General features: G+C 41.7%; 42 protein-coding genes and 3 pseudogenes. 27 read left to right on the top strand and 18 right to left on the bottom strand.

Annotated features, from left to right (window positions below; genetic code table 11):
- Positions 1-2,869, top strand: a 2,869-nt coding sequence (locus F7734_RS32335) for a DUF5682 family protein (RefSeq protein ID WP_207714270.1), incomplete at its 5' end; no start/stop codon positions are given.
- Positions 2,870-2,945: 76 nt separating this feature from the next.
- On the opposite strand, the gene F7734_RS32340 is transcribed toward F7734_RS32335, so the two are convergent.
- Positions 2,946-3,389: a hypothetical protein gene (locus F7734_RS32340; RefSeq protein WP_155748649.1), complete on the bottom strand. Its 444-nt coding sequence runs from the start codon at positions 3,387-3,389 to the stop codon at positions 2,946-2,948.
- A 362-nt stretch (positions 3,390-3,751) separates the two neighbouring features.
- On the opposite strand from F7734_RS32340, the gene F7734_RS32345 reads away from it, so the two are divergent.
- From F7734_RS32345 to F7734_RS32355, 3 genes and pseudogenes are all read left to right on the top strand, one after another.
- A complete protein-coding gene (locus tag F7734_RS32345) occupies positions 3,752-4,093 on the top strand; it encodes a hypothetical protein (protein WP_155748650.1) in 342 nt (113 codons plus the stop codon).
- A 56-nt stretch (positions 4,094-4,149) separates the two neighbouring features.
- Positions 4,150-6,223 (top strand): annotated as a pseudogene (locus F7734_RS32350) (pentapeptide repeat-containing protein); the annotation flags it as partial.
- A gap of 263 nt (positions 6,224-6,486) precedes the next feature.
- Positions 6,487-6,954: pseudogene (locus F7734_RS32355) on the top strand (hypothetical protein); the annotation flags it as partial.
- 54 nt (positions 6,955-7,008) lie between these two features.
- Here the strand turns inward: F7734_RS32355 and mtnA are convergent.
- The 4 genes from mtnA to F7734_RS32375 form a co-directional block, all read right to left on the bottom strand.
- Positions 7,009-8,070: an S-methyl-5-thioribose-1-phosphate isomerase gene (mtnA, locus tag F7734_RS32360; protein WP_155748651.1), complete on the bottom strand. Its 1,062-nt coding sequence runs from the start codon at positions 8,068-8,070 to the stop codon at positions 7,009-7,011.
- 135 nt (positions 8,071-8,205) lie between these two features.
- Entirely contained in the window at positions 8,206-8,769 is a 564-nt protein-coding gene (locus F7734_RS32365) for a Uma2 family endonuclease (protein WP_155748652.1), read from the bottom strand.
- Between the two features lie 2 nt (positions 8,770-8,771).
- Positions 8,772-9,335, bottom strand: coding sequence for a Uma2 family endonuclease (locus tag F7734_RS32370; protein WP_155748653.1), 564 nt, complete (start codon positions 9,333-9,335; stop codon positions 8,772-8,774).
- Positions 9,336-9,374: 39 nt separating this feature from the next.
- Positions 9,375-11,069, bottom strand: coding sequence for a R3H domain-containing nucleic acid-binding protein (locus F7734_RS32375; RefSeq protein ID WP_155748654.1), 1,695 nt, complete (start codon positions 11,067-11,069; stop codon positions 9,375-9,377).
- 720 nt (positions 11,070-11,789) lie between these two features.
- Between F7734_RS32375 and F7734_RS32380 the strand changes: the two genes are divergently transcribed.
- From F7734_RS32380 to F7734_RS32395, 5 genes are all read left to right on the top strand, one after another.
- A complete protein-coding gene (locus F7734_RS32380; protein WP_155748655.1) occupies positions 11,790-13,106 on the top strand; it encodes an NAD(P)/FAD-dependent oxidoreductase in 1,317 nt (438 codons plus the stop codon).
- A gap of 31 nt (positions 13,107-13,137) precedes the next feature.
- Positions 13,138-13,455, top strand: coding sequence for a hypothetical protein (locus F7734_RS32385; protein ID WP_155748656.1), 318 nt, complete (start codon positions 13,138-13,140; stop codon positions 13,453-13,455).
- A complete protein-coding gene (locus tag F7734_RS65560; RefSeq protein WP_279239787.1) occupies positions 13,452-13,574 on the top strand; it encodes a hypothetical protein in 123 nt (40 codons plus the stop codon). The genes F7734_RS32385 and F7734_RS65560 overlap by 4 nt, the downstream gene beginning before the upstream one ends.
- A 665-nt stretch (positions 13,575-14,239) precedes the next feature.
- The gene (locus tag F7734_RS32390; protein ID WP_166482290.1) at positions 14,240-14,647 is read left to right on the top strand and encodes a hypothetical protein; all 408 of its coding nucleotides are present in this window, start codon (positions 14,240-14,242) and stop codon (positions 14,645-14,647) included.
- 47 nt (positions 14,648-14,694) lie between these two features.
- On the top strand, positions 14,695-15,921 hold the full coding sequence (locus F7734_RS32395; RefSeq protein ID WP_155748680.1) for a glutamate-5-semialdehyde dehydrogenase: 1,227 nt from the start codon (positions 14,695-14,697) through the stop codon (positions 15,919-15,921).
- A gap of 75 nt (positions 15,922-15,996) precedes the next feature.
- On the opposite strand, the gene F7734_RS32400 is transcribed toward F7734_RS32395, so the two are convergent.
- The 3 genes from F7734_RS32400 to F7734_RS32410 form a co-directional block, all read right to left on the bottom strand.
- On the bottom strand, positions 15,997-17,067 hold the full coding sequence (locus F7734_RS32400) for a fatty acid desaturase (protein WP_166482291.1): 1,071 nt from the start codon (positions 17,065-17,067) through the stop codon (positions 15,997-15,999).
- A gap of 159 nt (positions 17,068-17,226) precedes the next feature.
- Entirely contained in the window at positions 17,227-18,291 is a 1,065-nt protein-coding gene (locus tag F7734_RS32405) for a fatty acid desaturase (protein ID WP_155748658.1), read from the bottom strand.
- Positions 18,292-18,527: 236 nt separating this feature from the next.
- Positions 18,528-19,343 (bottom strand): acyl-CoA desaturase, encoded by an 816-nt coding sequence (locus tag F7734_RS32410; protein ID WP_155748659.1) that lies wholly within the window; start codon positions 19,341-19,343, stop codon positions 18,528-18,530.
- A gap of 88 nt (positions 19,344-19,431) precedes the next feature.
- Between F7734_RS32410 and F7734_RS32415 the strand changes: the two genes are divergently transcribed.
- The gene (locus F7734_RS32415; RefSeq protein WP_155748660.1) at positions 19,432-20,664 is read left to right on the top strand and encodes a methionine gamma-lyase family protein; all 1,233 of its coding nucleotides are present in this window, start codon (positions 19,432-19,434) and stop codon (positions 20,662-20,664) included.
- Between the two features lie 58 nt (positions 20,665-20,722).
- Here the strand turns inward: F7734_RS32415 and F7734_RS32420 are convergent, their stop codons facing one another.
- Positions 20,723-22,339, bottom strand: a complete 1,617-nt coding sequence (locus F7734_RS32420) for a TAXI family TRAP transporter solute-binding subunit (protein WP_155748661.1) — start codon at positions 22,337-22,339, stop codon at positions 20,723-20,725.
- 270 nt (positions 22,340-22,609) lie between these two features.
- Between F7734_RS32420 and F7734_RS32425 the strand changes: the two genes are divergently transcribed.
- Positions 22,610-22,987 (top strand): GxxExxY protein, encoded by a 378-nt coding sequence (locus F7734_RS32425; RefSeq protein ID WP_155748662.1) that lies wholly within the window; start codon positions 22,610-22,612, stop codon positions 22,985-22,987.
- Between the two features lie 67 nt (positions 22,988-23,054).
- On the opposite strand, the gene F7734_RS32430 is transcribed toward F7734_RS32425, so the two are convergent.
- Complete coding sequence (locus F7734_RS32430; RefSeq protein WP_155748663.1) at positions 23,055-24,410, bottom strand: alkaline phosphatase PhoX; 1,356 nt, start codon at positions 24,408-24,410, stop codon at positions 23,055-23,057.
- Positions 24,411-24,833: 423 nt separating this feature from the next.
- The gene (locus F7734_RS32435; RefSeq protein ID WP_155748664.1) at positions 24,834-26,036 is read right to left on the bottom strand and encodes a Coenzyme F420 hydrogenase/dehydrogenase, beta subunit C-terminal domain; all 1,203 of its coding nucleotides are present in this window, start codon (positions 26,034-26,036) and stop codon (positions 24,834-24,836) included.
- Between the two features lie 263 nt (positions 26,037-26,299).
- On the opposite strand from F7734_RS32435, the gene F7734_RS32440 reads away from it, so the two are divergent.
- From F7734_RS32440 to F7734_RS32455, 4 genes are all read left to right on the top strand, one after another.
- Positions 26,300-26,734, top strand: coding sequence for a Rieske (2Fe-2S) protein (locus F7734_RS32440; RefSeq protein ID WP_166482293.1), 435 nt, complete (start codon positions 26,300-26,302; stop codon positions 26,732-26,734).
- Between the two features lie 473 nt (positions 26,735-27,207).
- On the top strand, positions 27,208-30,852 hold the full coding sequence (locus tag F7734_RS32445) for a filamentous hemagglutinin N-terminal domain-containing protein (protein WP_155748665.1): 3,645 nt from the start codon (positions 27,208-27,210) through the stop codon (positions 30,850-30,852).
- 48 nt (positions 30,853-30,900) lie between these two features.
- Positions 30,901-31,122, top strand: a complete 222-nt coding sequence (locus F7734_RS32450; RefSeq protein WP_155748666.1) for a hypothetical protein — start codon at positions 30,901-30,903, stop codon at positions 31,120-31,122.
- A gap of 116 nt (positions 31,123-31,238) precedes the next feature.
- Positions 31,239-33,044, top strand: a complete 1,806-nt coding sequence (locus F7734_RS32455) for a DnaJ domain-containing protein (protein ID WP_347566324.1) — start codon at positions 31,239-31,241, stop codon at positions 33,042-33,044.
- A 322-nt stretch (positions 33,045-33,366) separates the two neighbouring features.
- On the opposite strand, the gene F7734_RS32460 is transcribed toward F7734_RS32455, so the two are convergent.
- Positions 33,367-34,452 (bottom strand): hypothetical protein, encoded by a 1,086-nt coding sequence (locus F7734_RS32460; protein ID WP_155748667.1) that lies wholly within the window; start codon positions 34,450-34,452, stop codon positions 33,367-33,369.
- 1,698 nt (positions 34,453-36,150) lie between these two features.
- On the opposite strand from F7734_RS32460, the gene F7734_RS32465 reads away from it, so the two are divergent.
- The 3 genes from F7734_RS32465 to F7734_RS32475 all read left to right on the top strand — a co-directional run bounded on the left by F7734_RS32465 (position 36,151) and on the right by F7734_RS32475 (position 39,943).
- On the top strand, positions 36,151-37,599 hold the full coding sequence (locus F7734_RS32465; RefSeq protein ID WP_155748668.1) for a glycoside hydrolase 100 family protein: 1,449 nt from the start codon (positions 36,151-36,153) through the stop codon (positions 37,597-37,599).
- A 256-nt stretch (positions 37,600-37,855) separates the two neighbouring features.
- Positions 37,856-39,478 carry a 16S rRNA (cytosine(967)-C(5))-methyltransferase RsmB gene (gene rsmB, locus F7734_RS32470; protein ID WP_155748669.1) on the top strand — a complete coding sequence of 541 codons (1,623 nt, stop codon included), beginning with the start codon at positions 37,856-37,858 and terminating at the stop codon, positions 39,476-39,478.
- Positions 39,479-39,517: 39 nt separating this feature from the next.
- Positions 39,518-39,943 (top strand): TerB family tellurite resistance protein, encoded by a 426-nt coding sequence (locus F7734_RS32475; RefSeq protein ID WP_155748670.1) that lies wholly within the window; start codon positions 39,518-39,520, stop codon positions 39,941-39,943.
- Between the two features lie 72 nt (positions 39,944-40,015).
- On the opposite strand, the gene F7734_RS32480 is transcribed toward F7734_RS32475, so the two are convergent.
- Positions 40,016-40,237, bottom strand: a complete 222-nt coding sequence (locus F7734_RS32480) for a hypothetical protein (protein ID WP_038075364.1) — start codon at positions 40,235-40,237, stop codon at positions 40,016-40,018.
- Positions 40,238-40,461: 224 nt separating this feature from the next.
- On the bottom strand, positions 40,462-42,945 hold the full coding sequence (locus F7734_RS32485) for a penicillin-binding protein 1A (RefSeq protein ID WP_166482292.1): 2,484 nt from the start codon (positions 42,943-42,945) through the stop codon (positions 40,462-40,464).
- A 164-nt stretch (positions 42,946-43,109) separates the two neighbouring features.
- Between F7734_RS32485 and folK the strand changes: the two genes are divergently transcribed.
- Both folK and F7734_RS32495 read left to right on the top strand, forming a co-directional pair.
- Positions 43,110-43,595 carry a 2-amino-4-hydroxy-6-hydroxymethyldihydropteridine diphosphokinase gene (gene folK / locus F7734_RS32490; protein ID WP_155748683.1) on the top strand — a complete coding sequence of 162 codons (486 nt, stop codon included), beginning with the start codon at positions 43,110-43,112 and terminating at the stop codon, positions 43,593-43,595.
- Positions 43,596-43,679: 84 nt separating this feature from the next.
- Positions 43,680-44,231, top strand: coding sequence for an NUDIX hydrolase (locus tag F7734_RS32495; protein WP_155748672.1), 552 nt, complete (start codon positions 43,680-43,682; stop codon positions 44,229-44,231).
- A 105-nt stretch (positions 44,232-44,336) separates the two neighbouring features.
- On the opposite strand, the gene F7734_RS32500 is transcribed toward F7734_RS32495, so the two are convergent.
- The gene (locus tag F7734_RS32500; protein ID WP_243147209.1) at positions 44,337-44,777 is read right to left on the bottom strand and encodes an Rrf2 family transcriptional regulator; all 441 of its coding nucleotides are present in this window, start codon (positions 44,775-44,777) and stop codon (positions 44,337-44,339) included.
- A gap of 391 nt (positions 44,778-45,168) precedes the next feature.
- On the opposite strand from F7734_RS32500, the gene F7734_RS32505 reads away from it, so the two are divergent.
- The gene (locus F7734_RS32505; protein WP_155748673.1) at positions 45,169-45,972 is read left to right on the top strand and encodes a prohibitin family protein; all 804 of its coding nucleotides are present in this window, start codon (positions 45,169-45,171) and stop codon (positions 45,970-45,972) included.
- Between the two features lie 81 nt (positions 45,973-46,053).
- On the opposite strand, the gene F7734_RS32510 is transcribed toward F7734_RS32505, so the two are convergent.
- A complete protein-coding gene (locus F7734_RS32510; RefSeq protein WP_155748674.1) occupies positions 46,054-46,515 on the bottom strand; it encodes a hypothetical protein in 462 nt (153 codons plus the stop codon).
- Between the two features lie 194 nt (positions 46,516-46,709).
- Between F7734_RS32510 and F7734_RS65565 the strand changes: the two genes are divergently transcribed.
- From F7734_RS65565 to F7734_RS32525, 6 genes and pseudogenes are all read left to right on the top strand, one after another.
- Complete coding sequence (locus F7734_RS65565) at positions 46,710-46,844, top strand: hypothetical protein (protein WP_279239788.1); 135 nt, start codon at positions 46,710-46,712, stop codon at positions 46,842-46,844.
- 212 nt (positions 46,845-47,056) lie between these two features.
- Entirely contained in the window at positions 47,057-48,157 is a 1,101-nt protein-coding gene (locus tag F7734_RS32515; protein WP_243147210.1) for a transposase, read from the top strand.
- Positions 48,158-48,281: 124 nt separating this feature from the next.
- Positions 48,282-48,383 (top strand): annotated as a pseudogene (locus tag F7734_RS66340) (hypothetical protein); the annotation flags it as partial.
- A 4-nt stretch (positions 48,384-48,387) separates the two neighbouring features.
- Positions 48,388-48,723: a transposase gene (locus F7734_RS65575; protein ID WP_347566325.1), complete on the top strand. Its 336-nt coding sequence runs from the start codon at positions 48,388-48,390 to the stop codon at positions 48,721-48,723.
- A gap of 493 nt (positions 48,724-49,216) precedes the next feature.
- A complete protein-coding gene (locus F7734_RS32520; RefSeq protein WP_155748675.1) occupies positions 49,217-49,540 on the top strand; it encodes a hypothetical protein in 324 nt (107 codons plus the stop codon).
- Positions 49,541-49,723: 183 nt separating this feature from the next.
- Positions 49,724-49,990 (top strand): hypothetical protein, encoded by a 267-nt coding sequence (locus F7734_RS32525; protein ID WP_155748676.1) that lies wholly within the window; start codon positions 49,724-49,726, stop codon positions 49,988-49,990.
- 419 nt (positions 49,991-50,409) lie between these two features.
- Here F7734_RS32525 and F7734_RS32530 read toward each other — a convergent pair whose 3' ends face one another.
- Both F7734_RS32530 and F7734_RS32535 read right to left on the bottom strand, forming a co-directional pair.
- Positions 50,410-50,952: a DUF1634 domain-containing protein gene (locus F7734_RS32530; RefSeq protein ID WP_155748677.1), complete on the bottom strand. Its 543-nt coding sequence runs from the start codon at positions 50,950-50,952 to the stop codon at positions 50,410-50,412.
- Between the two features lies 1 nt (position 50,953).
- Positions 50,954-51,793, bottom strand: a complete 840-nt coding sequence (locus tag F7734_RS32535; protein WP_155748678.1) for a sulfite exporter TauE/SafE family protein — start codon at positions 51,791-51,793, stop codon at positions 50,954-50,956.
- Positions 51,794-51,897: the final 104 nt, after the last annotated feature.

Genomic DNA, 51,897 nt, shown 5'->3' on the forward strand with positions numbered 1-51,897 from the left:
CCCTACGCCCTACCCCCTACTCCCTACAATGCTTCCACAAACACTAGCGCCTCTCCAACAACAACTGCTTGATGCGGCAGAAAAGTTTGCCACAGATGCTCAACCTTTGAGTGAATTTTTAGCAGCTTTAGTCCAAGATGTAGAAAGGGCTACAGCCGAACCGTTAGAAATCTTTCCCGTATGTCACCACTCACCATCCTCAGCTTTGCAAATGGTTAGGCGTTTGCATGAAAAACCACTCAAAGCAATTTACCTGGAAATGTGTGAGGATTTACTCCCTGTTGTAGAGCATTTGCGGGATTGTAAATTACCTGTCGCATTACAAGCATTTGCTGCTGAATCCCAAACTTTTTCACCCAAATTAATGCCCTTAAGTGCAGTCGCACCGCTAACAGAAGCTTCTGCTGAATATCAAGCGATCGCTTACACTTTACAGCATCCAAACACACAACTGGTGTTTGTAGATCGGGCGGTTGATTTTATCTTTCAATGGGAACCGAATGAGTTGAAAAACCAAGAGGAATCCGAAGAACCGCCTTCAGATGAAGCTAAAATGCATGGTACAGCTGTGGGGGTGGAAGTTGGCAGTTTAGTTCCCACATTTGATCGCTTTCTTGGTTTTTTGCTGCGGAACTCCAACACGCGCCACTTTGCTGAGTGGTGGGATCAATATGTTGAGCAAGCTATTATTGGTGCCGATCGCGAAACCTATCGCCAAGTTATGTTTTTAATAGGTAGCTTAATGCGGCGGCTGGGAACGAACAACAAAGATGTGGAAAGCGATCGCCTGCGCGAACGGTATATGTGGACTGGTATCAAGCAGCACATGAAAGCAAACCATATTGCTCCTCATGAAGCTATTTACGTCTGTGGAGCGGCACACGCTGCTAGTGATGTTGCTGAATTTGGAGTTTCTAACAGTACAATATGGAATGACATTCCCGAACGGAGTCAAACGAAATGGCTGTACGGGCTAATTCCTTCAAGTTTTGCTGCTATTGAATATCAGTTTAACCATCCAGCCGGAACGATTTCCCTCGCTGAAGCTACTTGGAAAAAGAGCTTGAAGGTAGCTAAATTAAAACCATTCGTTCTTAAGAGGGACAAGGGGGACAAGGTAGAATCTTCTTCCTTGTCTACCCCATCTCCCTTGTCTACCCCATCTCCCTTGTCTCCCATTCCTCTAACAAACTTCCTCACCCGTTCACCAGAATTTGCAGAAGGGGATACAGAACAGCTCTTGCAATGGTGTGCTGATATTGTCGCGTCTGCACGTAAAAACGGATACTTAGCAAGTACGGCAGATGCTATAGCGATTTATCAGACTTCGATGCTACTGGCAGGAATGCGATATCGGGTTCATCCTACCCCTTATGATTTCCAAGATGCAGCTATTACCTGTTTGGAAAAAGATCGCACTCCCAAAAAACGTAATATTGCTCAACTATGTCGGATTTTACTGGGAGGCGATCGCATTGGAACGGTGGGCTATGCTTCCCTACCGCCGTTAGCTCAGGATGTTTACAATCGCTTAACACCACTTGGGGTGAACTTACTGAGCCAAACCAATCAGCGTGCTTTAATGGACTTCAAGCAACAGCCTGAGTTGTTGGCTTGTTCTGATGTTCTGTGGCGACTTCACTATTTAGTAGGCGATCGCCTTATACAAGCAATTATGGGAGAGCGAACTCTTGGGTTTAAGCCATTACAAGAATCTTGGGAAATTCGAATTGGTAAGAACCAGCGAGAAATTATCATGCTAGGTTATGAAGGCGTGACTATCGAGCAAGTTTTAGAACAACGGCTCAAACACTCTGTTTTCGGAGAGGGGGCAAAAACGAGTACTGTTTTAGAAGCAGCTGAAGATAGTATTTTATACCTCCATAGCTTGCGATTGACGCAAGAATTGGGACAACACGCGATCGCATTACTTTCCCAAGAAACAGGCGCTGAAGATGCACCTAAAATTTTTGAGAGGGTACGCCGTTTGGTGCATTACTACCGCACCACAGCGACAGGATTGCCAACTTGGATTGAACGATTTGTCGTTACTGGTTACGGGCATTATGCAACTCTTTTACCCAAAGCCTTTGCAGATCGAGGAACTTCACCCGAACAAATTGCTGGAATGCTGGGCTTTATCTTTACCCTGGAAAGTTTAGCGCTTTCTTTAGGTTGCAATCGCAGCCAGTTATTGATTGGAGTACAGCAAGCAAGGCAGGAGTTGGAAGATCGAGCCAAACTAGGTTTGCTGTGGACAACGGAATTGTTGCTAGGATTGCGAACCATAGAACAAATTCGCGAATTCTTTAACCAAGTGCTGAATAATGAGATGCAAATAGCTGCTTTTCCCGACTATCTCAACGGGTTTATTCTAGCGCTCAATTTTGCGCCTCGAATCGGTCAGTTAGTTGTAGAACTGCTGAGTAAACTCTTTGCTTCAGTTCCCGACTCAGTATTATTACCGTGGCTACCCAGCTTAATTTTACGCTTGCGACCTCATACTCAAATATTACAGGTGTTGCTGAAAGAAGCGGCAAGGATTTTCCCCCAAAATTTGAGCGATTTTGACAAATGGCAACCTTCTTGGATTGGTAAGGGAGAAAATTCTCAGCCAAAAGCTTCTGAAAAACAACCCATGCTAGCACCTCAAGAAATAGAAGTGCGGCAATTATTGTTTAATACGAGACAAACAACTGAAGCGTTGGCGCGATTGTTGGACGTAGAAAATGTCACTTGGGAAGAGGCTTTGCTATCTGACAAAGAATCGAATTTAGATGATGGCTTATCGGAAAAAGAAATTTTGATTCAAACTTTGCTTGTTTCTCAACCAACAACAATGAATTCTTTAGCAGGTTTTTTAAGGTAAGAAACTCATGACTCGTTCCCAGGCTCCGCCACAGAATGCCTTCATGGAGGCTCTGCCTCCTAACCCTTCTTGCGAACTATTTAGCAGTTTTATTTGGCTTTTGTTGCGATATGGAGAGTCTATAGTTATACTGTCTTTGAGATAACTCGCCCACATACAGGGAGTAGTTTCCCTCCTGCCAAAAACCAGAAATTTCTGGCTTGCCTCCAGAGTAACTGTCTGCTAATACGCAAAACTTCCCTCCCGGACCATCAATTAACAAAGTTGGCTTTCCGCCACTCTCGACTGTTAATCTTAGGTAAGGTAGTGCTTTTGTAATTTTGAGAACTTGACTGGGTTGCTCTGCAATCTTACCACAGTTACTTTCTTGCGTTCCTCCAGATGTACCATTGACAACTAAGGGATCTGGCTGCAGATTAGGACTAATTTGCACCACTTCCCCAGCCCAACTAGCATAATGCAGAAATAAACTGCTGAAGAATGCTATGGAGATGCCTTTTAACAATGTACTTTTCTTCATAAAATCATTATGTTTCCCAATTTTTATAAAGCGATTATTAATACACTTAATATCTAGTACATAAGACGATTATGCCAAATTTCTGTTCCTAATTGTTTGTCAGATTTTTATCAATAGAAAAAAATCTGACACGAGCAAATATTAAAAAAAATAAAGTTGGCAAACATTAATAATGCCAAAAGCTTGAACTTTAATGATTAGGAGCGATTTTTCAAGGAAAGAATTTCGCTAAAATCACAATATCAACTACTAACAATTAAGATATTTCCTTTCCACTTGGCTACGTCGCTAATTATAAGCGCACCGAAGGAAGTAAGAGTTGGTTTGTTGTTTGTAAAGTGTCTGAGCAGAGGTAAAAACATATGAATCGCCAACCTAACGATGACTTGCAGCGCCGCCTTGACAAGCTAGAGGCTGAAATTAACTCACCATCTGGAGTGACTCCACAATCGCAAGAAGCGAATTCACCAACCAATAAGGCTCTCAGATTTCTCTCGTACCATACACAGCGAGTTCTCGCTTGGTACAAAACTCAGACTGGAATAACAAAGATTGTTGTTTTGGGAGTTGGGTTTTTATTGGCGTTTTCCGTACTACAAGCAATTTTTAAGCTCGTGACGGCTGTTATTAGTCTGGCGGTCTTGTCAATCTTAGTGTACGTTGGATACAAATTTTTCATATCCAGTAACTCTCAACTTAAGTAGTAGTTTTTCAACGAGCTGAGAGTGGCGTAAAAATTAAAGTTAAAGGAATTTATCTAATGGCTACCCCAAGTGTGAGGAGAAATAGTAACGCCAATAACCAGGGAAAAACTCAATCTGTCCCCTTGACAACAAGGCGAATTGCTGCATGGGCAGCAGAATTGGCTCTCATTGTTACGAGTGGGTTGGTTCCCTTTAGTGTCGGTACATATTTAAATTCTAAAGGCGATCTCAACCGCGTACCTCTGAATCCCATACTGGTACAAACAGAACGTGCGATCGCCCGCCCACTTGCTTTACCTGTGAGCTACGGTGTTCGTAACGTCGCATGGCCCACAAATTTTTTGTGGACGCTTTCTTTGTTAGTCCCTCTAACACTATCAGGTTGGCAATTGTACTTACTTGCTAAAACAGGAAGCACACTTCCCAAAAGATGGTTGGGGATTAAAGTTGTTACCATAAACGGCAAGCCGGCTGGTTTGGGACCTATTTTGATACGGGAAGGAATTGGTCGTTGGGCTGTACCAATGTCTGTCGCATACCTTTTGTGGCGTTACAGCTTCTTATTTCCCAATTTAAGTGCTTTTATGAGCTTGGCGGGAGTTGTGTTGCTGTTAGAAGGAACAGGTTTCCCCTGGCAGCAAGATCGTCGCGCACTTCACGATCGCCTCGCAGGTACTTTCACTGTAGATGCGCTCAAACCTTTTACACCATCTACCGTAAAAGATGCCAAACGCAGTCAATCTCCATGGACTGAAGGGGATGAGGAAGCGGCTATTGCCTCAGTTGTCATTACCCCTGAAGAATCAAGGCAAATACCAAACTTGTTGCAATGGATACAGCAACAAAACCCAAACAAAACATTACTAGGGGTTGCGATCGCTAGCTTGGGTGCATTATTTGTCACATTAGTTGGGACACAAATGTACATTCATAGCTTACAAAACCAAGGCGGTAGGGGACAGAGCAATAGCGAGCAGTTTCTTACACTGGTGAAACAGTTAAACCCTGATTCTACTGCTACCATTGAGGAACGCCGCAGTGCAATTTCAGCTATGGCTACCCTCAATGACACACAAGCGGCTCAGTATCTTGTCGATCTACTGGTTAGCGAAACCAACCCCATTCTAATTGATACAATTCAGCAAGCACTCGTTGGGATTGGTCCCGAAGCCCTTCCCAATTTAAAGCGGATGAATCAGTTCCTTGTCAGCGAACTAGATGGCAGCAATAAATCGCAATCTCCAGAAGTGCGTCAGAAACAACTTTTTGCAAATCAAAGAGCAATTAACAAGGTTCTGTCTGCATATCACGGTAAGCTGGAAAATGTAGATTTAAGTAACGCCCAACTGAGTCCAAGCGGATCTGGGGATAGCTCTTTTAAATTGATATTAGACAAAGCCGACTTGTGGGGAATTAAGTTTAGAGGTGCAAATCTATCCTTTGGTACTTTTAAAGGCAGTCGTTTCCGGGGATTGGGTGAGGATGGACGCTGGGATACCTATGACGATTCGGTTTCCGATCTCAACCAAGCACGAATGACACACGCTAATCTTTCTGAAGCAAACCTCAGTCGTGTTTCAATGATTCGTGCCGATTTAAGTCGCGCTATCCTCAACAAAGCCAACTTATCCAATGCTCGCTTGTCAGGTGCTAACCTCAGTAGCGCTCGACTCCTGGGGGCAGATTTGCGGAATGCAGTCCTGCAAAATGCCAGTCTCACTGGAGCCGATCTGGGTGATGCAAAACTTAATGAAGCGGATATGTACGCAGCTCGTTTAGGTCGTGTAATTGCTGTTGGTACGCAATTGTCCTTTGCTAATCTTGTAAAAACTGATTGGCAAGGTTCAGATCTTTCTGGCGCTTACTTGGATCGTGCTAATTTGAGCGATGCGAACCTGAGTGCAACTCGCTTGACGGGTGCTGTATTAAACTCTGCTAATTTAGAGAATGCTAACCTGCGAAATGCTGACTTGAGCCTTGCAGATTTAAGGGGAGCAAATCTTAATGGCGCTGATTTTCAAGGAGCAATCCTGTCTCCTAGCAAACAGATCCTACCGATCAATTTGTACAGACCCCATCTCTCGTACACAATCTGCTGCAGTAGATGGAGTTGATTTTACTAACGTTAAAATTTAGATCCAAGCAGATAGCCGTAATTTGTACTCAAGAGGGCTTCATCCTCGTTGTCCGTAATAGGGGTAGGGTAGGTAGGGAGTAGGGGATCGAAGAAAGTGATAATTTTACTACCCACTCTCTAGTCTTATTGAAAATAGAATAATCTTAAAATCAATCCCAAAATCCAAAAATCGGTTAATCCAAAATCAAAATCCAAATCAAAATACCAAATACAAAATTGTGTAAGGAGTTGGGAATGAGCACGTAAAAATTTAACATCTCTTGTTTTTGCAAGTTTAGTCTTAAGTTTTACCCAATTCACCCAACCAGCACAAGCCCAAGTCGCATATGGTAGCTATGTTGGTATCGGTCCGTCTGTTGGTTTTGGAGATGGCGTTCAAGTAGGAGCGGTGATTGCCGGTCGTTATAAACTTCTAGAATTACCAATTTCTCTGCGTGCTCAAGCTTTCATTGGTAGAAGTACAGCCCTTGTCCCAACAGTTTCTTACGATCTTCCTATTAACTGGCAAACAGATGCTTACTTGGGGGCTGGAGTGGTGCTTGCTAGTGGGGACGATCCATCGCCGGTTGGTAATAAAATCAGCTTTGCTTTACAACCGGGTGTTGATTACATAGTTCCCAATAGCAACACAGTGATATTTGGCAATGCTATCATTGCCTTTGATGCTATTCGCGATGGTGGTACAGCTTTCTCTTTACAGGGTGGAGTTGGTTTAAGGTTTTAGTACGAGAAGGCAGTCATCGCGAAAATCCCTTTTCCCACTCCCTATTCCCTATTTTCAAGCTACTTTTTTCTCCTGAGATGTTATTAACTCTTCAGGGGAAAATACGCCATGCTCTGTAATGATTGATGTAATTAATTCAGCCGGTGTCACGTCGAAAGCTGGATTGTAGAATTCCACGCCGGATGCAGTCAAAATTGTGTTACCAATTTGATATATTTCCTCTGGATTGCGCTCCTCAATGGGGATTTTACTACCATCAGTTAAAGAAAAATCAACAGTGGAAAGGGGTGCAGCAACAAAGAATGGAATATTGTGTGCTTTAGCCACAAGTGCTAAACTATATGTACCAATTTTGTTGGCAGTGTCGCCATTGGCAGCTATTCTGTCAGCACCAACAACTACAACATCAATTAAACCCTGCTTCATGCAGTGAGCTGCCATACTGTCAGTAATGACTGTTACTGGAATACCTTCTTGGACGCACTCCCAAGCAGTTAATCTTGCTCCTTGCAAGCGAGGACGAGTTTCGTCTGCAAACAAACGTGCCAACCGTCCTTCTCGAAAAGCAGAACGCACAACACCTAAAGCAGTTCCATAACCTCCTGTTGCTAGTGCGCCTGCATTACAATGGGTTAGTATTGTCAGTTGTTCTGGTGTTTTGGGTAATACAGCCAAGCCATTGTCACCAATAGCATGACAGGTTTGTAAATCTTCTATGTGGATGCTTTGGGCTGTCTCTAAAAGAGTTTTTTTGATTTCTTCAATTGTGCCAAGAGTTTCGTAAGCAGCTTTCATCATCCGCGAAATTGCCCAAAACAAATTTACCGCCGTTGGACGTGTCGATCGCAACAGTTCTGCGACTTTCTCCAAACGGTTCAAAAATTCGTCGCGATCGCCAGTCTCGATTTCCCTCGCCCCAAGATACATTCCATAGGCTGCAGCTACACCGATTGCTGGTGCGCCTCGCACAATCATGGTTTTAATCGCCTGCGCCATATCTTCGCAACGGCTGATTTCTACAAATGTATATTCATTTGGTAAACGGGTTTGGTCAATCAGTGAAACTGAGTTATTGTGCCAAATAATGGAATAAACCTGGTTTGTGGAAGAATTCATGGAATTGAACGCTATGAAATTTTTCAAATTGTAACGTTAGCAATTCTACTAGTTCTGCCAAGTTTAGAAAAAGTATAGAGATGAAGAATAAGTTAAAAATAGCATCAGTACATTACTGAGATACATAGCAGTCTTTTAGATATCCGCATCTTCATACAAGTCAGCGATTGCGGCTTCAAAGTCAACACTGTGTAGTTGAAATGATTTATTTTCTGGTGTATAAAATTGCAAAACCCACAACCCCTCATCATTCCGGCGAAAACACTCGACTCGCTGACGTTTGGTGTTAATTAAAACGTATTCTTTGAGAGTTTCTAAGGTTTGATAGTCAGCAAATTTGTCTCCGCGATCGAAGGCTTCGGTAGAATCAGATAAAACTTCCACAATTAAACAGGGAAATCTTTTGTAAGCCGGGGTTTCCCTGTCTCGTTGGTCGCAAGTCACCATGACATCAGGATAGTAATATCGATTTAAAGATTCGATACGCGCCTTCATGTCCGTGATATAAACACGACAGCCCGTACCACGTACATCATTTCGGAGGAGTGCAAACAGGTTCCCAGCAACAGTAACATGGGGGTCAAGCGCCCCAGCCATTGCGTAGACATAGCCGTCAATGTACTCGTGTTTGATATCACTTTTTTCCTCTATTTGGAGGTATTCCTCAGGAGTGAGGTATATTTCAGGTGAAGCTACCATATTTAAAACTCCACATTTTCATATAAGTCGGCGATTGTGGCTTCAAAGTCAAGACTGTGTAGTCGAAATGATTTATTTTCTGCTGTGTAAGATTGCAAAACCCACAATCCCTCGTCATTCCGGCGAAAACACTCGACTCGCTGACGTTTGGTGTTAATTAAAACGTATTCTTTGAGAGTTTCTAAGGTTTGATAGTCAGCAAATTTGTCTCCGCGATCGAAGGCTTCGGTAGAATCAGATAAAACTTCCACAATTAAACAGGGAAATCTTTTGTAAGCCGGGGTTTCCCTGTCTCGTTGGTCGCAAGTCACCATGACATCAGGATAGTAATATCGATTTAAAGATTCGATACGCGCCTTCATGTCCGTGATATAAACACGACAGCCCGTACCACGTACATCATTTCGGAGGAGTGCAAACAGGTTCCCAGCAACAGTAACATGGGGGTCAAGCGCCCCAGCCATTGCGTAGACATAGCCGTCAATGTACTCGTGTTTGATATCACTTTTTTCCTCCATTTGGAGGTATTCCTCAGGAGTGAGGTACATTTCAGGTGAAGCTACCATAATTTAAGCCCAAATCTGTTTTTGCATTTTAAAACTTTCTTAAGCTGGATAAATTCGCAAGCGACGAAAAGGTTCTTCACCAAAACTTTGCGATTTGAGATTGTACCTTTCGACTAGTTCGTGTTGCATGGCACGAACTTTTGCAGAACGGGGAAGTAATTCCACAGGCTGTTTCTTGGGAATTACAATTTCCTCTACAGCAAGTCTAGCTTCTTCTAATGCGTCAATTTCATCATCTTCACGAACACTTCGGGCAAACCGATTGGGTTCGGGTTCATCGTCTATACTCGGTTCTTCCATACCCAATACCTGTTGTAAACTAGTGGTAATTTGAGTGTAGGAGTTGGCTTTTAGGGTATACACGGGTACCTGATGCTCTTCTGCCATGCGCCTGAGATTTGTGTGTTTTCTCGCATGCGATCGCAGTGCCAAAATTGCATCAGCTCTATTAATATCCTTTGTCAAAACTACTGGCAAGTTGAGTTCGCGAATCACCGTTTCCAATTGATGGTAACTAACACCATAAGGGTAAAGGTGGCACAGTTCATCTTCGTCAAGCGAATCTAGTTTGTCCCCTAAGAACTGTTGGGGTAACTTGGAGGATGTGTTTGAGGAGAATTCCAATTCTAATTCCCCTGAAAATCCATCTTTATTTTGGGTTTGAGAAAAAGGTAGTATCTTTCCAGCCCTTTGTCGCTTTTGGGATTGTTGGGAGAAGTTCAGACTAGAAACACTAGGTGACTCCCGCGTAATTGTTACCTGACCATTTTCATTAACAGTTCTAACTTCTGGATTCGGCTGATGTCCTCTTAATAAACTATCTACAGTATCAGCGACACTTCTATGGACGACCCAACGTTGTCGCTCTAACATTTCTACTGCAATATCAAAAGTAGGGGGAGCCTTTCTTTCCAAAACTGTTTTCTGAGTCCGTCGCCTTCTTGCTTCTTCATCGCCCAATGTGACAGATTGAATTCCACCAACTAAATCGGACAGAGTGGGGTTTTTAATGAGGTTTTCAATTTCATTACCGTGAGCAGTTCCTACAAGTTGTACCCCACGTTCGGCAATAGTACGGGCAGCTGAAGCTTCCAATTCCGTACCAATTTCATCAATTACAATGACTTCAGGCATATGGTTTTCCACTGCCTCAATCATCACTTGATGCTGAAGTTCTGGACGCCCTACTTGCATGCGTCTTGCGCGACCAATTGCTGGATGAGGTACATCTCCATCGCCAGCGATTTCATTAGAGGTATCAATTATTACGACTCGTTTATGAAAATCATCAGCTAACACGCGAGCAATTTCTCGCAAAGCTGTTGTTTTACCAACCCCTGGACGACCCAACATGAGAATTGATTGACCGCTTTCCACCAAGTCACGGATGATGTGAATTGTGCCATATATTGCTCGACCTACACGGCAAGTCAGACCGATAATATCTCCTGTGCGGTTTCTGATGGCGCTGATGCGGTGTAGAGTTTGTTCAATTCCCGCACGGTTATCTCCGCCAAACTCTCCTACCCTTTGAACGCAATAGTTGAGATGTGCTCGGGTAACTGCTGTTTCCGAAAGATACTCTGCTTGATGGGGAAACCGTGCTTCCGGACGCCGACCCAAGTCCAAAACGATTTCAATTAAATTATCGCGCTGTGGATGTTGTTGTGCAACCTGTTGAATTTCTGGCGGCAAAATCTCCAGTAATTTTTGGAGATCGTCTGTCATATACATAGTTTTAACGTTCTTTTAACAAAGATAGTCTCAGATCCCCGACAACTCCTGCGGGTACAGCTGGTCAATGGGGGTGAAACCCCTCATCTGTACTCTCTCGTTCCCAGGTTCTACCTGGGAATGCAGTCAGCGAGGCTCCGCCTCGCTTACCTAGTTGCACACTGGAGGCGGAACCTCCCTAAGGCATTCCCAGCCTTAGGTTGGGAACGAGGTTGGGGGTTTGATCCATCAAGAGCCAGCTGCATCTGTAGAAATTGTCGGGGATCTTGCAACCTCTTACAATCAATGTGTTAACAGTGAGCAGTAACCAATAAGTAGTGACCAGTTTCTAGTTAATATTTTAAAACTTTCATATGTATTAACTACACTTCTAATTTATATTTTGACAAGGACAATTTTTTGTTCTTTTGCGGAAACTACGAATCTATAGGTAGTATTTTCCTTACTACTAGGGTTTACACTTTATTAACCTAATAGCTTGTATTATCGTAGCATAAATAATACAAAACGGTGAATTTTTGTAAAATTCACTGAATTTTATTTCCTCCTTTAAGGAGATTTAGGGAGGCGCGAGCCTTAACTGAACCGTATTGGTGCATAACTCAACTCAAGTGCGACCTTACCTATTAGGCTAGTAAGGGGAATTAGTTACAGTGAAAACTCCACACACTTCCGCTTGGCGGTGAGGCATGGGGCTTATGCTTGGTTTTAGCTAAAATTATGATTAAGAAAGTAGTTATCATTGGCGCTGGACCTAGCGGTCTTTTACTTGCACACTATTTGTTACGTCGTGGAAAAAAATACCAAATCGAAATTTACGAACGTCGCGGTGACCCCCAGTTGGTTTCGTTTCCTAAATACAGAACTTATTCTCTGGCACTTTCGCCCAGGGGAATCAATGCTTTGAGAAACATTCTCGGTCTTGAGGAAGCTGTTAGGGCTGTGAGTGTGGAAGTGGCGGGAACTGTCATTCACCGAAAAAACGGTAAAACTGTATTTAGACGTATCAAAACCCCTCAACTGACTCTCGATCGCACTAATTTAGCGATCGCAATCCTACAAAATCTTGCTTCTAGTTACGACAATAGTCGTGTAAAAATTCATTTTAATTCTAAATGCACTCACGTAGATTTTACTGCCAAGAGAGTCACATTTGAAAGTCACTCTATCGGACAAGCTGAGTTTAGATACGTAAATTACGATTTGCTTATCGGTGCAGATGGAGCCAGTTCTGTAGTTAGAGAGGAGTTACTCAAGACCGATGGTTTTAAGTATCAGCAAACATGCTTTTATAAAGACTATAAATCAATTTTTCTGTCTCCGACTGATGCCGAGTCAAAAATTCAGCTTCAACCCGGTAATTTGCATTCATGGAGACTCAGACTCAACAATGCAACTAACTTATTGTTGCTTTATCAACTTGATGGAAGCTGGAGTGGGGTACTTAATTTTCCTCATGATAAAAATCAAATAGCTGAACTTTCTACCAAAGAAAAAGTTTTGCAATATTTTCACGAAAATTTTCCGGAAATAGCTGGAGCGATCGCAGACGAAGAAGCGGAAGCTTTTGCATCAAGACCAATATCAAGAGTTGTATCTGTTAGTTGCAATCGGTTTCATCATGGTGATAGCGTGTTGATAATTGGAGATGCGGCTCATGCAGTACCTCCTTCTATAGGTCAAGGTTGTAATGCTGCCCTTGAAGATGTGGTGGTATTTGATAATCTTTTGGATGAATATTCAGATAATTTGGCAAAAGCATTAGAACAGTTTACTATTCGTCGCCAACCAGATGCTTGCGCTTTATTGGAACTGAGCAACTACACTTTGCCTTTATCTCAAAAGTTGTTTGTTGAATTTCTCATTAGAACGAGCTTTTCTACACTGATGCACAAAATATTTCCCAAACAATTTCAGCCTTTTCTTTTTGATTTAATAACGGAAAGTACGGTTCCTTACTCAGAAATTCTAAATGATTACAAACATTGGATAACCAAGGTCAAAAAAACTAATGAAAAGGTTTTAAAGAAAATTTAGATGTTGTTGATTTTGAAAGGAAATTAAGAAAATGCTAAACAAAAATATTTGCCAAAATAGAAAAACCTATAGAGATTTAAAGGAATTACGTGAATCAAATTTGTGGTGGAATGGTGGAAATGAATGGGGTTCTTACCCGAAAAAAGAAATATTCCACGAACAGAAACAACCTCTTCAACAAGAAGAGAGTGAATTTACGCGCAATAAACCACTGGTATTGAGCATTCTAGGAATTGTAGCTTTAGTGAGTGTCGCCGCGTTAGCACAGGCTGAAAAAATATCTCACAGTTTAGAGGAGGTTCGGAAAAATTCAGTTCAACAACTCCTCTTGATGAAGGATGAAAGATGAAGAACCCCCAGAACGCAGTGGCTCTTCAATCTACCAATAACAAAATTATAAAATTCCGTAAATATTATCCGGATGGCACGAATGGCACTTATTGCGCTGTAGTGCGATCGCGCCAGTAAAATATAAAATAAAGTTAAAATTTTGCAGCAACGCTGGCAAAAACTGAAGAGCGAGGAAAGTAGCGAGCTGTTTCAGGTGAGCGCCCGTACATCCATCAGGCATTAACTGCTTGTGAAGGGCGAAAGTAAAGTAACTTAAAGTAAATATACTTAGATAAAGTGAAATTTTGAGATTCTCAAACTACAATATTATTAAGTGGCACCAACTAGCTTTGTTTGAAGCGTATTGTGGTGGAAACAAAAAAATCAAGCAGGAGGACGTAGCGACTTATAAGTAAACCTTGTCTTAATCTAACCAATAATCTTAATTTCGTATTTCACCGAATTGTTTTACTGCTTGGAACACTGAAAACTCTAGAAGTCCTTATTTGATTTTTGAAATATATGTAAGTAGGGCTAGACAGCACAAAAACATGATTTGGTAAGCTCAGCCCTACCTACAGGACTTAAAACTTTTCACAAATCATTTATGATTCCTACAGTTGATTGTGAGCCAAACCAGTTTTGCTGGTAAGTAAAATAAGATATGCCTGGGGGAGAAAGACTTACCCAAGCAGACTAATGTTATAAAAAGTTCAGGAGAGAATAGTTAACTTAATGAATAACGTTAAAGGAGACTATATCTCTGAGTCAACAACAAACACGCTCAAGTTAAAAGTTCGCTTGTGCAACCTCAAAAACCAGAAAAAATAGATTTGAATACGGAATACCTTTGCCCCTGTCGTCGGCGGGGACGGTTAATTCCGATTACATTGACAGAAGCATTTGGATGCGATCGCTGTCCGCAAATATTCGTAGTAGAAGATAATGGATATGTACTGGAGCAGCTATCCACCACCTATCCATACAAGCGAGCTTGGCGCTGGACGGGAAATTCTTGGCAAGTTGTCCATCCTCGTTTGGGAGAAAACTATTTGCCAGTAGCACTTGGCATAATATTCGTGCTAGTGATTATATGGCTACCACTAGCACTAAGATTGGCAAGTGGTTACAGCATTATTGCTTGGGCGATGGTGGCAGTTCTGTTGGCTATCCTACCAGCACTGATGGTCTGGCTCACCTACAGACGTTAACGAGGCGGACAGTGGATGATTTTGATGATTACTCCGAACCAATAGTCATGAGTGCGAGACGCGCCTACCATGCTTCCTTGAAATTAGGAACAACAAAAGGCGTAGACAGGAGCCGCGCTGTGCTGTCAATGGCACAGTCGCTCACGCGCTCATTTGACGATATTTTGGAAGCCAATACCCTGGATTTAGAAGCCAGCCGCGAAATGGCATTACCAGATTTAATGTTGGAATGGCTGAAACTGACTCCGAAACGGCTGGAGATGACAGTGGAAATTCTCCAGCGGTTGGGGGAATTATCAGATCCATTGCGGCGGGTTAGACACGCTGACTATCAACTAGAAGACTCACAAACTTACTCACAGTTAATGCCTTTGGGTGTGATAGCCTTTATTTATGAGGCATTTCCTGAGTTGGGAGCAATTGCTGCAGGTTTGTGCATCAAAACCGGTAACAGTATCATACTTAGAGGTGGTACAGAAGCAATTCATTCTAACAGTGCAATTGCGATCGCATTAACAAATGCCCTAGCTGATGTAGGTCTTCCAGAAGATTGCTTGCAGTTAATTACAAAAGAACATGGAACATCCATCAGAGATTTAGTCACTCAAGATGGGTGTCTAAACCTCGTTATTCCTTACGGGCGTTCTAGCTTAATACAGCAAGTTGTGAGACATTCAACATCTCCAGTTCTTAAATCAGCGATGGGTAACTGTTACCTGTACTGGTCACCCAATGGCAGTTTAGAATTGGTGCGCTGGATGATTGTGGACAGTCAGCAAAGTGAACCAGATCCAGTTAACGCCATTGAAAAAGTCTTGATTCATCGCCAAGCCCTACCATCATCCTTTATTACATTGTGGAACAGTTTGAAAGAAAAGGGCTTTGAAATCAAGGGAGACCCCGAACTAGTCGATGCCTTTCCTCAATTGCAACTAGCAAAAGATACAGAATGGGGAACCGCTTACTTAACAAAAACAGTTGCTTTCAAATTAGTGGATAGTCTAGAAGCAGCAATAGCTTGGATTAACCAGTACAGTAGCGGTCATGCTGATTGCATCGCAACAGAATCATATCAAGAAAGCCGCCAGTTTGCGTTAGGAGTTAATAGTGCTTCTAGTTATATCAACGCTTCTCCTCGGTTTTCCCGAAATCCTTCGCGAGGAGATTCCGTCTTTTTAGGAATGTCAAACCAAAAAGGACATCGGCGCGGACTGATTAGCCTAGAAAGTTTGACAACTATGAAGCACATTGTGTTGGGTAATGGAAGATTTTAGTTGTTTGTTAGTGGTTAGTGGTTAGTTGTTAGTTGTTCAAAAAACTACTAACCACCAACTACTAACTACTAACCATTAACCCTTATGATGGGTATAGTAGACCTTAGTTCCAGTATCCGGTACAAAATGGCAACTTATACAAGAACGCCACAATGAAGTGATAATAGGTTCCTCAGATTTGCGGAAATAGTCACCCAAGATAGGTTTAATCGCTTCAGTTGCCCTCTTTAAATTGTAGTGAGGGATGTTAAGGAATATATGGTGAGCAACATGAGTACCGATATCATGATGTATGTGATTGATAAAACCATAATCGCGGTCAATTGTTGAAAGCGCACCTTTGAGAAAAGTCCACTCTTCTTCGCGATACCAAGGAATATCAGGTTCGGTGTGGTGTAAAAAAGTCACCAAGTCCAGCCACATGACGAACACAAGATAAGGTCCAACGTAGTATTTGAGCAACCACATCCAACCCCATTGATAGGTAAGAAAACCAAGCAAACCTACCATACAAGTCCAAAGTACAGTGCTAGTGATAACATCCCATTTTTCCGAAGGTTTGAAGAGTGGGCTGTTGGGAGAAAAGTGAGAGCCTTCTTTATTTGGAGAACGTTTAAATAGATAAACTGGATAAGCCAATAAAAACAGATAATATCGGCCTATCTTTTGCTCCCAAGGCATTGCTTTGTACTGAGATTCGCTTACAGGGTACCAACTTTCGTCATTATCTAGGTGAGCGGTATTGAGATGGTGAGTTCTATGGCTAATTCGCCAACCGTGATAGGGAACGAGAATTGGTGTATGGGAAAGATGGCCGATCAGATCGTTGAGCCATTTCTTTTTAGAAAAAGATTGGTGTCCGCAATCATGCCCAACGACAAATAAAGCCCAGAACATTGTTCCTTGCATGACCCAGAAAATAGGCCAGAAAAACCAAGAATCCAATTGATGAGCAACTGCATAAAGCAAACTGATAATTAGGATATCACGGAAAAAGAAAAAGAGTGATTTTCCCACATTCGGCTGAAAGCATTCAGCTGGGATTGCAGCTTTTAAGGAGCTTAGGGTGAAGTGTAACTGGGCGACATTTTCAGATAGCTCACAGCTATTGTGAGTTTCAGTTGAATTGATGATATTGGTTTGCACTTTAATCTTGTTGTTAGGTGTTATCTGGTCTTTTACAAGGCAGTACTTTGCGTGCAGGTAAACAAAAGTTAACCTGCGTTTGTGTTTGCATGAAAGGTTTTCCTATCAGTTGTAATGATAGGGATAAGTAGGATCGTTAGGGTGCCCTACTTTATCTGGTCACTGACGACGGGCTACTGATTGACGATAGTCTTGGAAAGACAGATAGCCCTCATCAACAACATAGAGGTGGCACTTATCTGTAATTTCTTTCATCAAAGACCAAGAAAATTGGCATTCAGAATGCAGATACGCACTCCAATTCTCTTTTATGCTGGCATATGCCAGACGCAAATTATACGCAGGAATTGCGGTTGACACATGATGGGGAACATGAACGTTAATATCGTGACAAAGAAACTCTATCCAACGAGGATAATCGCAGTGGACTGTTCCTTGAAGCTGAGCAGTAAAAGCGTTCCACTTCGACTCTGCAACAAAGGGAATGTCTGAGGTAGTGTGGTGAACGTAAGTAAAAGTGCTCATCCAAAAGTGATAAACCAGCCAAGGGATAAACCAAAATTTGACAAATCCCCAAATACCAGTCGTTACAATCAGAATTGGGAATACGATCGCAGCAAACAGAACAACGACCACAACAGAAAGCTTGACATTGGCTCGGTCTTTGTCTTGAAACTTAGACCAATCAAAATGGGTGACTGCCCAATGAAAAATAGAACCTATCCACCACAATCGAAGACGCATAAACCACTCAAAAGCCCATTGTGAGAATTTTCCCCAACTCTCATAAACTTCTGTTCTAATGGGATGCCAAGCGTTATCTTCGTCCAGTTTGTTGGTGTGGGCGTGGTGATAGTTATGCCCGATGCGCCAACTGTGGAAAGGGTAAATCAACGGCATCATCATTACATGACCTACCAAATCGTTAACCCAACGCTTTTTGGCAAATGAACGATGACCGCAATCATGCCCGATAACAAAAAAACCTGTTAAAGCAGTTCCTGTAAAAAACCATGCTAAAGGGAGGAGATACCAAGGAGAGAATACCAGACTGGCATAACCCAAACCAACCATCAAGACGTTAGTCACCAATTGCGTCCAAGCCTTGCGGGAATTCTGTTGGAAACACTCCTGTGGCAAGCTTTTGATAATATCTTTTAGCGTCAGTTCGAATCGACCTAAGTCAGGATTTGGTTTATGGCTGTCTACTGTTGATGTAATCATGAATACCTAAAAAAGCACCTTCACTACCAAGTCACCAAAAAAGCGCCTTGACGCAAAGTTTTGTAACACTAGCGTTCGGATTATAACAATCTAATCCACCAAAGCGCAAAAAAAGAATTAAAAATCAAGGATTAAGGATAAAAGATTTACTGAGAGTCCTGTATTTTAACTCATGTAGGTTTCTAAGCCATACGATCGAAAATTAACTTTTATCCTTTATCCTTTACAGTTTATGTTTACTTATTTGCCAGCTTGACATTTGTAGCCAGACCGAGAGATTGAAGTAATTGGATTGTCATCCATGTGAGGTCTAGTTCCCACCATTGCAAACCATGACGGGCTGAGTACTGAAAAGCGTGGTGGTTGTTGTGCCATCCTTCGCCAAACACCAAGAGGGCTACCCACCAACAATTTGTGGAATTATCACCTGATTCGTGGCTGCGGTAACCAAATTTATGGGTAGCGCTGTTGACCAACCAGGTACAGTGGTAAACAAAAACGATGCGAACAAAAATTCCCCAAACAATGAAAGACCAGCCGCCCAGAAGCAAAAGAACTGCACCAAGGGCAAGCTGGAGAAAAATCATATTTTTTTCTAAAAACTGATAAACTGGATCGTCTGCAATGTCTTTAGTAAAGCGAGGAATTTCTGCTTCATCTTCTTTTCTTTGATAAATCAACCAACCCATGTGACTCCACCAGAAGCCCTTGTTGGAATCATGGGGGTCTTTTTCTGTATCAGAGTGTAAATGATGCATACGGTGAGTCCCTACCCATTCAATAGGTCCCCCTTGGCAGGCAAGTGTCCCACAAAAGACTAAGAAATACTCAAGCCACTTGGGAGTTTGAAAACTACGGTGGGTAACAAGACGGTGGAATCCTAGAGTAATCCCTAAACCACCACTCACCCAGTACATAACGAAAGCAACACCTAGAGCTTTCCAGCTAAAGTTACTAGGAAGCAAGGCAAACAAAGCTCCGATGTGCAAACCAACGAAAAAGAGGGTGTTGACCCAGTGGATTTGGTGTTTGGTTGGAGTAGCGAGTGTCATGCAATAACCCGAAGTAGGAATTGTTAAGCCTAATCTGCGCGATTCAAAAATCCGCAAGTTTTTTATGTTTTCTTAAAAAGAGGAACTAATGAACAGCTTGGAACAGCTGCGTGAAGCAGAACAGGCACTGTTACAGATTTTTTCTGGAATTGACGCTCAGGTCAAGCAAAATCTTCAACGAGCGCTAGACGCCTTCCGCTATTATCGTGTAGGAGCGCACCATTTTGCAGGTGTTAGCGGATATGGACACGATGATTTAGGGCGAGAAACTTTGGATAAGGTTTTTGCCCAGGTTGTGGGCGCTGAGGCGGCAGCTGTACGGGTACAGTTTGTTTCAGGAACCCACGCGATCGCCTGTGCCTTATTTGGTGTCCTGCGCCCCGGTGATGAAATGCTAGCTGTGGTAGGCGCACCCTACGATACATTGGAAGAAGTCATTGGACTGCGCGGAGAAGGACAAGGTTCCCTCCTTGAGTTTGGCATTCATTACCGCCAGTTGGATCTGACTGAGGAAGGAACGGTAGATTGGCAAGCTTTAAGCCGTGCGGTAGAGGACAAGACACGTTTAGTCCTCATTCAGCGTTCTTGCGGCTATTCTTGGCGTCCTAGCCTATCAATTGCCGATATTGAAAAAATTATTAACTTAGTCAAACAGCAAAATCCCAATACCGTTTGCTTTGTTGACAACTGCTATGGCGAGTTTATTGAAACTCAAGAACCCACACACGTTGGTGCAGATCTCATCGCAGGGTCGTTAATTAAAAACCCTGGTGGAACCATTGTAACAGCTGGTGGTTATGTTGCCGGACGTGCCGATTTGGTAGAAGCCGCCGCTTGTCGCCTCACAGCACCCGGAATCGGCAGTTATGGCGGTGCAACCCTCGATCAGAACCGATTGCTATTTCAAGGGCTATTTCTTGCCCCACAGATGGTAGGAGAAGCCATGAAAGGAACCCACTTAACTGGGTACGTATTTGATAAATTGGGTTACCCCGTCAATCCAGCACCCCTTGTTCCCCGTCGGGATGTGATTCAAGCAATTAAATTAGGTTCTGCCGAGAAATTGATTGCGTTTTGTAAAGCAATACAACAAAATTCACCCGTAGGTTCCTATCTCGATCCCGTTCCAGATGAAATGCCCGGTTATGAAAGTAAAGTAGTCATGGCTGGTGGAACTTTTATTGAAGGTAGCACCTCCGAATTTTCCGCCGACGGTCCTTTACGGGAACCCTATGTTGTATACTGCCAAGGCGGAACCCATTGGACTCATGTTGCTATAGCTTTAGAAGCGGCAATTGAAGCAGTGACCAGTGACCAGTGACTAATGTGGTGGGCATGCCCACCCTACTAACAACTAACAACTAACCACTAACCACTATCTAATATCTTTCAATCGCATCTTTTGTGGTTTTATAGGCTTCAATAAAGGTTCGGAAGGATTCTTGGGAAATTTCTTCGCTCACTAATTTTTCTGCAACTTCTTTCAGGATTGTGTCTACTTTTTCCTGAAGTATATCCTTACTACCATTATTGTTTCTTAATAGCTCAACTATTGCTTTAATATAACTGGCAGAAAGTTCTCTCTGCTTGTGTTCAATTTGTTCTTGATTGAATGCTCTTTCACGCTCTATTGCTTCTCGCGAAGTTTTATAAGCTTCGTTAAAGGTTCGGAAAGATTCTTGAGAAATTTTCTCATCAATTAAGGCATCAGCAGCTTTTTTAAAGATTTCATCAAGCTGCTTTTGGTTATTTTCTAAATTGCCCGAATTAGCTTTCATTAAATTAATGGCTGATTGAATGTATTCATCAGCTTCATTTTTTCTATGACTTTCCATCCATGATTTTATCTGTCGAATCCAGGATAAAGTCAGCAGAAGAACTGTTAAAATTAAAGCTAAATAATCAGCATTTTCTTGAACAAACGAAGGCTGATTGCGATCGTAAAAAGCAAGCGCACCTGGATGAAGTGGGGGTAAACCTACACTGGCTGATTCTCTGGGGTCTTTGATGTTAGCAATGAGGGGTTTAACTTCAGGATGATCTGGAGAAACCGCATCTGCGATCGCCTGACGGTTCTCAAATATAATACGGGTTATTTCTCGAACTACACTTTTCTCAACCGTGTCACCTGCAACTAAAAGTCTTGATACTGCAATAGTTGGTAAATCTTCGTCAGGTACAGCAGGAGATCCCCTATATGCGCCTTGAGGAATTTTGGTACTTTCAAAAGCAGGATGCTTAATTTTCATAGCTTCTGCTTGTGGAATAGCGACCAATCTTCCACTATAGTTTTGTACAAGTGTAGAGATCCCTTTATTTCCAACAGCACGGACGCGAAACAGAGCATCTGCTCTTCTAGATTTAAAGTCTTCTTCTGCTGTTGTATCGTTGTAATCTTGTTGACCTTCTTCTATAATTTTAATATCCGTTAAACCGTAATGCTGTGTTATTTTCTGAAAGGATTTGTATTGACCTCCCTTTGCAGGCAAAGCAACAGTTTTTCCCTGTAATTGAGTAAATTGCTTAATTTTGGGATTTCTCACAACTAATTGAAATAAATCTTGATATAAAACAGCTACAGTTCTTAATCCAGCATTTGCCCCCTCTGACTTTGACGGTTTCGTTTTGCGAGTAGACACATCCATTTCTTCAGAAGCCACATCTGCTTGTGCAGCTGCCATCTGCACTTGACCTGTTTTTAGCAACTCCAAACTTTGTGAAGTGCCTCCGGTTTCCCGTACTGTAATTTTGATATTAGACTTACTTTCAACAACCTTCTCAATTGCTTGACTGATAATATAGCTTTCCCCTTCTTTATCACCAGCCGCAAGAATGATTTCAGGTGCTGTAAAACGACCTGCAACTCTCCACAGAGTAAAAGCAAGTAGCCCCGTGCTAAAAAGTCCAAGACAAATAAAGACAAATTTAGAGAGAGGATCGAGTTGCTGAAAAAATTTTGTAAAAGAAAGTTTATGAGAAGTTTTTAACGCTGCCATAGGTGACAAAATTTCAATCCCTGTTAGGGGATTATTACATAGAGAGTTCGGTATTCAATAGAATCACCCATGCAGACAGTAATTATTAAACTCACGCAAAGGCGCAAAGACGCCAAGAAGACAGCTAAGTTTTAGCGATCGCTGATTTGCCAGAGCTTATCCGAGGAAAAATTGTCATTTTAAATACTTAAGCTATAATAATATCACGCAAAGACACCAAGAAACCTAGAACCTCTTAGCGCCTTTGCGTCTTAGCGTGAGGTAATTAAAATGACAGAAAATGAAATTGCTAGAGAAATTGTTGATGCAGCTTACAAAGTTCATACAACACTAGGCCCTGGATTGTTAGAATCGGTATATGAAGCTGTAATGTATTATGAATTACAAAAGCGAGGATTATTCGTACTGAAGCAGCAGCCAATACCTGTAGTATATGAAGATGTCAAGTTAGAAGAAGGCTTTCGAGCCGACCTCATAATTGAAGGCAAGGTAATTGTAGAACTTAAATCAGTAGAAACCATTCATCCAGTACATAAAAAGCAACTATTAACTTACTTGCGTCTTACCAACAATAAACTTGGGCTACTTATTAATTTTGGTGCATTGCTAATTAAAGATGGTATTTCTCGTGTCGTCAACAATTTATAAACATCTCACGCCAAGACGCAAAGACGCCAAGCACCTCTTAGCGCCTTTGCGCCTTTGCGTGAGGCAATTATTTATCCCAAGGTCCCCAGATAGCAAAAGTGATACCAGGAGTTTGGATATTCACGAACAAAGTCTGATTATCTGGTGAGAAGCAAGCACCAGCAAACTCATTATCATTTAATGCATTACGCGCAAACTGGTACAGCCCACCTTCAGGAGTTACCCCAACAACGAATTGCTCGTCATCACCATCTTCACAAAGAATCAGGTCTCCAAAGGGAGCCACAACGATGTTATCAGGCATATCTAGTATGCTTTTATCGTTTGGCTCTACAAAGAGTTCAAGAGTACCACCATCTTTAGCAGTTCTACCAGGAATGTAACGCCAAACCTGTCCACCACTATTAGCACCGCCACTCGTGCAACAGAAGTAAAACTCTCCATTGCCATACCATATTCCTTCACCACGAGCAAATTGTGCGGCTCCTTTGGAGAAACCTTCTTTCCGCACAGTGTCTTCAAAAGGATCGTAATCTTCAATACGAACCCACTCTACTTGATACTTCTCACCAACAGGGAAACCACTCTTGGTGTTTTGTTGAAACCGATCTTTGATGACAAGAGCTTCTAAAACACCGCCTTCTTGCAAAAAGCCCGGTTTTTTAGGAATAAAGCGATAGAAGAGGCTGTCTCCTGCATCTTCTGTTTGATAAACAATTCCTGTTCTGGGGTCTACAGCCACAGCTTCGTGGTTGAACCGACCCATTTCTACCAAAGGTACGGGGTCTACAGTACCCTTTTTGGGCTTCAGAAGTGCTGGAACTTCAAAGTTGTAACCGTGGCGTTTGGTCACTCTGTTTGGGTTGGGTACAAAAATACCAGAATTAGCTGGTTGTTGTATTGTGTCAGGAGTTGTCTCTGGAGTGGAGGTATTTTCTTCACAACTAATCCATGACCCCCAAGGAGTCAGACCTCCAGCGCAGTTACGGTAGGTTCCTGCGAGTGAAGCGTAATCTCTGACCAGCTCGCGTTCTGGGTTAACAACTAATGTTGTTGTACCACCCTTACAAAGCTCGTCATACTTGTTTCCTATAACTCCGGTTGAAGAGTTTGGGCTGAGTTCGTGGTTGCGAACTAAGATTACAGAGCGATTTGGTCCTGGGAAAGCTGCCATACCATCATGACCGCCCGGTACGGGGTTACCATCGCTCATGCGATCGCCTGTCCGGGAAAAGGCTTTATATTGAAACCCTTCAGGTAAATCCAACAAGCCGTTGGGGTCTTTGATTAGGGGACCATAGCCATATGTTGTTGACGATACTCCTTGTGCTCTTGCGTAAAGACCTTTTAGGTTCTCTCCAACAACTAGAGTTGCAGCAGTTGTACCTGCTAGGGCAAAAAATTTTCTTCTTGAGAAAGCCATAGTCTCCTCTCTATATCTGCATCTAAAATATGAGTAGGTTGCGTGCAATACTTAGGGTAAAGATTGAGAATATTTGCCAATTTTCCACATTTAGACCAATCGCTTAGTGTGGCTAACAAAATACACGTATTTCTCAATATTTCAAATAAGAACCCTTATTATTACACCTACTCACGTAGCTCTTCCAAAAATGAGAATAGACTTATAAAGTTAAGGTTAGTTAATGACATTGTTAATTGTCTCTATAAATCAGCAAGTTTTTGAACCAAGGTAAATTTATATTTCTTATTTGGTAAATAATAATAACTACCGAGCAATGTCTATAAATTTTTGTAAAAATCTCTTGTTATATAAATAGAATTATGGTTCGTAGTTGCGCTGTCTTCGCATGTTCGCAACTACAAACAAACCAACTAGAAACTGCTAAGACTCCGGTAACTGATATTGCCCAACAATGCGCTTGGCAAATTGTGGGACGTGTGACTCTAATTTCTCCGGATGATTCCGCTTAACGTATAAATAATTGCGAGTAAAATGGGAATCTATAGAAAAGCGGGCGTATTCCAAACCTTTAGGACCAATTTTCTCAATCACAACGCCCATCAGTTGTGCTGCCCACATGGGAAGGGTAACACCTTTATCGTAGGCTGGTATACTTTGTTGGACAGCTGCTTTGCGATCGCCTTTGGACATGACTGGTTGAGTTTCAAGTTGCTCTTTCACCAAGTCGAGCATTTGTTGACCTTTTTCGTTTCTTACAACAATCCATTGCCAACCAAAAGGTGCTCCCATATATCCTACAACTAGATCGGCAAGAGAATTGACGTAATCAAAGCAACTCATGCAAGAAGGGGCAAAAACATCTTTAAGTTTATTCGTTTTCAGCCCAAAAAACGGGACTTTTTCAATCGAGCCATCTTCGTGTTTAAAATGAACTCGAAAGTCTTGCATAAATTCATAATGCACAACAGTATCGGGCGATTTACTGGTGGTTTCTAGGAATTTTTGCAACCCTTCACGGCTGACATTATCCACACAAGGAGTTCCCAAAACGTAAAGTTTTTCTAAGCCCAGTTGTTTTTCAACAGCCCGTAATGCCTGAATTTGACAACCAACGCCAATGGCTAACAGTCGCTTTAGCCCGGATTTTTCCACTTGTTCGAGAATGGAAAGGTTAGGTGAAAGAGTTGGTTTGTTAACCCTTGCTGCTAGTATTTCCTCTGGGGTACGGGCGATGACAGGCATTGGACCAAAGCGATCTTCTTTAGTATTTTGGACGCAAACGACACCTTCAACAAGACCGCGAGTGAGCATTTCAATGGCTATGGTGCTGACAATACCAGTCCATTGAGCACCGGGAACGGGCTGCTTTTTTCGCGCCGCCATCATATCTTGGTGGACGCCAAAGTAGATTTCATCGGAATTCTCTAGGTTACGCGATCGCGAGTGGGTTTGTTGTTCGAGAGTATCTATTTGCTGATTAATGAACGCGCAAGCTTCCTTGACATAATGAATATAGTATGTATCGCACAGCCCGCATTCACTACACAGTTCCTTTGCAGGGCGACGGCTACCGGGTTTGAGGGCTTTGGCTTTCTTATGCTTGCTAGAATCCACAGAAGTCATAATAAATTGCGTGTCTTATCAAGGAATACTGCTTTTACTAACAATACCTTTATCAGCCATAAACTTCATGACGGATACTTTTTTGCTGAGGCGATCGCTTACCAGTTTTTTGGTATATATGGATACGTCTAAGATGGCGAATGTATAAAAATTAAATCAGCCTTAAAAAAATAACCAGAAAGACCACTGAGACTAAAGTGTTACGATTGGGCTGTTCTGATAGAGCATCTTTAGGAAATCAATTAACCAAGGTAGGTATTTCAGTGGAACGTCGTGAATTTATCGGTTGGGTTGGTGTAGCAGGGGTTGCTAGTTCTTTACCGGGAGTTATTACTGCTTGTTCTTCTCAAAACACTCAGTCACCAGCAAGCCCTCCCCGTGCTGACGGATTTCAGGCTGTTGGCACAGTAGCAGATTTAGACAAAAATGGTCAAATTCTCAATGAGAAATTTGCTGCTGGCAAAGTGTTGGTCGTTCGAGATCCAAAAAACACGAGTCAAGTCCTAGCTGTTAATCCCGTTTGTACTCATGCAGGTTGTGATGTGGGATGGAAAAAAGATGAAAATTCTTTTGTTTGTCCCTGTCATGATTCTAGATTTGCTACTGATGGTAAGGTTCTTAATGGTCCGGCTGACAAACCTATACCTACGTATACAGCAAAGGTTGAAGGGGATGAGGTTTTGGTGAAAGCGGGTTAGATTTCTCTAACACATAAGACGAGGATATTTTCAAAGTAGTGCTCTCATAGAATTCGCTACTACACAAACAAAGTCCGCCTACGCGGACTAATAGACTTTTTGTATAAGTAAATTTTCTCTGCGTGCATTTACTGTTAGTCGTTAACGGATAGTGGATAGTGGTAGAATCCAGACAGCAAAAGCAATGTAGCTATTAACCACTAACAGTCTTCTGCCAATACTGCTTCCGATCGCATTAAAAAAACGAATAGTAGTCTAGGCAGAAAACTGCACACTATCATGCCAATTTTGTCAATTAACTTTGCAGAAATTAAGAAAGCAGACTAAAGGAAAAGTTTTTATTTTTTAAATAAAGTTAAATATTTTATAATTGACTTTGAGCATTTAACAAAAAAACAATGGATTATTAGACTTTCCAAATATCCTCTAAAGTTGCGAGTGCAGAACGTTAAGTTATCAGGAATACGGTATCAATGCTATTACTACCGAGACAGGTCATTTATCTGGCTGCTCTTATAAGTGCGATCGCTTTTCCACAATTGCCAACTTTTGCCCAAATCACTGCTGATAACAGCTTACCTAATAATTCTCAAATTATAAACTTTAACAACATTAGAACCATTAGAGGTGGAACTCAAGCTGGAAGCAACCTATTCCACAGCTTTAGTGAGTTTTCTGTTCCTACTGGAAGTGCGGCTTACTTTAACAATGCTTCTGATATTCAAAATATTTTCAGTCGTGTTACGGGTAGTTCTGCCTCTAATATTAATGGTTTAATTGCTGCAAATGGTAACGCCAACCTGTTTCTAATTAATCCCAACGGTATTATCTTTGGTAACAATGCTCGTTTAAATATTGGTGGTTCGTTTTTAGCCACGACAGCTAGCAGTTTAAAATTTGCAGATGGAACGGAATTTAATACAACTACTCAAAATACACCCTTGCTTTCTATAGGTGTTCCTCTTGGCTTGCAATTTGGTGAAAATCCCAAAGCGATCGTTAATGAATCAGGTTACGGTATTTTCTCTATTTTTGCTGATTTTTTCAACATACCACCTGGTTTGAAAGTGGAACCAGGGAGAACGTTGGGGCTAGTAGGTGGAGAAATTGTTCTACAAGAAGGTGCTCTGAGAGCACCGGATGGGAGAATTGAGCTAGGAGGTGTTGGGAGTGGTAGTTTTGTAAGTTTGACAGCTAGCAACAGTGGGTATGTTTTAGGTTATGAGGGTGTTAAGAACTTTCAGGATATTCGTTTAAGCAAAGAGAGTGTTGCCTTTGCTGATGGAAATAGTGGTGGCAGTATTCAAGTGCAAGGCAGAAACGTGGTACTTGCTGATGGTTCATTTATAAGCGCAAACCTCACTGGAAAAGAAACGGGAAGCGGTTTGAGTATCAATGCTTCAGAATCTTTACAAATTATAGGGAAATCTATTGATGGTTTGTTTCTCAGTGGTTTGCGTGTTGGGGTTGAGCAAACAGCAACAGGACAGGCGGGAGACATCAGAATTAACACTCCTCTGTTATTGCTAAAGGACGGAGCACAGATTACAGTAGGTGTCTTCGGACCTGGTAAAGGAGGAAACTTAATCGTTAACGCTTCTAAAGAAATTCAACTGATTGGTCAGTCTGGTGATGGTCGTCCAAGCGGCTTATTTTCTGAAACACTGGGAACAGGAAATGCAGGAGATATAACGATTACTACCCCTGTATTATGGGTTCGGGACGGAGCACAAGTTAATGCTGGTACCAGTGGTACAGGTAAAGGTGGAAATTTGACTGTTAATGTTTCTCAACAGGTACAACTACTTGGTAGAGCAGGTAATGGTCGTAGTGGCTTGCTTTCAGGAACCAGGGGAACAGGAAATGCAGGAAACATAACAATTACCACTCCTGTATTGCAACTTCAAGACGAGGCACAAGTTAATGTTGGTACCCGTGGTACAGGTAAAGGTGGAAATTTGACTGTTAATGCTTCTATATTATTGCTTAGGAATGGGTCGCAAATTTTAGTTGGCACCTTTGGTGAAGGTCAAGGGGGTAATTTGACTGTTAATGCCTCTAAGGAAATTCAACTTATTGGCTCTACAACCGATAATCAGACTTCTAGCGGCTTGTTTTCAACAACACAAGGAAGGGGAAATGCGGGAGATATAACAATTACTACTCCCTTATTGCAGGTTCAGGATGGGGCAGTAGTTAATGCTGGTACCCGTGGTTCAGGCAAAGGTGGGAATTTAACTGTTAATGCCTCCAAACAAGTACAGCTAGTTGGCACTACAAGCAATGGTAAGTTTTCTAGTGGGTTATTTACTCGATCTGAGCAAACAGCAACAGGGGCTGCTGGTTCCTTAACAATAACCACGCCAGTGTTACTGGTTCAGGATGGGGCAAAAGTTGACACTACTACCTTAAGCACAGGTAAAGGTGGAAATTTGATTGTCAATGCTTCCAAAGAAGTTCAAGTAACTGGTAGCTCTACTGATGGTCCTAGCGCTTTAGTAACTGGAACTACAGGCACGGAAAATGCAGGAGATTTGACAGTTAATACTCCTGTATTGCTTGTTCGAGATGGTGCATCAGTCAACGCTAACACCACTGGAGCGGGTAAAGGTGGAAATTTAATTGTTAACGCTTCTGAATCTGTAGAACTGATTGGTCGCTCTGCTGATGGTCGGTATGCTAGCAGTATAGGTGCTGCAACTCTCCTAGCAACAGGACAAGCAGGAAATTTAAGGATTAACACTCCTGTGTTACTGTTGAAGGACGGAGCACAGATTTCTGTTGGTACCTTTAGTGCAGGCAAAGGTGGGAATCTGACTGTCAACGCTTCTAAGGAAGTTCAACTGATTGGTACTTACGCTATTGATAATACACTAGCAGCTAGTGGCTTGTTTTCAGAAACACAAGGAACAGGAGATGCAGGAGATATATCAATTACTACTCCTGTATTACTGTTAAGGGATGGGGCACGGATTGATGCTGGTACCCGTAGCTCAGGTCAAGGAGGTAATTTAACTGTCAATTCCTCTAAACAAGTACAATTAACTGGTACATCTGGTATTGGTGAGTTTTCCAGTGGTTTATTTACTCGCGCTGACCGAACAGCAACAGGAGAGGCAGGTTTGTTAACGATAACGACTCCTGTGTTGTTAATACAGAATGGTGCAACAGTATCAGCTGACACTCTTGGGAATGGTCGAGGTGGCAACATTGAGGTAACTGCAGATAGGGTGGAATTAGAGGGCGTTTCTGCTAGCGGACAATCCAGTACTTTGGGAAGTGAAACTAGAGGTAATGGTTCAAGTGCAAGGGCAGGGGATGTGACACTCAAAACTCGAATCTTAAACATCCGAGATGGTGGCTTCATATCAACTTTCGCTTCTAATCAGGGTCAAGCTGGCAACATTACTATCCGTGTTGATGAACGCTTAAGTGCAAGAGATGGTAGTATTTTTACATCTTCTCAACGCTCTTCAGGTGGATCTGTTGATATCAAAGCTCAAGATATTCGCCTGTTTGGGAACAGTGACATCTTTACTTCTGTATTTAGTGGTGTAGGCAGTGGTGGCAATATTCAATTAACAGCCAACTCCATTATCGCCTTTGATGACAGCGACATTCTTGCTTTTGCTCGAGATGGAAGAGGGGGCAATATTACTCTTAATACCCGTGCCTTTTTTGGAGAAAACTATCGCCCCGCACCACGAGGTACAGAACCTCGTACTTTAGATGGCAATCAACAAGTAGATGTCAACGCTACAGGTGAAATTTCTTCTGGAGTGATTCTACTTCCTGATACAACTTCGATCCAAAATAATTTGGCAGAACTTCCCAATAACCTTATCGATACTAACGCGCTTATTGCAAATAGCTGCATCGCCCGTAGTTCTCGCAACGACGGAACATTTACCATCACGGGTTCCGGTGGCATACCTTACCATCCGGGAGACTTATCCGCGTCTCAATATTCTACTGGGACAATACGTGGTGTTGAAAATACTCACACTTCCAGCAATTCTACACATCCGTTGTGGCAAAAAGGCGACCCAATTATTGAACCTAGTGGCGTTTATCGCCTCGCTAACGGAAAATTAGTAATGAGTCGTGAATGTCGATAAAATGAGAAATTCACTGATTTCGCTTTGATAACAGGATAGAGAACGTCTATGAATATTCAGCTTGTCGAATCTTTAGCCAATGCAATCAAAGCTTTGTCTCCTGAAGAACGAGAGTTACTAAACCAAAAATTAACACATCAATCGAATTGGCAAAACTTACGTTCAACAATTTTAGCCAATGCTCAAGCCATTCAGCAACGGCGAAGCGATCTACCCTTTGAACTGGATATTGATGAAATCATTTATCAAATGCGAGAAGAAAGAGATTGAGAATTGATGGCAGATTGGTTTTCTAATAAAGAAAAATGTGAAAGTTGTATCATTATTAAAATGAGTTAAACAACAGTGAGACCCAACAAAAAAATGGTTTACAGGAACTACAACAAGTGAAACAAAACTTCACAACAGGTGCAGCATTTATTGCAGGAGGAACCTTAGCAGGTGCTGGTGTTTCTAGCACTGTAGGCGGAATGGGGCTAGCTGGAGGATTTGGAGCCGTTGGACTTGGAACAGTTCCTGTAATTGGTGCTGGTGCTGTAGTTGGTGCAGCTGCTTATGGTGCTGTCAAAGCAATAGGAGAAGGAGACGCAGCTGCATTCTGTGCAATGGGAATTGGCACAGTAGGTGGTGCTGGCATTTCTAGTGTTGTCGGTGGGATGGGATTAGTTGCTCCTAAAATGGGTTTAGCCGTTGGTATCGGCATAGTGCCTATGGCTGGAGTTGGTGCTGTGGTTGGACTCGCCGCTTACGGTATTGCTAAGTTGCTGGACGAACGTGGAACACGGGAAACACCACCACAAGTTTTTGAGCGGATGGAAGAAAAAGTCTTACAAATGGAAGCTTATTCCGCAGCAGTGATGGAGTTAGAAGCATTTTTATCTGGAGAAGATTTAAATCAAAAATTTGCTGCTTTGGAAGTTGAGGATGAAGTTCAAGCACTCAAGGCAGAATTTAAGAAAACAACAGAAACTAATGCCTCTTCGTCCGTAAAGTTTGAAACTTTACACCCTAAAGTTGAAACAGAAACTGTCTCTCTCAAATCCTTATCGCCTGAAACTTGGAAATGCGTAGAGATTCTTAAGGGGCACTCTGGAGCTGTCAATGCGATCGCATTCACACCTGATGGTCAAAGTTTTGTAAGTGGAAGTGATGACAAATCGGTTCATTTGTGGGATTTGAAAACTGGAAAATGGCTGTACACTTTTTCCGGGCAAGCAGAGGCAGTATTATCTGTTGCCATTAGCCCGGATGGTCAAATAATTGCCAGTGGCTGTTTAGATAGGAAGATTACTAGCTGGAAACTAGATACAAAAAAATTTTACAATACCTTTTTCTACTTAAATTTCCCTTACAGCCATACTGGATTTATACATTCAGTTGTCTTTAGCCCTAATGGAAGTGTTCTTGCTAGTGGCAGTGGTGATAAGACAATAAGACTGTGGGGACGATATACAGGAGAATTAAAACGTATTTTAAATGGACATACAGAAGCAGTTTTATCTGTTGTTATCAGTTCTAATGCAAAAGTCTTAGCCAGTGGTAGTGCCGATCGCACTATAAGAATTTGGGACTTAGACACCGGAAAGCAGTTGCGTATGCTTACTGGGCATTTGCAAGCAATTAACACAATTGTTCTCAGCCCTGATGGTCACACTTTAATAAGTGGCAGTACTGACACTACCATCAAGTTATGGAATTTTCATACTGGTGAATTACTTGAAACTTTAACCGGACACTCAAGCGCAGTGGTGTCTGTTGCGATCGCTACCGATGGACAAACCCTTGCAAGTGCTAGCAGAGACGGTATCATTCATCTTTGGAATTTGCGATCGAGAAAAATTCTACAGGCTCTTTCTGGAAGCAGCCCTGTTGCTTTTAGTCCTGATGGAAAGACATTAATTAGTGGAGGAAAAGGTGCCACTCTCAAGATTTGGACTCAAAGATTTGGCAGTGACGATTCAGTACTAGAAGATAAATTACTGGGTAATGAGGAATGGTGGGAAGTTTTGGGAGTTGATAAGTTTACTTCTCCAAAAGCTGTAAAGCTTGCGTATGTGAGATTAGCAAGAAAGTATCATCCCGATATCAATGGTTCTGCTAGTGCAAAATCCAAAATGCAGGCTATTAATCGAGCCTATAGAGAATTTCGTCAGCAATTCAACATGGACAACTTAAGGAAATACAAAAAATAAAGTGTTTGTCAATAGCTCGGTGCTATTTACTCTGTCATCAAGAATACTTATGATGTTCATCAGTAAAAACAATTGAGCAAAGTGTCCCATGTCCACCGTATCGATTGTCTACTTTTCTGGTTCCGGTCATACTCATCTGATGGCACAAGCTATTGCTGAAGGTGCTGGTAAGGTTGAAGGCACAACTGTTGAACTTTTACGGATTGTTGGCGAGCAGATCGTGAATGGTCGCTGGAAAGACAACGTATTGCTGAAGTCACGAAGCGTTGGCTCAAATAATTTCATCAATAAATTGGGACGAACCTTCGTCCCCAATCCACCCCTACAATTCCGAAACAGGTTCTACTACCGACGGAAAACTCAAACGCTCCCGTTCCTCAAAAAATATTTGTCGCAGTGCTTGAGTGTAAGGTTCTAATAAATCTCTTTGTTCTGGGTGAATACGGTTGGTAATTTCTTCTCCCAGAATTTGGCACCATTGTTCTGTCAACTCCCATGGAATCTCTACACCCTGAACAACCATAACGCATAAAGGAAGGAGTTCGTGTTTGATTGGAGCAACACTTTTTTCTAACAAACACAGCCAGAGGTAGGCTTGGAACATATTCAAGTCGCGAAGACAGGAGTGCGTAATTCCTGGATTTGTTAACCCACCCCTACGGCTTTGATGGTTGGGCAATAATTCAGTGAGTCGGCGATAAACACTTCGAGCTACGTTTTCAGATTCAGGTAGCATTTGTTCAACAAGTGCTATCATCGGTGAGTCTTGCTCGTGCTTTGCTGCGGAGTGACAAACTCTTTGCCAAGGCATTGCAACTTGTTCTTCCACAAACTTGAGGTAGGGAGTCAGCAGCACTTTTTCTGCTGGTGCAAGCCTTTTTAAAATTAACTGGTTGCTAAAGTTCAATTGCGAAGTCATAAAACCAAGCGCACGCCAGTCTTTGGATATGACGTGTTGTTCCTGAAAAACGATCAATATTGGTTCTAGTTCGTATAACAACTGTTCAAGTTCTGCTAAGCTCCATATAGGTAGAGAGATTTTCTGTTCTGCTGTGTGTACGCTTTCATCTATAGAATGTTGTTGATAAACCTCTAATAGTTTCCGATATACCCGAAAGGCAAATTGAGTTATTCGCCGAGCTTCATTTAAATCTAGAATGTTAGGAATATAACCATAAAGATCTTTTGTTTGAATCCATGCCAGTTGGCAATTGACATCCAACACTGTATCCTTTAATTTCGCGGCTGTAATGGCTCTACCTTTCAATGAGTTAGCTTGTAATAAATCATCGTCAGATAGTGAATTTGCTATAGATAGAGAAAATTTATTAAGTGTAAAACGCTGTAGCCACAGTTTGAGTAAATTTTCTACAGCGTAAGTTTTTCTCGCCTGAGAAGTTTTTAACATGAATTTGACCTTTGCAATCTTTTTGTGAATCTGACAAATCGAACTGCTGTTGGTTAAGAAATTGTTAAGTAAGTTGGTGCAAATAATCTTTACTTGTTCGTAGTTGCGCTAAGCACGTTCGCCGCTAAGTATGCCGCAGGCATAGACAGCGCAACTAGGAACAGAATAGGAACTATTTACACTTTTTTTAGCACATTTTAAAACAATAAAGACAAATAGAAATTAGTAAAATTATTTTCCGATCGAGAAATAAATTAATTTCTTTCTGTTAATACATAGAAATCTTAATGCAGTACTGTAAGGGATCTCGAATTTTTGCACTCTTTATAAATCATTTCTAACAAAATGATTAGTTTTTCTACATATTAACCGAGAATTATTATCGCTGCCTGGTTGAAGAACATGAGGCAGATTTGGTAGTCAAACCAGACTATTCTAATCTTATAAATTGTATAGGTATAAAAAATCCAATATCATAACTTACAGAAACTTGAACAATAATCCGGAAGAATTTACGGAATATTATTGAGATGTTAGAGTGAGTGCCAATTATAATAAAAGTATAAAATTTACAATTATGTTACTGAGATAATGAAAAATTTATATCGTTGATATAGCTTAACGGGTGCATCTGGTGTAAAATCTGTGTAGTAAGCTACAGTTTTTATTCCTGATTACCAAAATGTTATGTAACCAAAGTCTGTAGAGTGTTTGTACTACTTCTACTCAAGCAGTAGTCGTATAGCACAATTCACGCTTAAGATATCGGCTTATATGTGACATTTTGTATTTAAGAAAAGCTGTACAATAATTTTCTTCTATCTTTTTGATGGAAGAAATGAATTCTCATAGCAATATCTTTGAAAAAACGATAAATAGATTCACCTGCTACCCCTGTTTGCAGGTAATATCTACACTGAAAAGTGCGTTATTTTGTATGACTCTATCAATTGTTGTCATTGTTGCAATTTTACCTACAGATAGCTGTAGGTGAGTTTTGCAATTGTAGTTGAAGGAAAACTTTAAAATTAACAGTGATGCCGGAGTATCGGCAAATCATTCACTGTTAGCAATGAACTTTTGATAGAAAAAACCTTAACTGTTAACAAGTATTCTCGAATTAAAAAAGCCATGAGGCATAAATAAACAGAAGTATCTCAGTCCTTAAAATCCCTAATTTAAGAGATTTGAGGTAGAATATATATTTTTTAGCATTAAGAGTTATGAACTTTAAAAACCATATTGCATCCTACAAAAATTCGTTATAGATTCTTATCTATAGGCATGGAAATATTATTTCATTCTAGCTCTGAAGAAACTTTATACATTTAAGTAAAGTTACTTAAACAAAAGCATTAATTAATTCAATAATTACATATTATTTCAGGTATGTTTTTGTTAAGTAAAAAATGTTCCTAACGTTTGAATGTAGCAACATATCATGGATAACTAAAGTTTATGAGATCGTTTGATATGAAAAAGACAGCTTTAACTAACAGTAAGCCTATTTACAAAAGCAAATAACTGTCAATGATGCTACCAAAAGAGCGGTCATGAAAGCTGTTGCTGCTGCTATTAATCCCTAGCAGATTGTTGTATTTGCTATTAAACAAATTATCATTGTTATGATCTAAATAGCAGTAGATACCACAATACCCCAAACTACCCATTTACTAACCTATTGGAGTTGTTCTGACAATGTATTTAGATGATTTTGTTTCAATTGAAAACATAGAGAATGAAGCTTGGAAAGCCTTAGAAAATGCCATTCTTTACTATAAAGGACGTCCTGTAGGGACAGTAGCCGCCTATGATAGCTCAGTAGAAGCGTTAAACTATGACCAATGCTTTGTTCGTGATTTTATCTCATCAGCTCTAATTTTTCTAACTAAAGGAAGAACAGATATTGTTCGTAATTTTCTAGAAGAAACCTTAAAGTTACAGCCAAAGGAAAGGCAGTTAAATGCGTACAAACCCGGTCGGGGGCTGATGCCAGCTAGCTTCAAAGTTGTCTCTGAGGGTGGAGAAGAATATCTAGAACCAGATTTTGGCGAACACGCCATTGCTCGAGTCACGCCAGTAGATTCTTGCCTTTGGTGGGTGATTTTATTGCGTGCTTATGTAGTTGCTACCAAAGATTTTTCTTTAGCCTATCAACCTGAATTTCAACACGGTATCCGGTTAATAATGGAACTGTGCTTGGCAACAAGATTTGATATGTATCCAACTTTATTGGTTCCAGATGGTGCTTGCATGATAGACCGTCGTATGGGTATTTACGGTCATCCTTTGGAAATTCAGGCTTTATTTTTTGCTGCATTACGTTCCGCAAGAGAACTCCTCATATGCCAAGGTAATGAAGATATTGTGGAAGCTATTGATAACCGCTTACCACTCTTACGCGTTCACATCCGCCAACATTATTGGATGGATTTGAATTGCCTGAACAAAATTTATCGCTTCAAGAGTGAAGAGTACGGTAAAGCAGCAGTCAACCTCTTCAACATATATGCCGATTCTCTACCCTATTATGAATTGGACAAGTGGTTGCCAAGAAAAGGCGGTTATCTTGTTGGTAATGTTGGTCCGTCTCAGCTAGATACTCGCTTCTTTACTTTAGGAAATTTAGTGGCTGTCATCTCAGATCTGGCAAGTGAAGAACAATCGCAAGCTATTATGAATCTCTTCGACGAACGTTGGGAGGATTTGATAGGAGATATGCCCGTGAAAATTTGTTTCCCAGCTCTAAAAGACGAAGAGTATAAAATTGTGACTGGATGTGACCCCAAAAACATCCCCTGGTCTTATCACAATGGCGGAAGTTGGCCTGTATTATTGTGGTTGTTATCAGCAGCTGCTGTGAAAACAAAAAGACCGGAACTGGCAAATAGAGCTCTGGAAATTGCACAAGCGAGGCTGCATTATGATGAGTGGCCGGAGTATTACGACGGTAAAAAAGGTCGGTTAATTGGGAAACAAGCTAGGAAGTATCAAACATGGACAATTGCTGGATTCTTGCTTGCAAAAGAATTATTGCAAAATCCCACACTTTTGCCCCTTGTGACTTTTGAACCATTCTCTGTAGAACACACTTCTAGAGCTTGTGAGTTTGAACTCGCTCAAGTTGATACCATGATTCTTGGTTAGAGTTAAACTTTCTCTTGTGGGATGGGTTTAAAGCCCGTCCTATCAAATAGGTGGGGAATGAAAAGTTTGGTTACAAGCGTTGCGATCGCTAGGGAAAATACATAAAATCCTTATGAACATTTGTTACCGTAAAGAACTATCAGTAGGTAGGGCTAAAGCCCACCATTTACCTTTGGTAGGCAATACCCACCCACGTATTTAGGTAATATAGCTGATAGTTCAGAGCTATCAAAAAGTTAAAAATTTAAACTTGAAAATGATTTCCCCCCGTCAATTAGCTTTTACTACGTTGCGAGATATTCATAAAGGGGCATATGTTGATGTTGCCCTGGATCGCGCATTGCAAAAAGTTAATTTATCTGACACAGATCGCCGTCTTGTAACGGAATTGGTGTACGGCTGTACGAGAAGACAGCGCACCCTGGATGCCATCATAGACCAACTTGGTAAAAAGAAATCCCACCAACAGCCAAAAGACCTCCGCACCATTATCCATTTGGGTTTGTACCAATTACAGTATCAAGAACGGATTCCTGTCAGTGCAGCTGTCAACACCACAGTTCAGTTAGCCAAAGAAAACGGTTTTTCTGGTTTAACTGGTGTTGTTAATGGTTTACTACGTCAATATATCAGAATGACTGGGGGTGAAGAGGAGAGGGAGAAAGGAAGAGGGGGGGAAAAGGGGGAGAAGGGAGAAGATTTCCCAGTCCAAAATCCCAAATCCCAACTCCCAACTCCCAACTCCCAAATCCCAACTCCCAAATCCCAACTCCCAAATCCCAACTCCCAAATCCCAAATCCCAACTCCCAAATCCCAAATCCCAAATCCCAACTCCAAAATCCAAAATCCAAAATCCAAAATCCAAAATCCAAAATCCCCATCCAATTGCCAGAAAACCCGGTAGAACGCTTGGGTATTTTACATAGTTTTCCTGACTGGATTGTTCAAGTGTGGGTAGAACAATTTGGTTTGGCAGAAACAGAACAGTTGTGTATGTGGATGAACAAAACTCCAGCTATTGATTTGCGGGTTAACTTGTTGCGGGCTTCCATGTCGGAGGTGGAAGTGGGATTGCAATCTGCTGGTGTTTCGTTTCAACATGTCGATCGCTTACCTCAAGCTTTACGATTGTTAAGTAACGCCGGTCCTATCCAAAATCTACCGGGTTATGAGCAAGGTTGGTGGACTGTACAAGATAGTAGCGCTCAACTCGTAAGTCATTTACTTGACCCCCAATCAGGTGAGACTATTATTGATGTTTGTGCTGCACCTGGTGGTAAAACTACCCACATTACAGAGTTAATGGGGGATAAGGGGAAAATTTTCGCTTGCGATAAGCCGGGGGAGGCTTGCGCTAAGAGCGATCGCGAAGCGGCACTTTTCGTGCATCGCACTCCATCTCGTGTGAAAAAACTTCAAGAAAATATTCAACGCCTTTCTTTACAATCTATTCAAATTCATATCGGTGATAGCACCCGCGACTTTGCTGAGTTCCAAAATACTGCTCATCGGGTACTCCTAGACGCACCCTGTTCTGGCTTGGGAACGCTGCACCGCCATGCTGATGCTCGTTGGCGGCAAAAACCAGAAACTGTCGAAGAACTTTCCGTGCTGCAACAACAACTCATGGCACATTCATCAACTTTTGTCAAGCTAAATGGTGTACTTGTATACTCAACCTGTACGCTGCATCCCAAAGAAAACGAAGGTGCGATCGAGTCATTTCTCGCAGATAACCCAAATTGGGAAATTGAACCTCCAGGTACTGATTCACTCGCCCGTCCTTACTCCACTCCAGAAGGTTGGATTAAAGTTTTACCCCACCAACACGATATGGATGGCTTTTTTATGGTGCGCTTAAGAAAAATCCGGAATTGAGAGAGAATAGGTAAATTGAACTACCGGAGGATTTACCTTATGGTTGGTAATTCTAGTAGCGTGAAAAACTTGGTCAAAATCCTGATAGGGGCGGCTTGGATTGATGGCAGAATTCAACCAGAAGAGAGGCAATATCTTCGCAAAGTGGCTCAAGAGAAGGGAGTTGCTGACGAGCCAGAAATTCAACCTTGGTTGTATGAATTAGTCTCCGTACAACCAGAACAGTTTTATGAATGGTTGAAGGAGTATCTGGGAGAACATCCCACTCAAGAAGAATGCCAAAACTTGATTGAGGCGATCGGTGGATTGATTTACAGTGATGGTGAAGTTGCAACAGAAGAAGCAAAACTGTTGACAAAATTACAAGAAATATCCGACACGAACGACTCAACGCAACACGGCTATCATAATGTTCTCAAACAAATTCAAAAACTTTACCGTCGTTGGGTTGACATTCAAAATTGAAGATTTGCTAATGGCTAATGGCTAATGGCTAATCGTGCAATTAGCTATTAGCTATTAGCTATTAGCTATTAGCTACACACCCGGTGTTGGATCTTTATCTACTTTAGGTACAAAGTCCGGACGCTCTTTGCTTTCCCAACCAACAGGACGCTTGGAGTTATACCAAGCGATTGAACCAATTGTTACAGCAGCAATAAAGCCAATTACGTAGACTGCTGTAAAAGCCCAAGGAAATTGATATGGGTCTTTTGCTTCTGCTGCTGCTTGAGCTGCTGTTTCTAATAAAAAGTACATGGGTAGACCCTCCTTATGTAGGCAACACTACTTATTACTACCTTATATGAAGAGAGTATCATTAACGTCTATTCTGTAGAACTCATCCAAAGTCGTACATTCAGGTGTGGGGAGTCGGGAATCGGGAGTAGGGGACAAGAAAGCTTAATTTACCCTGACTTCCTTGTCCCCCTTGTCCCCCTTGTCCTCCTTGTCCCCCTTGTCCCCCTTGTCCTCCTTATCTCCTAAGGCGCTGTCTCCGAAGCAGGAGGCGTTGTCGGTCTGAGTCTTTCTCTCCAAGAAGGAGAAGGTTTTGGTGCAGACTCAGAGGAATTACCCGTGCTGGGTGAGCGACGGCGAATTCTTGAAGGTAAATCATAAACACCTCCCCTATATCGCCTTTGTGAACCTGACTCCCTAGATTCCGATTGTTCTATACGGTAGCGACGGCGGTTGCGCCTTCTTGATGTACTTGTTTCCTCATTTTGTTGATAGTAACGCCTACTGCGTCTTGAGGTGTATTCTTGTGGTTGCTGCTGCTCTTCTTGAGAATAACGTCTCCTATATCTGCGTCTTCTATAGGTACGCTCTTGAGAGCTATCATTTGAAGTAGTTTCTCGATCGCGCCTGTAAGACCTGCGAGAATCATCCTCATCATTATTGTATACAGGTGCGGAACGAATCACTATTCGTCTCGGCTTCATAGCCTGTGCCTTAATTGTGCCTTTTCGACCTGCTAACTTGGGTATTTCAGGAAACTTCGCAACAGGTATTTTACTGACTACCTGTTCCATAAATTCATGCCAGGTATAAGCAGCGCTTCCACTACTACCCCAGGTAGGTTTGTTATCGTCATTACCCAACCAAACACCTGTTACAACTTGGGGGATGTAACCAATAAACCACAAATCGCGAGCTTCATCTGTGGTACCGGTCTTGCCTGCAACAGGTCTACCTATTTGGGCGGCTCTACCAGTACCGTATTCTACAACATTACGCAGCATCCATGTCATAATTGCTGCACTATCAGCATCCAAAGCACGTTCTGGTTTAAAGTTTGGAGACCAAATGACTTTTCCTTTACGGTCAATGATGCGGGTAATACCGTGGGGTTCTACGTGCAAACCTTGAGTAGCAAAAGTACCATAAGCACTTGTCAATTCTAAAAGATTCACTTCTGAAGATCCAAGTGCCAAGGAATACATTGGCTTGAGTTCCGATTTTATCCCCATTTTGTGAGCTATTCTGATGGTTGGCTCAAATCCCACTTTCATCATGACTCTCACCGCAATAATATTAATTGATTTGGTGAGAGCATCTTTCATGCTCATCCAACCTCGATAACCCTCATCGTAGTTTTTTGGTTCGTAACCATCTATTATTAAAGGCGAATCTAAGTAACCATCGGTAGGATTAAAGCCCGCAGCGATGGCAGTAGCATAAACGAAGCTTTTAAATGTAGAACCGGGCTGGCGTTGTGCTTGAGTGACGCGGTTAAACTGGTTTTTATTAAAGTCTTTTCCCCCAACCATTGCTTTAATTTGACCATTGCGGGGGTCAATGGCAACTAAGGCAGCTTGTTTAAAGTTTTCCCAACGTCCTTGGTTTCTCAAGGTTTTTGCCACAGCTTCTTCCGCTGCTTTCTGCCATTGTAAGTCTAAGCTGGTTTCTACTGTTAAGCCACCTGCTTTAAGAACGTCAGGGGAAACGTATTTGGGAATCTCTTTTTGTACATAGCTGATAAAGTAGGGAGATTCTACTTCCCATCGTCTGGGGGCGCTTGCTTTTAAGTTGATTGGTTCTGCGGTGGCTGCTTGAAGTTCTGCTGCTGTAATAAATCCTTCTTCTTGCATCCTTTGCAACACTATATTCCGCCGCTGTTGTGCTGCTCGACGATTGACTATCGGCGAAAAGTTATTTGGTGCGGGAGGCAATGCAGCAATGGTTGCCATCTCCCCCAGGGTTAGTTTGCTTACTGGTTTGCTATAGTACACCCAGGCTGCATCAGCTACACCGTATGCTCCAGAACCCAAATAAACCAAATTCAGGTATCGCTCTAAAATAGCGTCTTTTGTCAATTCTTCTTCCATGTTTTGAGCAAGGCGTGCTTCTTTCAGCTTGCGCCAAACTGTACGTTCTTGTTTGAGGAAAAGGATTCTAGCAAGTTGTTGCGTGATAGTACTACCACCTTCTACCACGTTTTGCGATCGCAGGTTGTTTAATATAGCTCTTGCTATTCCCTGAAAATCGACACCATTATGCTGGGTAAACCGTCTATCTTCTGAAGCTATGAAAGCTTTTTGCAGCTTATCCGGTATTTCCTCCAGCTTTAACTGTTCTCTGGTTGCTTCTCCTTGTTGTTGTAGAATTGTGCCGTTAGCAGCTTTGATGGTGAGTGTCTGTTCTCTGACAACCGCGTTTAGTTCGGCTTTGTCAGGTAGAGAACGGTCTATTGCCGATATACCATAACTAGCAGCAATAATTCCACCGCTTAGACCTAAGCCAGCCCAAAACCAATAGCGACGATAAATAGGTTTATGACCTCCGGGTAATTTGGCAATTATCCCATTCAGTGATTTCCTCAGATTTGCCAAGGGGCTTTGTGATGTTTTTTCCTGAGTAGATTCCGTGTTTTCGTCCTGATGATTTGGCTGCGGTGACTGTTTCTCTCTATCAGATTCACTCGACTTTATTTGTCGGTCTTTGAACCAGGAGGTAAACTTTACCACGTTAATCCCTCGCTTCAAGCAGTTGCAATGCGATCGCCATGAAAAACTGTGTCTGATTTGTGAGCCACAACCGTGTTAGTATAACATCCACCAAATAATTAACTGTATCCCTATAGAACAAAGTTTATCGATAATTTTTACTTATTATTTTGCAATTGGCAAGTATGACCAGTAGTGCGATCGCGTTAGGTAGCAATCTAGGAGATACTCTGGCAATTTTAGAAGCCGCCATAGAAGTCCTAGCCCAGACACCGGGCATTGTTTTACAGGCAAAGTCCAGTTGGTACAGAACCAAAGCTGTAGGACCGCCACAACCAGATTACATCAACGGCACTGCTATCCTGAAAGTAGAGATGGTGCCAGAACAACTGCTCGAAACTTTACTAAACATTGAAAATCAATTTGGACGAGTGCGACGGGAACGATGGGAACCCCGCACGTTAGATTTGGATTTGTTGTTATACGATCGCTTAATTTTACAAACTCCAAAACTTCAAGTTCCCCATCCTCGAATGCAGCAACGAGCATTTGTGTTAGTTCCACTAGCTGAAATTGCTTCAGATTGGGTAGAACCAATTTCCGGACGCAGGATTAAAGAGCTTGTTAAAGATGTAGACTGTACAGAAGTGCAACTATTGGTGGGCAATTAATTTTACAACCATCAGCGCAGAAAACGCTCTTTTCACATCCACCGAAAGTACTAGTCTGTGTGATTTTTAACCATAAAACAGAGTATGCCATTAGGTAGAGAATTACCCCAACTGTTAAAGCAACGCTTGTTCTATAAGGGACGCAAGTTTGATTTTGAAGTCAATCGCTTGCGTTTACCCAACAACTCTGAAGGAGAATGGGAGTGCATCCGTCACCCCGGAGGTGCTTTAGTGATACCTGTAACTTCAGAAGGGAAACTTTTACTTGTACGTCAGTATCGTTTTGCAGCACAAGGAAGGATCTTTGAGTTTCCTGCGGGAACTTTAGAATACGGTGAAGATCCCCTAGTAACCATTCAGCGTGAAATCCAGGAAGAAACTGGTTTTCGCGCTCACAAGTGGCAAAAATTAGGTGAGTTTTTTCTAGCTCCTGGTTATTCCAGCGAAATTATTTATGCTTTCCTCGCACAAGATTTGGAAAAGCTAGACGAACCGCCACCACAAGATGCAGACGAAGATATGGAAACTGTTTTCTTTACTCCTCAAGAGTTGGAGAAAGCGATTCTTGAAGGCGAACAGGTAGACGCTAAATCAATTACTAGCTTTTTTCTCGCCCGTCCTTTCTTAAATCAGTAATTAGCAGAAGGCAGAGGTGGAAATAAGCAGATTCAGGTAATAAGTAATACCTTCGTTCCGCCTCACCTCTGCCTTCTTGAATAATTAACTGAGAACTGAACTAAGCTAAATATAATACATTGGATTTAACAAATGACTTGCCTGTTGTTTCTCGTACAAATCTTTTAGAGTATAACTTCCAAAAACTGTCAATGCAGCTTTTGTAGCTTCATGCCAAACTTCTTTAAGAATCATATTTTCCATAGTTAGTGACTCCCCTGGTTCCCCATATTCTTGAGTCGCTGCACCTTCGAGACACGTAAGTACTTCCAACACTGTTATTTCTTCAGGAGGTTTGCTGAGTTGGTAGCCCCCTTTGACTCCTCGCTGGCTGCAAACTAAACCGGATCGCCGCAAGCTCATCAATAGCTGTCCTAAATACCGATCTGGTATTTGCTGACAAACGGCTATTTGTTCTATTTGTAAGAATTTTTCTTGCTTGTAGTATCGAGTTAGTTCTAGCAATGCTAGTAGGGTATATTTTACTTTCGAGGATATTTCCATCATCTAACAAGTCAACTAAAGGATGAAGTACAAAGTATTAAGGAATAAAGTAGACTTTCATCTATGTTGGGTATGAGTTTCACAGATTGTTTGCCGTAACAGGCAGTTATAAAATTTGTTTGACTTTTAATTACGGCAATCTTACCAATATACCGTATTCTTATAAAAAAGGAAAATACCTATCTCAATACTGCAAGGGCTCTCGGAAATTGTAGGTTGGGTTGAGCGTCAGCGAAACCCAACAAATGCTGATAAATGTTGGGTTTCGTTCCTCAACCCAACCTACGTGTTTTCGTATTTTTAGGCTTAAGCGACAAGTATTGATACCTATCTATATCTAGAGAAAAAAGCAACAGTCTAATTTGTTACAAATACTTTACATTTGCTAGCAACTATGAAAAAAAGTAAAGCGTTTAACAATGCAGGTAAACTGACAGCACTTCTATTCCTAATCACTTTGTTCCTGACTCCCTTTGCGATAGTCAATGCTGGAGAACGAGGTGTATTGATGGAATTTGGTAAAGTGCAAGACAGAGTTCTTGGAGAAGGCATTCATGTCATTGTACCAGTCATAAACACAGTTAAAAGATTGAGCGTGCGAGTTCAGAAACAAAACATTTCTGCTGAGGCTTCAACGAAGAATTTACAGAATATCTCCGCAGACGTTACTCTAAACTGGCATATTATCCCAGAAAAAGCCAATACTGTTTTCCAGAAAATTGGAGATGAAAAAAATATTGTCGAGCGGATTATCAATCCAGCGCTCGAGGAAGTCCTCAAGGCAATTGTTGCAAAATATACGGCTGAAGAAATTATTATCAAGCGGGAAGAAATGAAAGCAGGAGTAGACGAGACGTTAACAAATCGATTAGCTAACTATCACATTGCAGTAGACGACATTTCTCTGATTCACATTCACTTCTCTCAAAAGTTTAATGAAGCTGTAGAATCAAAGCAAGTTGCTGCACAAGAAGCCAGACGTGCAGAGTTTATAGCCTTGAAAGCATCGAAAGAAGCAGAAGCAAAAGTGAATTTAGCAAAAGGTGAAGCGGAAGCACACAGAATAATCCGTGAAAATTTGACACCAGAAATTCTGGAAAAGCAAGCACTAGAAAAATGGGATGGCAAGCTTCCAGTAGTTGTAGGTCAAGGTGAGCAAAAATTATTAAATTTAACAGATTTTTTGAAATTGTATTAGCTAATGGCTAATGGCTAATTGCTAATGGCTAATGGCTAATAGATAACTAGCAGTTAGCAATTAGCTATTAGCAGTTAGCAATTAGCTATTTGAAAACAAATTCGGAGTCTCAAGAATTTTTAAATGGATTAATGTTAAAATAACGACTGTAAAAATAGTAGATGTTACTACACCTGTAAATAACTCTTTTCTGAGATTGCGTTCTGTTGGTTGGTTTTGAAACACATCCAAAGCGCCTCTTTGCATCAGAAGAATTCCAACAACGTTAGAAAGCCAATAACCTGCTATTGAGCAAGGTATAAGTAGTTTTGGCGAGAATAAACTGCAAAGATAGCCAAAACCGTAAGCAATTGGCAGATTGAAAATTAGGTCATTCCACCAACATAAAGGCGACAGTAAATATCCAAGGGCAAAAAACAATCCCCCTCTTATTTTTTTGAAAATTCCTTGTTTCAAACCTAGCGGAGCATCTGACTGCAATTGCTCAAGGGCTGCCTGCGCTGCTAGGTTTGACTCCTGAGGCATTTTTGGGGCTTGTTGCATAATGTAAATTGCATAAAATCTATTATTTTACCGTAGTATAACAAAAGATAAATCAAAAGTCTAGTGGTCAGCAGTGCTTGATCCCCGACTTCTTTGAGGATACTGTTGGCGAATGGGGGGTCAGACCCCCTATTGTGGAATCAGAATCTAGAATCAGAATGGGAGCAACTGCTATAAAGTGCGGGCGTGCCCTCTTGACAAAAACATCTTTTATCTGGCCGACGCTTCGGGTGGTATGGGGGATGTGCGCTCAACCCCATGCGGTAAACAGGCGATCGGACATCACCCAACCCGGTAAACAGGCGATCGGACATCACCCAACCCGGTAAACAGGCGATCGGACATCACCCAATCCGGTCAACGGGCGATGCCCTTTGAAAAAGGCAGCCCACAAAGGGTGGGCAGCTGTGGAAACTACATTGGTCAAGAAATATGGGGTTCTGGACTTTGATGAGAGAATCAGGGGTTTTGACGAACATTCGTGTCCTTTGAAAAGTCAGAATGAAAAGATGACAACAGAAGTCAGTGGTGAGGTCTGAGTATGGTACTGCATCCAAAAAATCAATGGGAGATACCACAACAAACAGTGCAAGTAGCACGTGCATCGTTCCCCAAGGGTAATATGTATATGCATATGTATGATGAGCTCGGAAGTATCTACTCTGATAAAGAGTTTCAAGAGCTATTTCCGGCGGTGTGTGGTCAATCAGCAATATCACCAGGAAAGTTAGCCTTGGTGACGGTGATGCAATTTACAGAGGGATTAACAGATCGTCAAGCCGCAGATGCAGTCAGAAGTCGGATAGATTGGAAATATGTGTTAGGGTTAGAGTTAACAGATTCGGGATTTGATTATAGCGTTTTGAGCGAGTTTCGCAGCCGATTATGTGAGCATGGATTATCGAACAAACTGTTGGATTTAATGTTGGTGAGATTTCAAGAAAAAAAACTCATCAAGCAGCGTGGTAAGCAACGAACAGACTCAACTCAAGTGTTAGCAACAATACGTCAAGTTAATAGGTTAGAGTTGGTGGGAGAAGCATTGAGAGCCGCGCTCAACGAAATTGCGACGGTAGAGCCAGAATGGTTAACTCTGATTATTAGTGAGAGATGGTTTGAGCATTATAGCTGGAGATTTGATAATTATCGCTTACCAAAAAGTCAAAGTGAGCGGGAGGAGTTAGCGCTAAAAATAGGATTTGATGGGCATTATTTACTGCAAAAAATTTGGTTTGGCTCAAGCGAAAAAAGAGAATTGCAGCAACTCGAAAGTGTAGAAATCTTAAGACAGATATGGATTCAGCAGTATACATTTAATGCCAGTGGATTAGTCTGGCGAAATCCTGACAAAATAGGATTGCCACCGAATTCGATTTGTATAGAATCCCCCTATGATATAGAAGCACGTAATAGTAGCAAGCGAGATATCAATTGGACAGGATATAAAGTTCATTTCACAGAAACTTGTGATGAGGAGACCCCAAATTTCATCACTAATGTAGTGACTACAACTGCCACCACTCCGGATGGGGAAGTCACTTCGGTAGTTCATGCACAACTGGCTGCCTGCATATTTGCTCCCACAAGAGCATTATGTGGACGCGGCTTATGTGGATGCTTACCAATTAGTAGAAAGCCATGAAAATTATCAAATTTCTGTTGTTGGTCCTGTGGCTGTGAATACGTCGTGGCAAGCCAAATTAAACACGGGTTTTGATGTGAGTGCCTTTATCATTGATTGGGACAAACAAGTTGTTCAATGTCCAATGGGTTCAAGCAGTAGCATTTGGCGTCCAACTCGTGATTGCAATCACAATCCCTTAATTGAAGTTGTCTTTGACCGTAAGACTTGTGAGAAATGCACAATGAGAAGTGATTGTACCAATGCTAAAACTGCGCCGCGAAAAATTAAGTTGCGACCACGTGCGGAATTTGATGCACGTTGCGGAGCGTCGCCAACAACAACAAACTCCAGAGTTTCAGCGCCGCTACGCTCGTCGCGCTGGTGTTGAGGGTACGATCTCTCAAGGCATTGTTCGATTTGATTTGCGTCGGACTCGATATTATGGAAGTGTGAAAACACATCTACAACATATCGCCACTGCTTGTGCAATTAATTTAGCTCGTTTTTTTGCTTGGTCAATTCGTCCAACTAAAGCTTTGACTCGCAAAGGTTCATTTGCGGCCCTGCGTGCTGAACAGGCTTAATTTATAACTGACCAGAAATTCCATCAGCACCAAAAAATAGCTGATTACACAAATCAAACTCTTGAAAAAATCACGCCAAACCCAATTTTTTCTCATTTAATTCAGCAATGAAAACATTCAGACATTCATACCTGTTTGATCTAATTTCAATTACCTAGAGCGCCGGTCGAGTAGAAGGTATTGACAAAAACGCAATTATATGTTTAAAGACAAAACGTCTATTTCTAGCTCAATTTTTAAGTCTGGTGAAGGGCGATCGCATTAAAATTCAGTGCCTAAAAGTTCGGTTTACACAACACGCATATGTCGCACTTTACGTCAAGTACTTGTACTTGACCGGCGCTCTAGTTGGTAATGCCGACGTTTTCTGGGCTGCCCAATGAAAAGTAATACCCGTGAAAGAATTTTGTGACATCCCTCAAACCCTCTCAATGAGAGAATTTTGGGCGTTTTTACTCCAAAGTCGGCGCTCCGACTACCGCCGTGAGGCGCGGTGCCGATCGCCTGTTTACCGCATGGGGTGATGTTCGATCGCCTGTTTACCGCATGGGGTGATGTCCGATCGCCTGTTTACCGGGTTGGGTTGAGCGCACATCCCCATACCACCCGAAGCGTCAGCCAGATAAAAGATGTTTTTGTCAAGAGGGTACGCCCGCACTTTATAGCAGTTGCTCCCATTCTGATTCTAGATTCTGATTCCACAATAGGGGGTCTGACCCCCCATTCGCCAACAGTATCCTTTGAGGATACAGAGTTGCGAATGAAAGTCATCACCCCTCAACTCGTTCCCAGGCTCCGCCTAGAAATGCCTTGTTAAGAGGCTCCGCCTCCTGAATAACGAGGCAGAGCCTCGCGATCTGCATTCCCAGGTAGAACCACCGGAACGAGGTAGGGGAGCTAACGATCTGGGGAATCTAACTGCCTGAATTTCTTACTTTATGCGTAAGCTCTTAAGTAAAAATCACAGTTATAATTGAACATAAGATAATTGTTGAAAATTATGAGTGCTTTACCTTTAACTAATATTTTGTTAATTTTAGGAATAGTCTTCCTAACGATTTCTGTTATAGGACAATCGCGATTGGGGTTTCTGGAAATTAACCCAGGTTTTTTTGGAAGATTTCTAGCTTTAATTATTGGGTTGTTTAGTTTGGGTTCTGCTGCTGCATTGGGCTTATTTCCATCTGAAATTATTGATGTGGTGAGAACTTCTGTGTCAGAATTTATTCAACAAAATCTGGGTTTGATAAATCAGTTGATTTCGTAAACGTCTTTTTTTGAAAAAAGCTTTGTAATATTTCTTTCTAAAACAAATATTACATATAGGATTCCTATTTGATTTTTTAACTATACGTAGGTAGGGCTATGCCCCACATAGGACTTTTGTGTGGCATAGCCCTACCTACTGTACTACTGTACTTAGAATTTTTCAGAAATCATTTAGGATTTCTATATAGCAATCGTAAATCATTTATAAACAATTTTAAGTACTATAGGTAGGGCTGTGCCGTACATATAGGGCTTTTGGTGGGCATTGCCCACAAGCGCCCTGTGAAGGTGGGTAAAAACTTCAAGAAAATAATGGCTCTCTCACCTCTTTCCTCTGCTTACTCTGCGTACTCTGCGGTTCAAAAGTCATTTATTTAACTGCCGAGACGCAGAGTACGCACCAGAGGGAATATGAAGCTAAAAAGCACCTAAAAAGCTGCATATCAAAGCAGTGAGGACAATAGAGGTGATGAGAAAGTAAGTATATTCTCGATTTCGTAGAAATACGAATAGAGAAATTACAACACGTAATATGGGAGTTGCAACTAGTAGTAATAATCCAAGTTGAATAATTCCACGATAACTACCTGCTCGAATAACATCTATGACACCTATGGGAGAACGAAACTCAAATGATTCTTCTTTAAAAATGTGATATTGGGCTGGTTCAGCACCATGGCGAATTAAGTAGAGTAAGCCGCCTGTGAAAATGACAGCACTCGCAATGAGTACGCCATATTTTAATAAGTTGCTGAGTAAAGGTACAAGTTGTAAGTCGCTTAATGTCTTCGTACCGTATTTGCTACCATCAAGGTCAGAGATATGAGAAACTTGTGTGGCAGCATTAGTTTCCTCCTGGGTTAAGTTGCGATCGCCAAATTGCTGTGACTGAAGTTGACTTGATTCACTTTTTAAAAGTGTAGGTGAATCCCGCCAAAAACCAAAAATTGTTTTTTCCATATTATGCTGCCCCTGTGATTAAGCTATTAAATACCATTTTGCAAGCCATAAGAACCAGCACAAGACTGAACACAATTCTTAAAGTCTGAGTTTTAACCCCTATAAGAACTCGCGCCCCCAAAAAAGCACCTGGTAATACCCCCAACATGACTGGCATTGACAGTGCGGGATCTATGTAACCTCGTGCTAGGTAAACCCCTGTAGATGCTGCTGCTGTCACCCCAATCATAAAATTGCTTGTAGTTGTAGAAACTTTAAACGGGACACGCATGATTTGATCCATTGCTAGTACCTTAAAAGCGCCCGAACCAATGCCCAATAAACCAGAAATCACACCAGCAACAAGCATCACGCTAAATCCCACAGGAACGGAGTGAACTTGATAAGACACCACTCCTTCAGGTGCGGGATAACTGCCGTTAAGCTGTAAATAATTTCCCAAAGGATCGGGTGAGGTGCTCTCCGGATTGTCAAGTTTAGGTTGTTGAGAAAGGTAAGCGGAATAAAGTAAAACAACAGCCAGCACAATAGTCAAAGCTTTCACAGAAATAAACGTAGCAATCAATGCTCCAATTAAAGCCCCAATAGTTGTTGCGACTTCTAAAAACATTCCCAACCGCAAATTTGTGTAGCCTTTCTTAATATATGTAGACGCAGCACCTAAGGAGGTGGCAATGACAGAGACTAAAGAAGCTCCAACTGCATATCTAATGTCAACTCCAAAAACCGAAGCCAATAATGGAACAATAACAACGCCTCCTCCCAAACCAGTTAATGCCCCTAGAAACCCTGCTGTAAACGATCCTATCCAAACTAATAATGAAAATTCTAAAATAGTCAATTTTATTCCTCAAATTTAAACTGGTTAGTGGTTAGTGGTTAGTGGTTAGTGGTTAGTGGTTGGTGGTTAGTGGTTAGTGGTTTGTGGTTAGTGGTTAGTGGTTT

The sequence above is a fragment of the Scytonema sp. UIC 10036 genome (genome assembly GCF_009725235.1).

Bases quoted from the DNA above. Each gene is read 5' to 3' on its own strand.
- F7734_RS32340 (WP_155748649.1), bottom strand. From the start codon at position 3,389: ATGAAGAAAAGTACATTGTTAAAAGGCATCTCCATAGCATTCTTCAGC.
- F7734_RS32345 (WP_155748650.1), top strand. From the start codon at position 3,752: ATGAATCGCCAACCTAACGATGACTTGCAGCGCCGCCTTGACAAGCTA.
- mtnA (WP_155748651.1), bottom strand. From the start codon at position 8,070: ATGAATTCTTCCACAAACCAGGTTTATTCCATTATTTGGCACAATAAC.
- F7734_RS32365 (WP_155748652.1), bottom strand. From the start codon at position 8,769: ATGGTAGCTTCACCTGAAATATACCTCACTCCTGAGGAATACCTCCAA.
- F7734_RS32370 (WP_155748653.1), bottom strand. From the start codon at position 9,335: ATGGTAGCTTCACCTGAAATGTACCTCACTCCTGAGGAATACCTCCAA.
- F7734_RS32375 (WP_155748654.1), bottom strand. From the start codon at position 11,069: ATGTATATGACAGACGATCTCCAAAAATTACTGGAGATTTTGCCGCCA.
- F7734_RS32380 (WP_155748655.1), top strand. From the start codon at position 11,790: ATGATTAAGAAAGTAGTTATCATTGGCGCTGGACCTAGCGGTCTTTTA.
- F7734_RS32385 (WP_155748656.1), top strand. From the start codon at position 13,138: ATGCTAAACAAAAATATTTGCCAAAATAGAAAAACCTATAGAGATTTA.
- F7734_RS65560 (WP_279239787.1), top strand. From the start codon at position 13,452: ATGAAGAACCCCCAGAACGCAGTGGCTCTTCAATCTACCAATAACAAA.
- F7734_RS32395 (WP_155748680.1), top strand. From the start codon at position 14,695: ATGAGTGCGAGACGCGCCTACCATGCTTCCTTGAAATTAGGAACAACA.
- F7734_RS32405 (WP_155748658.1), bottom strand. From the start codon at position 18,291: ATGATTACATCAACAGTAGACAGCCATAAACCAAATCCTGACTTAGGT.
- F7734_RS32410 (WP_155748659.1), bottom strand. From the start codon at position 19,343: ATGACACTCGCTACTCCAACCAAACACCAAATCCACTGGGTCAACACC.
- F7734_RS32415 (WP_155748660.1), top strand. From the start codon at position 19,432: ATGAACAGCTTGGAACAGCTGCGTGAAGCAGAACAGGCACTGTTACAG.
- F7734_RS32420 (WP_155748661.1), bottom strand. From the start codon at position 22,339: ATGGCAGCGTTAAAAACTTCTCATAAACTTTCTTTTACAAAATTTTTT.
- F7734_RS32425 (WP_155748662.1), top strand. From the start codon at position 22,610: ATGACAGAAAATGAAATTGCTAGAGAAATTGTTGATGCAGCTTACAAA.
- F7734_RS32430 (WP_155748663.1), bottom strand. From the start codon at position 24,410: ATGGCTTTCTCAAGAAGAAAATTTTTTGCCCTAGCAGGTACAACTGCT.
- F7734_RS32435 (WP_155748664.1), bottom strand. From the start codon at position 26,036: ATGACTTCTGTGGATTCTAGCAAGCATAAGAAAGCCAAAGCCCTCAAA.
- F7734_RS32445 (WP_155748665.1), top strand. From the start codon at position 27,208: ATGCTATTACTACCGAGACAGGTCATTTATCTGGCTGCTCTTATAAGT.
- F7734_RS32450 (WP_155748666.1), top strand. From the start codon at position 30,901: ATGAATATTCAGCTTGTCGAATCTTTAGCCAATGCAATCAAAGCTTTG.
- F7734_RS32460 (WP_155748667.1), bottom strand. From the start codon at position 34,452: ATGTTAAAAACTTCTCAGGCGAGAAAAACTTACGCTGTAGAAAATTTA.
- F7734_RS32465 (WP_155748668.1), top strand. From the start codon at position 36,151: ATGTATTTAGATGATTTTGTTTCAATTGAAAACATAGAGAATGAAGCT.
- rsmB (WP_155748669.1), top strand. From the start codon at position 37,856: ATGATTTCCCCCCGTCAATTAGCTTTTACTACGTTGCGAGATATTCAT.
- F7734_RS32475 (WP_155748670.1), top strand. From the start codon at position 39,518: ATGGTTGGTAATTCTAGTAGCGTGAAAAACTTGGTCAAAATCCTGATA.
- F7734_RS32480 (WP_038075364.1), bottom strand. From the start codon at position 40,237: ATGTACTTTTTATTAGAAACAGCAGCTCAAGCAGCAGCAGAAGCAAAA.
- folK (WP_155748683.1), top strand. From the start codon at position 43,110: ATGACCAGTAGTGCGATCGCGTTAGGTAGCAATCTAGGAGATACTCTG.
- F7734_RS32495 (WP_155748672.1), top strand. From the start codon at position 43,680: ATGCCATTAGGTAGAGAATTACCCCAACTGTTAAAGCAACGCTTGTTC.
- F7734_RS32500 (WP_243147209.1), bottom strand. From the start codon at position 44,777: ATGATGGAAATATCCTCGAAAGTAAAATATACCCTACTAGCATTGCTA.
- F7734_RS32505 (WP_155748673.1), top strand. From the start codon at position 45,169: ATGAAAAAAAGTAAAGCGTTTAACAATGCAGGTAAACTGACAGCACTT.
- F7734_RS32510 (WP_155748674.1), bottom strand. From the start codon at position 46,515: ATGCAACAAGCCCCAAAAATGCCTCAGGAGTCAAACCTAGCAGCGCAG.
- F7734_RS32515 (WP_243147210.1), top strand. From the start codon at position 47,057: ATGGTACTGCATCCAAAAAATCAATGGGAGATACCACAACAAACAGTG.
- F7734_RS32525 (WP_155748676.1), top strand. From the start codon at position 49,724: ATGAGTGCTTTACCTTTAACTAATATTTTGTTAATTTTAGGAATAGTC.
- F7734_RS32530 (WP_155748677.1), bottom strand. From the start codon at position 50,952: ATGGAAAAAACAATTTTTGGTTTTTGGCGGGATTCACCTACACTTTTA.